Source organism: Gemmatimonadota bacterium (assembly GCA_040882465.1).
GTDB lineage: Bacteria > Gemmatimonadota > Gemmatimonadetes > Longimicrobiales > Gaopeijiaceae > JBBEBG01.
The window spans coordinates 1-57045 of record JBBEBG010000031.1 but is presented as its reverse complement, the minus strand read 5'-3'; the positions used below and the strand labels follow the sequence as shown (position 1 = coordinate 57045).

At 66.0% G+C, this 57045-nt stretch carries 52 protein-coding genes and 1 tRNA gene (1 of these 53 only partly in view); 31 read left to right on the top strand and 22 right to left on the bottom strand.

Annotated features, from left to right (window positions below; genetic code table 11):
• Positions 1-968, bottom strand: the 5' portion of a protein-coding gene (gene atpD, locus WEG36_11590; protein MEX1258250.1) for a F0F1 ATP synthase subunit beta. It extends 397 nt beyond the left edge of the window; the window shows 968 of its 1365 coding nt (coding positions 1-968); the start codon lies at positions 966-968; the stop codon falls past the left edge of the window.
• A gap of 226 nt (positions 969-1194) precedes the next feature.
• On the opposite strand from atpD, the gene WEG36_11585 reads away from it, so the two are divergent.
• Entirely contained in the window at positions 1195-3969 is a 2775-nt protein-coding gene (locus tag WEG36_11585; GenBank protein MEX1258249.1) for a cation-transporting P-type ATPase, read from the top strand.
• Here the strand turns inward: WEG36_11585 and WEG36_11580 are convergent.
• Positions 3955-4494: a CBS domain-containing protein gene (locus WEG36_11580; GenBank protein ID MEX1258248.1), complete on the bottom strand. Its 540-nt coding sequence runs from the start codon at positions 4492-4494 to the stop codon at positions 3955-3957. The two genes, WEG36_11585 and WEG36_11580, sit on opposite strands and share 15 nt — an antisense overlap.
• Before the next feature lie 483 nt (positions 4495-4977).
• Here WEG36_11580 and WEG36_11575 point away from each other — a divergent pair, with 483 nt between their 5' ends.
• The 7 genes from WEG36_11575 to WEG36_11545 are packed head-to-tail and all read left to right on the top strand — an operon-like array spanning position 4978 to position 12422.
• Positions 4978-5454 (top strand): Hsp20/alpha crystallin family protein, encoded by a 477-nt coding sequence (locus tag WEG36_11575; GenBank protein ID MEX1258247.1) that lies wholly within the window; start codon positions 4978-4980, stop codon positions 5452-5454.
• 57 nt (positions 5455-5511) lie between these two features.
• The gene (locus WEG36_11570; GenBank protein MEX1258246.1) at positions 5512-6282 is read left to right on the top strand and encodes a glucose 1-dehydrogenase; all 771 of its coding nucleotides are present in this window, start codon (positions 5512-5514) and stop codon (positions 6280-6282) included.
• The gene (locus WEG36_11565) at positions 6279-7964 is read left to right on the top strand and encodes an ATP-binding protein (protein MEX1258245.1); all 1686 of its coding nucleotides are present in this window, start codon (positions 6279-6281) and stop codon (positions 7962-7964) included. Before WEG36_11570 ends, WEG36_11565 begins: the two co-directional genes overlap by 4 nt.
• Entirely contained in the window at positions 7961-8422 is a 462-nt protein-coding gene (locus tag WEG36_11560; GenBank protein ID MEX1258244.1) for a response regulator, read from the top strand. Before WEG36_11565 ends, WEG36_11560 begins: the two co-directional genes overlap by 4 nt.
• Positions 8419-10059: an ATP-binding protein gene (locus WEG36_11555; protein MEX1258243.1), complete on the top strand. Its 1641-nt coding sequence runs from the start codon at positions 8419-8421 to the stop codon at positions 10057-10059. The genes WEG36_11560 and WEG36_11555 overlap by 4 nt, the downstream gene beginning before the upstream one ends.
• An 8-nt stretch (positions 10060-10067) precedes the next feature.
• Entirely contained in the window at positions 10068-10991 is a 924-nt protein-coding gene (locus tag WEG36_11550; protein ID MEX1258242.1) for a universal stress protein, read from the top strand.
• 6 nt (positions 10992-10997) lie between these two features.
• Positions 10998-12422 (top strand): sigma-54 dependent transcriptional regulator, encoded by a 1425-nt coding sequence (locus WEG36_11545; GenBank protein MEX1258241.1) that lies wholly within the window; start codon positions 10998-11000, stop codon positions 12420-12422.
• 48 nt (positions 12423-12470) lie between these two features.
• Here WEG36_11545 and WEG36_11540 read toward each other — a convergent pair whose 3' ends face one another.
• The 7 genes from WEG36_11540 to WEG36_11510 all read right to left on the bottom strand — a co-directional run bounded on the left by WEG36_11540 (position 12471) and on the right by WEG36_11510 (position 18660).
• Positions 12471-12866, bottom strand: a complete 396-nt coding sequence (locus tag WEG36_11540; protein MEX1258240.1) for a copper resistance CopC family protein — start codon at positions 12864-12866, stop codon at positions 12471-12473.
• Positions 12867-12934: 68 nt separating this feature from the next.
• Positions 12935-13345 carry a hypothetical protein gene (locus WEG36_11535; GenBank protein ID MEX1258239.1) on the bottom strand — a complete coding sequence of 137 codons (411 nt, stop codon included), beginning with the start codon at positions 13343-13345 and terminating at the stop codon, positions 12935-12937.
• A 198-nt stretch (positions 13346-13543) separates the two neighbouring features.
• Positions 13544-14788, bottom strand: coding sequence for a TonB-dependent receptor (locus WEG36_11530; protein MEX1258238.1), 1245 nt, complete (start codon positions 14786-14788; stop codon positions 13544-13546).
• A gap of 457 nt (positions 14789-15245) precedes the next feature.
• Entirely contained in the window at positions 15246-15674 is a 429-nt protein-coding gene (locus WEG36_11525; GenBank protein MEX1258237.1) for a Plug domain-containing protein, read from the bottom strand.
• Positions 15675-15980: 306 nt separating this feature from the next.
• A complete protein-coding gene (locus WEG36_11520; protein ID MEX1258236.1) occupies positions 15981-16319 on the bottom strand; it encodes a hypothetical protein in 339 nt (112 codons plus the stop codon).
• 106 nt (positions 16320-16425) lie between these two features.
• The gene (locus WEG36_11515) at positions 16426-17790 is read right to left on the bottom strand and encodes a 1-acyl-sn-glycerol-3-phosphate acyltransferase (GenBank protein MEX1258235.1); all 1365 of its coding nucleotides are present in this window, start codon (positions 17788-17790) and stop codon (positions 16426-16428) included.
• Positions 17791-18660 carry a prolyl oligopeptidase family serine peptidase gene (locus WEG36_11510; GenBank protein ID MEX1258234.1) on the bottom strand — a complete coding sequence of 290 codons (870 nt, stop codon included), beginning with the start codon at positions 18658-18660 and terminating at the stop codon, positions 17791-17793.
• Between the two features lie 205 nt (positions 18661-18865).
• Between WEG36_11510 and WEG36_11505 the strand changes: the two genes are divergently transcribed.
• Complete coding sequence (locus WEG36_11505; protein ID MEX1258233.1) at positions 18866-20770, top strand: sodium:proton antiporter; 1905 nt, start codon at positions 18866-18868, stop codon at positions 20768-20770.
• A gap of 102 nt (positions 20771-20872) precedes the next feature.
• Here the strand turns inward: WEG36_11505 and WEG36_11500 are convergent, their stop codons facing one another.
• Positions 20873-21406: an OsmC family protein gene (locus WEG36_11500; GenBank protein ID MEX1258232.1), complete on the bottom strand. Its 534-nt coding sequence runs from the start codon at positions 21404-21406 to the stop codon at positions 20873-20875.
• A gap of 167 nt (positions 21407-21573) precedes the next feature.
• On the opposite strand from WEG36_11500, the gene WEG36_11495 reads away from it, so the two are divergent.
• On the top strand, positions 21574-23490 hold the full coding sequence (locus tag WEG36_11495; protein MEX1258231.1) for a PQQ-dependent sugar dehydrogenase: 1917 nt from the start codon (positions 21574-21576) through the stop codon (positions 23488-23490).
• 39 nt (positions 23491-23529) lie between these two features.
• Here the strand turns inward: WEG36_11495 and WEG36_11490 are convergent, their stop codons facing one another.
• Both WEG36_11490 and WEG36_11485 read right to left on the bottom strand, forming a co-directional pair.
• Positions 23530-24090 (bottom strand): disulfide bond formation protein B, encoded by a 561-nt coding sequence (locus WEG36_11490; protein MEX1258230.1) that lies wholly within the window; start codon positions 24088-24090, stop codon positions 23530-23532.
• A 13-nt stretch (positions 24091-24103) separates the two neighbouring features.
• Positions 24104-24619 (bottom strand): dihydrofolate reductase family protein, encoded by a 516-nt coding sequence (locus WEG36_11485; GenBank protein MEX1258229.1) that lies wholly within the window; start codon positions 24617-24619, stop codon positions 24104-24106.
• A 198-nt stretch (positions 24620-24817) separates the two neighbouring features.
• Between WEG36_11485 and WEG36_11480 the strand changes: the two genes are divergently transcribed.
• Positions 24818-25900 (top strand): Zn-dependent alcohol dehydrogenase, encoded by a 1083-nt coding sequence (locus tag WEG36_11480; GenBank protein ID MEX1258228.1) that lies wholly within the window; start codon positions 24818-24820, stop codon positions 25898-25900.
• Positions 25901-25963: 63 nt separating this feature from the next.
• Here the strand turns inward: WEG36_11480 and WEG36_11475 are convergent, their stop codons facing one another.
• Positions 25964-26749 (bottom strand): carboxypeptidase regulatory-like domain-containing protein, encoded by a 786-nt coding sequence (locus WEG36_11475; GenBank protein ID MEX1258227.1) that lies wholly within the window; start codon positions 26747-26749, stop codon positions 25964-25966.
• A gap of 51 nt (positions 26750-26800) precedes the next feature.
• On the opposite strand from WEG36_11475, the gene WEG36_11470 reads away from it, so the two are divergent.
• The gene (locus WEG36_11470) at positions 26801-27523 is read left to right on the top strand and encodes a hypothetical protein (GenBank protein MEX1258226.1); all 723 of its coding nucleotides are present in this window, start codon (positions 26801-26803) and stop codon (positions 27521-27523) included.
• Between the two features lie 53 nt (positions 27524-27576).
• Here the strand turns inward: WEG36_11470 and WEG36_11465 are convergent, their stop codons facing one another.
• The 3 genes from WEG36_11465 to WEG36_11455 form a co-directional block, all read right to left on the bottom strand.
• Positions 27577-28404, bottom strand: a complete 828-nt coding sequence (locus WEG36_11465; GenBank protein ID MEX1258225.1) for a carboxypeptidase-like regulatory domain-containing protein — start codon at positions 28402-28404, stop codon at positions 27577-27579.
• A gap of 128 nt (positions 28405-28532) precedes the next feature.
• Positions 28533-29948, bottom strand: coding sequence for a Glu/Leu/Phe/Val dehydrogenase (locus tag WEG36_11460; GenBank protein MEX1258224.1), 1416 nt, complete (start codon positions 29946-29948; stop codon positions 28533-28535).
• Positions 29949-29976: 28 nt separating this feature from the next.
• Positions 29977-30543, bottom strand: a complete 567-nt coding sequence (locus WEG36_11455) for a hypothetical protein (GenBank protein MEX1258223.1) — start codon at positions 30541-30543, stop codon at positions 29977-29979.
• A 230-nt stretch (positions 30544-30773) separates the two neighbouring features.
• On the opposite strand from WEG36_11455, the gene ispG reads away from it, so the two are divergent.
• The 5 genes from ispG to WEG36_11430 all read left to right on the top strand — a co-directional run bounded on the left by ispG (position 30774) and on the right by WEG36_11430 (position 36056).
• Positions 30774-32024 carry a flavodoxin-dependent (E)-4-hydroxy-3-methylbut-2-enyl-diphosphate synthase gene (gene ispG / locus WEG36_11450; protein ID MEX1258222.1) on the top strand — a complete coding sequence of 417 codons (1251 nt, stop codon included), beginning with the start codon at positions 30774-30776 and terminating at the stop codon, positions 32022-32024.
• Positions 32021-33478: a glutamate--tRNA ligase gene (gene gltX / locus WEG36_11445; GenBank protein ID MEX1258221.1), complete on the top strand. Its 1458-nt coding sequence runs from the start codon at positions 32021-32023 to the stop codon at positions 33476-33478. The genes ispG and gltX overlap by 4 nt, the downstream gene beginning before the upstream one ends.
• A gap of 67 nt (positions 33479-33545) precedes the next feature.
• Positions 33546-34199, top strand: coding sequence for a hypothetical protein (locus WEG36_11440; protein MEX1258220.1), 654 nt, complete (start codon positions 33546-33548; stop codon positions 34197-34199).
• Positions 34183-34686 carry a tRNA adenosine(34) deaminase TadA gene (tadA, locus tag WEG36_11435; GenBank protein MEX1258219.1) on the top strand — a complete coding sequence of 168 codons (504 nt, stop codon included), beginning with the start codon at positions 34183-34185 and terminating at the stop codon, positions 34684-34686. Before WEG36_11440 ends, tadA begins: the two co-directional genes overlap by 17 nt.
• The gene (locus tag WEG36_11430) at positions 34683-36056 is read left to right on the top strand and encodes a family 10 glycosylhydrolase (protein ID MEX1258218.1); all 1374 of its coding nucleotides are present in this window, start codon (positions 34683-34685) and stop codon (positions 36054-36056) included. The genes tadA and WEG36_11430 overlap by 4 nt, the downstream gene beginning before the upstream one ends.
• A 27-nt stretch (positions 36057-36083) precedes the next feature.
• Here the strand turns inward: WEG36_11430 and WEG36_11425 are convergent, their stop codons facing one another.
• Positions 36084-38042: a Na+/H+ antiporter NhaC family protein gene (locus WEG36_11425; GenBank protein ID MEX1258217.1), complete on the bottom strand. Its 1959-nt coding sequence runs from the start codon at positions 38040-38042 to the stop codon at positions 36084-36086.
• A gap of 184 nt (positions 38043-38226) precedes the next feature.
• Between WEG36_11425 and pyrR the strand changes: the two genes are divergently transcribed.
• Genes pyrR through WEG36_11410 form a run of 3 tightly spaced genes read left to right on the top strand, consistent with a single transcriptional unit; the run spans position 38227 to position 41038 of the window.
• Positions 38227-38787 (top strand): bifunctional pyr operon transcriptional regulator/uracil phosphoribosyltransferase PyrR, encoded by a 561-nt coding sequence (pyrR, locus tag WEG36_11420; GenBank protein MEX1258216.1) that lies wholly within the window; start codon positions 38227-38229, stop codon positions 38785-38787.
• Positions 38784-39755 (top strand): aspartate carbamoyltransferase catalytic subunit, encoded by a 972-nt coding sequence (locus WEG36_11415; GenBank protein ID MEX1258215.1) that lies wholly within the window; start codon positions 38784-38786, stop codon positions 39753-39755. The genes pyrR and WEG36_11415 overlap by 4 nt, the downstream gene beginning before the upstream one ends.
• Positions 39752-41038: a dihydroorotase gene (locus WEG36_11410; GenBank protein MEX1258214.1), complete on the top strand. Its 1287-nt coding sequence runs from the start codon at positions 39752-39754 to the stop codon at positions 41036-41038. Before WEG36_11415 ends, WEG36_11410 begins: the two co-directional genes overlap by 4 nt.
• Before the next feature lie 30 nt (positions 41039-41068).
• Here the strand turns inward: WEG36_11410 and WEG36_11405 are convergent, their stop codons facing one another.
• Both WEG36_11405 and rpsT read right to left on the bottom strand, forming a co-directional pair.
• Positions 41069-42661 (bottom strand): M28 family peptidase, encoded by a 1593-nt coding sequence (locus tag WEG36_11405; GenBank protein MEX1258213.1) that lies wholly within the window; start codon positions 42659-42661, stop codon positions 41069-41071.
• 160 nt (positions 42662-42821) lie between these two features.
• Positions 42822-43082, bottom strand: coding sequence for a 30S ribosomal protein S20 (rpsT, locus tag WEG36_11400; protein MEX1258212.1), 261 nt, complete (start codon positions 43080-43082; stop codon positions 42822-42824).
• Positions 43083-43222: 140 nt separating this feature from the next.
• Between rpsT and WEG36_11395 the strand changes: the two genes are divergently transcribed.
• From WEG36_11395 to WEG36_11380, 4 genes are read left to right on the top strand one after another with little or no spacing between them, the layout of a single operon-like run.
• Positions 43223-43897, top strand: coding sequence for a site-2 protease family protein (locus tag WEG36_11395; GenBank protein MEX1258211.1), 675 nt, complete (start codon positions 43223-43225; stop codon positions 43895-43897).
• A complete protein-coding gene (locus WEG36_11390) occupies positions 43894-44670 on the top strand; it encodes a segregation/condensation protein A (protein ID MEX1258210.1) in 777 nt (258 codons plus the stop codon). The genes WEG36_11395 and WEG36_11390 overlap by 4 nt, the downstream gene beginning before the upstream one ends.
• A complete protein-coding gene (gene scpB / locus WEG36_11385; protein ID MEX1258209.1) occupies positions 44667-45278 on the top strand; it encodes an SMC-Scp complex subunit ScpB in 612 nt (203 codons plus the stop codon). Before WEG36_11390 ends, scpB begins: the two co-directional genes overlap by 4 nt.
• Positions 45275-46075, top strand: coding sequence for a pseudouridine synthase (locus WEG36_11380; protein ID MEX1258208.1), 801 nt, complete (start codon positions 45275-45277; stop codon positions 46073-46075). Before scpB ends, WEG36_11380 begins: the two co-directional genes overlap by 4 nt.
• Here WEG36_11380 and WEG36_11375 read toward each other — a convergent pair.
• Complete coding sequence (locus WEG36_11375) at positions 45999-46673, bottom strand: protein-L-isoaspartate(D-aspartate) O-methyltransferase (protein ID MEX1258207.1); 675 nt, start codon at positions 46671-46673, stop codon at positions 45999-46001. The genes WEG36_11380 and WEG36_11375 overlap by 77 nt on opposite strands.
• Before the next feature lie 127 nt (positions 46674-46800).
• Here WEG36_11375 and WEG36_11370 point away from each other — a divergent pair, with 127 nt between their 5' ends.
• From WEG36_11370 to WEG36_11360, 3 genes are all read left to right on the top strand, one after another.
• Entirely contained in the window at positions 46801-47898 is a 1098-nt protein-coding gene (locus WEG36_11370) for a hypothetical protein (protein ID MEX1258206.1), read from the top strand.
• 66 nt (positions 47899-47964) lie between these two features.
• A tRNA-Ile gene (locus tag WEG36_11365) sits at positions 47965-48038 on the top strand.
• Positions 48039-49057: 1019 nt separating this feature from the next.
• Positions 49058-50167, top strand: a complete 1110-nt coding sequence (locus WEG36_11360; protein MEX1258205.1) for an ImmA/IrrE family metallo-endopeptidase — start codon at positions 49058-49060, stop codon at positions 50165-50167.
• A gap of 41 nt (positions 50168-50208) precedes the next feature.
• Here WEG36_11360 and WEG36_11355 read toward each other — a convergent pair whose 3' ends face one another.
• Positions 50209-51495 (bottom strand): site-specific integrase, encoded by a 1287-nt coding sequence (locus tag WEG36_11355; GenBank protein MEX1258204.1) that lies wholly within the window; start codon positions 51493-51495, stop codon positions 50209-50211.
• A 33-nt stretch (positions 51496-51528) separates the two neighbouring features.
• On the opposite strand from WEG36_11355, the gene WEG36_11350 reads away from it, so the two are divergent.
• Positions 51529-52620: an IS630 family transposase gene (locus WEG36_11350; GenBank protein MEX1258203.1), complete on the top strand. Its 1092-nt coding sequence runs from the start codon at positions 51529-51531 to the stop codon at positions 52618-52620.
• Between the two features lie 139 nt (positions 52621-52759).
• Here the strand turns inward: WEG36_11350 and WEG36_11345 are convergent, their stop codons facing one another.
• Positions 52760-53443 (bottom strand): hypothetical protein, encoded by a 684-nt coding sequence (locus tag WEG36_11345; protein MEX1258202.1) that lies wholly within the window; start codon positions 53441-53443, stop codon positions 52760-52762.
• Positions 53444-53564: 121 nt separating this feature from the next.
• Here WEG36_11345 and WEG36_11340 point away from each other — a divergent pair, with 121 nt between their 5' ends.
• The 3 genes from WEG36_11340 (at position 53565) to WEG36_11330 (ending at position 57033) form a co-directional block, all read left to right on the top strand.
• Entirely contained in the window at positions 53565-53972 is a 408-nt protein-coding gene (locus WEG36_11340; GenBank protein ID MEX1258201.1) for a helix-turn-helix domain-containing protein, read from the top strand.
• Between the two features lie 263 nt (positions 53973-54235).
• Positions 54236-55510: an ATP-binding protein gene (locus tag WEG36_11335; GenBank protein ID MEX1258200.1), complete on the top strand. Its 1275-nt coding sequence runs from the start codon at positions 54236-54238 to the stop codon at positions 55508-55510.
• A 464-nt stretch (positions 55511-55974) separates the two neighbouring features.
• On the top strand, positions 55975-57033 hold the full coding sequence (locus WEG36_11330; protein ID MEX1258199.1) for an IS630 family transposase: 1059 nt from the start codon (positions 55975-55977) through the stop codon (positions 57031-57033).
• Positions 57034-57045: the final 12 nt, after the last annotated feature.

The window sequence follows — 57045 nt, the reverse complement described above, 5'->3', positions numbered from 1 at the left end:
CTCGAGAGGACCACGCTCGCGGAGAGGTGGGTGAAGGTGTGGGTGATGGCCGGATCGGTGAAGTCGTCCGCGGGGACGTATACCGCCTGAACCGACGTGATCGCCGTGGTCTTCGTGCTCGAGATCCTCTCTTCGAGCGCGGAGAGCTCGGAACCGAGCGTGGGCTGGTATCCGAGCCTGGAGGGAAGCTGGCCCATGAGGCCGGATACCTCCTGGCCAGCCTGGACGAAGCGGAAAATGTTGTCGATCAGGAGGAGCACGTCCCGGTGCAAGCTGTCGCGAAAGTATTCGGCCACGGTGAGCCCCGTGTGCCCGACACGGAACCGGGCGCCGGGAGGCTCGTCCATCTGCCCGAAGACGAGGACCGTATCCTTGATGACTCCGGACTCCTGGAGTTCTCGATAGAGCGCCTCGGCCTCCCGGTTTCGCTCCCCGATGCCGCAGAAGAGGCTGATCCCTTCGTGGCGGGCCACGATATTGTGGATCATCTCCATGATGAGGACCGTCTTTCCCACGCCGGCCCCCCCAAAAAGGCCGGCTTTTCCGCCCCGCTCGAGGGGCGCGAGGAGGTCTATGGCCTTGATCCCCGTCTCGAGAATGCCGGCGCTGGAGCCCAGTTCGGCCAGGGGCACGGAGGGCTGATGGATGGAGCGCCGCTCGCTGAGCTCCAGTGCTCCTCCGTCGTCGATCGCTTCGCCGAAGACGTTGAGGACCCGGCCAAGGAGCTCCTTTCCGACCCCGATGCGGAGGGGGCCACCCGTATCCAGGACGGGAGAGCCGCGGCCGAGGCCCCCGACCGGCGTCAGCGCGATCCCGCGCACGACCTCGTCACTCCGCTGGCTCAGGACCTCGATGGCCACCGTCTCGTCCTCTCCGGCGCGGAGGAGGTGATAGAGTTCCGGGAGGCGCTGGGGAAACCGGACGTCCACCACGCTCCCTCGAATCGAGACGACCTCTCCTCGGTTCACGGCGGTCCGACCCGGCGGCGGGAATTGTGACGTGCGGAATTCATGGAGTTCTCTCGGGAAGGAACTCGAACATGGATAAGAGCGGACCGGCGAACTTCGTGCCAGTGGCGTCGTGCCGCGTGGCGGATCAGGGACCCTCGCCGCACGGCCCCTGGCGGGAACGGTTGGCCACCCCGAAGCTGGGTCCCGGATCCTACGCGCACCCCCCCCGAACCGGAGGCCGTAAGTGACGGGAGGCGGGCCTGATCGGACCCACGCGACTGTCGCTCCGAGGGGAGCGGAGACCCGGGAGAGCGGCCCCACTCCGTGGCACCGGCTTGCGGTCGAGGAGGCATTGGCGCGGCTGGAGGCCGGGCCGGAGGGGCTCTCGGAGCGGGAGGCCGCGCAGCGCCTCGAGCGCTACGGGCAAAATGCGCTCTCCATTCATCCTCCGACGTCTCTTGGGAGGATCCTCTACGAACAGGTGAAGAGCCTGGTCGTCCTGCTTCTCTTCGCGGCCTCCGTCGTCGCCCTTCTCGTGGGGGATGTTCTGGAGGCAGTGGCAATCGGGGCAGTGCTCGCGATCAATGTGGTCATCGGGTTCTGGGTCGAGTGGCGCGCCCGCCAGGAGATGCATGCGCTGAGCCGCGTAGTAGTCCAGGAGGCCGTCGTGGTGCGGGACGGGCGGGAGGGCCACGTGGATGCCCGGAACCTGGTGCCTGGCGATCTGATCGTGGTGGAAGCGGGATTCGCGATCCCCGCCGACGCCCGCCTCGTCTCGGCTGCGGAGCTCATGGTGATCGAGGCGCCGCTCACCGGAGAGTCGGTTCCGGCGGAGAAATCGGCGGACCCGATTGCTCCGCCGGAGGGAGAGGAGGTACCGCTCGCGGAGCGCCGCTCGATGGTCTACAAGGGCACCCTGGCGGCGACCGGGGCCGGTAGGGCCATGGTCGTCGCAACGGGCCTCGCCACCGAGATCGGCCGCATCAGCGAGCTCGTTCAGGAGACGGCGAGCGAAGATACCCCGCTCGAGCGGCAGTTGGACTCCCTCGGGAAGCGGCTCATCTGGATCGCCGTCGGGGTCGCGGCGCTCGTCGCCGTCCTCGGGGTCGTTCGCGGACATGATCCCTGGCTGATGGTCGAGACGGCCCTCGCGCTCGCGATCGCGGCGGTGCCGGAAGGGCTCCCTCTCGTGGCGACGATCACGCTGGCGCTCGGCATGCGCCGCATGGCTCGACGCCACGCCCTGATCCGACGGCTCCCCGCGGTCGAGACCCTGGGTTCGGCCACGATCGTCTGCACGGATAAGACCGGGACCCTGACCGCGGCCGAGATGACCGTGACGCGAGTGGAGACGGCGGGCGGATCCGTGGAGGTCACGGGGCGGGGTTTCGCCGCGGAGGGGGAATTTCGGATCGGTGGTCGTCGCGTTCGGCCCCCGGAGGTTCCAGGGCTCGAGTTGGCCATCCGGATCGGCGTGCTCGCGAATCGGGCTCGATGGAGGGGAGGGGCGCGGGCTCCCGAGTTCGGCGGCGATCCGACCGAAGTGGCTCTCCTGGTGCTGGGCCGAAAGGCCGGAGTGTCGCGGGAGGAGCTGCTTGAGGCGCATCCGGAGGTGGGAGAGATCCCGTTCTCGGCCGAGCGCCGGTTCATGGCAACCTTCCATCGCGACTCGGCCGGCCGGGTCACGGCTTACGTGAAGGGGGCGCCGGCGCGACTTCTCGAGGCTTCGGCCGCGCGGATGACGGCGGATGGGCCGGTCCCGCTGGACGAGACCGGACGCCGTGCGCTTCTGGAACGGAACGACGAGCTGGGAAGTCAGGGGCTCCGACTCCTCGGCCTGGCCATAGGCGAACTGACGGAGGACGCGCCACTGGACGAATCCGTTTTGCGCGACCTCACCTTCGTTGGGTATGCTGGAATGATGGACCCGCCGGCACCCGGCGCCCAGGAGACCATCGCGCTTCTCCGGCAGGCCGGTGTGCGCACCGTCATGCTCACCGGGGATCAGGCGGTCACGGCCCACGCGGTGGCGCGCGAGCTCGGGGTGCTGCACCCCGAGGATGAGACGCTCGACGGCCGCGATCTCATGCGCCTCTCCGAGGCGGAATTGACCGACCGGGTGGAGCGCGTGACAGCCTTCAGCCGGGTCTCTCCCGAGGACAAGCTCCGGATCGTGCGGGCCTACCAGACTCGGGGCGAGATCGTCGCGATGCTGGGAGACGGCGTCAACGATGCCCCCGCCCTCAAAAGGGCCGATATCGGGGTCGCGATGGGTGGGCGCGGGACCGACGTGGCCAAGGAGACGGCCGGCCTGGTCCTCCAGGACGACCGGTTCGAGACGATCGGTGCGGCCGTGCAGGAGGGCCGCGTCATCTTCGATAACATCCGGAAGTTCATCTTCTATCTCTTTTCCTGTAACCTCTCGGAAGTGCTCGTCCTCTTCGCGGCTGGGCTGGCAGGCCTACCGCTCCCGCTCCTCCCCCTCCAGATCCTCTGGCTGAACCTGGTCACGGACGTCTTCCCGGCGCTGGCGCTGGCCGTCGAGCCCGCCGAGCCCGACGTCATGCGGCGCCCGCCGCGCGACCCGGCCGGAGCGATCCTTTCCGGCGGCTTTGGAGCGGTCGTGGGCGCCTTCGGACTGATGCTGACCGCGGTGACCCTCGGAGCATTCCTTTGGGCACTGTATGTCTGGGAAGTCGAAGGCGATCACGCGGTGACGATCGCCTTCATGACGATCGCCATGACGCAGCTCCTCCACGTGTTCAACGCGAGGAGCCCCGGCCCCGTCGTGACAAGCCGCCGTTTCTTCGGAAACCCGTGGGTCTGGGGCGCGATCGGGCTGACCGTGGTCCTTCAACTCCTGGCGGTCTATCTTCCGCCGCTCTCTCGGGTCCTTCGGACCCACGCCCTCGGACTCGAAGACTGGGGGCTGGTCCTTCTGGCCTCGTTCGTACCGCTGGTCGTCGGGCAGGCCTGGAAGTGGCTCGCCTACCGGGGGGCCCCCTCAGCCGCGCGCTAGCGCGCTCAGGATGTCGGTCACGGTCACGATTCCGACGAGCTTTCCCGCCTGAAGAACGAGAGCCCGCCGGATGTTCTTCTCCCCGAGAAGCCGCGCCAGTTCGCGGAGGGTCGCATCGGCGTCCACCGTGACCGGATCACGAGTCATGATGTCCTCGTCGGAGTAACCTTCGAAGACGTCGCCGGGGAGTTCGCGAATCCGGTCGCGAAGGTCCACGAATCCGCCCCGCGGGGTCACGTAGTACGCGAAAAACTCTCCCTCGATGGAAGAATCCACGACGGCGCGGTCGCGGAATGGTCCGGCGACCTGGAGTCCCCAGCGCACCGCCTCCGGTACCTGGCCGAGGTCCCCGGCGAGCCGCATGATGTCCTGGGACGAGATGACTCCCACGAGAATTCCCTTAGCATCCACCACGGGAAGCCCCGTGATCTTGGACGTGCCAAGCTTCTGAATCGGCTCCGAGACCGGCGCACCGGGCGAAATCGTGACGACGTCCTTTTGCATGATCTCCTTGACGAGCGTCATTCGGTACTCCGGGTTGGCGGGGGTCTTCGTCTTGGAGGGCACGGCAGTCCCGGTTCGAGCACCAGGGCAGGTGCCGTCGGTTGCAAGCTGCGTGCCTGCCCTATCCTCGTGCCACCGGCCCGCCGATCGTGCTCGGTGCGGGTCGTCGACGAGGAACCGAACGAACCGGCTTGCGCCGTGCGGAACCGTGACCCTTGCGTCCCGCCCCGGGACATTCTGTCCGCTCGGTTCACTCGCCGGAAACCCTGGGGAAGTCACCCGCTCTGCGGGTGCCGGGGGCCCATCCCGAGCCTCGGGGCCAATCGCCGGCGCGTGGCCGCCTCGGGCGGACACTTGGCGATCCGCGGGCGCCGTCCTGGCACGGTCCTTCCACGGTAGGGGGCCATCCAGCGGGCACGATCGCCCTGGAGCGAGCGCACCCTCGGCGATCCGCAGGAACGACCAAGCGGGGCCTCCGGCCCCCTCGGACAAAGGAGATGGATCATGGCACAGGTACCGGCGGTGGGCCGCCGCGCGAGCGGCATCTTCACTCCCTGGCGCGACCTCGGAGCCTTCGAAGACTTATTTGAACGGATGGGCGTGAGCCCCTGGTCCGGCGAAGCCGCCGGCGGGGCCTCGATGTGGGCTCCCCGAGCGGACTTCACGGAAGAGGACGGGAAATACGTCGTCACGGCGGAGCTACCGGGAGTCGAGTCGAAAGACGTGGACATCCAGGCCGATGGGAACACGCTCTGCATCCGGGGCGAGAAGAAGGTCGTGAGGGAGGAGTCGAACGAGCGGGTCAGGATCTCGGAGCGCCAGTATGGCTCGTTCGAGCGCACTTTCGTGCTTCCCGCGACGGCCAACGCCGAAAAGATCAAGGCCAGCTTCGACCAGGGGGTGCTCAAGGTCGAGATCGAAAAACGTCCCGAAGCCCGGGGCCGAAAGATTCAGATCGCATCGAAACCGAAGCCGAAGTAAGCCGGACCGATTCAATGGACCGGGCGCCCGAATCGGCCCGGGGAAAGGAGCGGCAAGATGGGAAGAGTCGCCGGGAAGGTCGCGGTGGTCACCGGCGGCGCCGTCGGCATCGGGGCCGCGTGTTGCCGCATGCTCGCACGGGAGGGGGCAAGCGTGGCAGTGACCGACGTCCAGAACGCAGCGGGAGGGGCGCTCGTCCGGGAGATTCTGGACGCGGGCGGAGTCGCACGCTATTGGCACCTCGACGTCGGCGACGAGGCCGAGTGCGCCCGCGTCCTCGGGGAAGTCGCCAAGAAGCTGGGCGAGATCACGGTTCTTGTGAACAACGCCGGCATCGCGGGCCCGAATAAGCCTACGCACGAGATCGAAGAGGCCGAGTGGGACCGCGTGCAGCGGACGAACGTGAAGGGCGTCTTCTTCTGCACGAAGCACACGATCCCCTCGATGAAGCGCGCGGGCGGCGGAAGCATCGTCAACTTGTCCTCCATCTACGGCCTCGTCGGCGGGCCGGACGTGCCCCCCTATCACGCTTCGAAAGGGGCCGTCCGGCTCATGACGAAAACGGACGCGCTGATCTACGCGCCGGACGGGATTCGCGTGAACTCGGTGCATCCGGGGTATATCTGGACGCCGATGGTCGAGAAGCACCTGAAGGATTCCGGCATCGAGCGGGAACAGGGCCGCAAGGATCTCGCGGCGCTCCACCCGATCGGGCGGGTTGGAGAGCCGGATGAGATCGCCTACGGCGTCCTCTACCTCGCCTCGGACGAGTCGTCCTTCGTCACGGGGGCCGAGCTCGTGATCGACGGAGGGTACACGGCGAAATGACCTTTCGCCTCCGTCGGCTCCCCTTGCATGCGGCGAGCCACCCTATAGTCTATTGCGCTCGCCTCCCCACTGGGCCGCCTGTGAAAACCGACAATTCGCCGATCCACCTCGATTCAGGCCGCGATCTCGCGGAGGGTCCGCCGGACAACAGTTCTGAGCCGATCGTGGTGGCGCTGCGCGGACTCTGCGCAATCGCTTCCGACTCATCGCTGGACCTCCCAGGCCGCACCACGCAGCTCCTCCGGCTGGGGTGCGCTTGTTTTGGAGCGGATGCGGGCTTCCTCGTACGTCACGGGGAGGACGGGGCCGTCGCTGAAGCCTCTCATGGATCGCTCGGGGAAATGGATGCCCGTTTGCCATTCCGGCCGGGTGAGGCCGGTCTCGCCGCAAGACATGAGGCGCCCCTTCTCATCGACGGAGAGATCTATGGAACGATCGTCTTCGGGACGCGGGGAGAAGGGCCGATTCAGCCTTCGGAGGCGGAGCGAGAGCTGGTCGGCTTGATGGCGGTCTGGCTGGCGGCCGAGATCCAACGCTCGCGGGCCGAAAAAGCGCTTCGCGCTTCCGAGGCCCGCTTCGCCGGAATCGTCTCGATCTCGGTGGACGCGGTGATTTCGGTGGATGAGGGTCAGAATATCATCCTCTTCAATGAGGGGGCGGAGGAGATCTTCGGTTACCGTGCGGAGGAAGTCCTGGGCCAGCCGCTGGAACTCCTCATTCCTCCTCGTTTCAGGAGGAAGCATCGGGAGCACCTCGACGCCTTCGGCAGCGGTGAGGAACCGGCACGCCGAATGGGAGAGCGAGGGAAGATCCACGGGCAAAGACAAGACGGAGAGGAGTTCCCCGCCGAAGCCTCGATTTCGAAGCTGGAGGTCAACGGGGAGCGGATCTATTCCGTCGTCCTCCGAGACGTGAGCGCGCAAGCGGACTACGAGGACACACTCGAGCGAGAGGCCCTGGAGCTGGGGCGCTCGAACCGGGAGCTCGAGGCGTTCGCTTCCGTGGCATCCCACGATCTCCAGGAACCGCTTCGAAAGATTCGAGCCTTCGGGGACCGCTTGCGGGTCGAGGCCGGCGACCGACTGGAGGATCAGAACCGGGTCTATCTCGAACGGATGCTCGGTGCCGCCGAGCGGATGTCGGACCTCATCGGCGACTTGCTCGCGTACGCACGCGTTACGAGTCGAGGGAGCCCATTCGAACGGGTGGATCTCACAGCGCTCGTCCGGGAGGTGACGGCCGATCTCGAGATCCCTTTGAACGAAAGCGGTGGCAGGATAGACGTCGCGACGCTTCCGGCGGTCGAGGCGGATCCGCTTCAGATGCGGCTCCTCTTTCAGAATCTCCTCGGGAATGCGCTCAAGTACCGCCGGGAGGGCGTACCGCCCGTCGTGGATGTGAGCGGCACGATCCAGCAGGATCCACGCCCGGGCGTCGAAATCCAGGTTCGCGACAACGGGATCGGATTCGATGAGAAGTATCGGGACCGCATCTTCGAAGTCTTCCAGCGTCTCCACGGGCGCGGGCAATATGACGGGACAGGGATAGGATTGGCCATTTGCCGGAAAATCGTCGAACACCACGGGGGCGTGATTTCGGCCTCGGCTGAGCCGGGGCTCGGCGCCACCTTTCTCGTAACAATACCTATGCCGGCGCAGTCCCGGGCAGAAGGCCGAGGATGATGGCGGGGCATGGGCGAAGGCTGGTCGCGGTGCTAATAGCCGATGACGACGAGGAAGACCGCCTGTTGATGCGGGAGGCCTTCGACGCCTGCGGTCTCGAGAATCCACTCTATTTCGTTTTCGACGGGGAGAATTGCCTCGATTTCCTCGGTCGCAGGGGGTCGTACGCGGAGCCGGGAGCCGCCCCGCGCCCCGGCATCATCTTCCTGGATCTGAAGATGCCCGGAATGACCGGATTCGAGGTCGTGGAGGCCATCAAGCGGGACTCGCAGCTTCGCTCCATCCCGGTCGTGGTGGTGACCACCTCGGACGCGGAAGAGGACGTGGCCCGCAGCTACGAGCTCGGCGTCAGCGGTTATGTGACGAAGCCGGTCACCTTTGACGGACTGGTTCAGGCCGTCGGCGTGCTGAAAGACTACTGGTTCGAGACCGTGGCTCTTCCTCCCCACGGGAGATGAAGCAGACTACCTCTTCGGACGCGTCCGACGCGATTAGAGTCCTCCTCGTCGAGGATGATGAGGAAGACTACCTGTTGACCCGGGACCTCCTCGCGCGGGTCCCGGAAGGGAATTACCGGCTGGAATGGGCCCGGTCCTTCCAGGAGGGGATCGCCCAGCTGGAAGAACGCACGTTCGACGTTTGCCTCCTCGACTTCCGGCTCGGCGCCCGCGACGGTCTCGACTTTCTCGGGGAAGCCACGGCCCGCCACATCCATGTGCCCGTAATGGTCCTCACCGGGAGTCGAGACCCCGAGCTCGACCGCGCCCTCATGAACGCGGGGGCCGCGGAGTTCCTGGAGAAGGGAAGGCTCGATCCCCAGCTCCTCGAGCGAACGATCCGGTACGCGATTCGGCAGTGGCGTGCCGAGAGAGCACAGCGTCTTCTCGCGGACGCGGGCCGCGCCCTGGCCTCGTCCCTCGAACCGGACACCGTCCTCGGGATCGCCGCCCGGGTCGCCGTGCCCGGCTTCGCAGACTGGAGCTGGATCTCCCTCAGCGATCCGGGGCCGGATCGGCGTGCGGCCGACGTCTTTCACCGGGGAAACGGAGAGGAGGCGCGGCTCCGCCTCCTCCTCGACCTTCCTTCGATGCCGGGGGAACCGTCGCTGATCGCCCGGGTCCTCGAAGAAGCCGCGCCCCAGCTCCGCCGAATCGCGACGCCGGCAGCGCTGAGCGAGCTCACCGCCGGCGGGCCGCACCTGGATATCTTGCGCGGCGTGGATACGGGATCGGTGGCGCTCGTCCCTCTGGAGGTCCGCGGGAAGGTTCGCGGCTTCCTCCTTCTCGGCCGCTCGGGACATCGCCGGCCATTCGACGAGCGAGATCTGTCCCTCGCGCGGGATCTCGGCACCGACATCGCGATGGCGCTCGAGAACGCCCGGCTCTACCAGGCCGCTCAGGAAGCGGTTCGCATGCGGAACGAAGTCCTCTCCATGGTCTCGCATGACCTGGGGAATCCGCTGGCGGCCATCGTCATGGTGGTTCAACGCCTTCTGGAGAAGCCGGAGGGCGAGGCATCGCGCACGAGAGCGCACCTCGAGATGATCCGGGGTTCCGCGAGGTCCATGGTGCGGCTGGTCGAAGACCTGCTCGCGGTTGGACGGGCGGAGGCCGGGCACTTCACGATGGATCGCCATCAAGCTCGACTGGGTCCCGTGGTCGCCCGGACGGTGAAACAATTCCGCGGCCCGGCAACGGAGGCCGGGATCAGGCTTGAAGTGGATCTTTCGTCGGTGCCGCCTTCTCTGGAAATTGATGCGGGAAGGATCGGACAGGTCATCTCGAATCTCCTTTCGAACGCGCTGAAGTTCACGCCGCCCGGAGGTAGCGTGTCCATTCGTGTGCGCGACGGCGAGGACGAGGCGGTCGTGTCGGTCGAGGATACCGGCCCTGGAATCGAGGCGGAGGACCTCGCCCACCTCTTCGATCCGTTCTGGCAGGCCGACAAGACGCGGAAGGGCGGGGCTGGGCTCGGGCTCGCCATCGCCCACGAGATCGTCGGAGGGCATGGAGGAAGGATCTGGGTGGATAGCGCGCCCGGCCGCGGAAGCACCTTTCACTTCACGGTGCCCCATTCTCGTCGGGCCTTCCCATGAGAGGAATCATGGTGCCGTTGGACGGCTCGGCGCTCGCCGAGGCGGCCACCGGTCCGGCCGCGAGGTTGGCGGCGCGCCACGGCATCGGACTGCATCTCGCTCGCGTCGTGTCGAACCTCCCGCCCGCCGCTTTGGCCGTGGACGCCATGGACTTGGCGGCTCGCTGGATCGAAGACGAGGAGGCTCGGGCGAGCGCCTACCTCGAAGAAGTGAAGTCCCGCATCTCCGCGGAGCCGGGGGCTCTCGATGTTTCGGCGCACGTGCGGGTTGGACCGACCGCGAAGTCGCTCGTCGGGTTGGCGGGAGAGCTCAAGGTGAGCCTCATCGTCCTTACGACGCACGGCCGGGGGGCATGGGAGCGCGCATGGTTCGGGAGCGTGGCGGACCAACTCCTGAGGACTGCTCCGATCCCCCTTCTGCTCTTGCGGGCCGGCACGGATGCGTCGCGTGTCTTCGCGGACGAGAGCTACCCGCGGCACGTCTTCGTTCCGCTCGATGGTTCCCTCGCGAGTGAGGAGATCCTCGTCGTCCTTCCTCGGATCCTGTCCGAGAATGAGAGAAGAGTCACTCTTGCGACCATTCTCCACCGGCCGGTGAGCGTCCCTCCGCTTCCGGTCCCGAACGCCGACTCCGGACGTGACCCTCTCCGCGACGAAGAGATGCGGGCGCGGCGTTACCTGGAGCGTCTGGGGGAGAGATTGCGGGCGGACCGGATGGGTCGGGTGGAGCTGCTGATCAAGGAGAGCACCGACGTCGCGCGCTCCCTCCTGGAGAGCTGCGCCCACTTGGATGTGGATTTGATCGCCCTCTCGACACGGGGCCGCGGGGCGGTCGGGCGCTTCTTCGTTGGGAGCGTGGCCGACAAGGTGATCCGGGGCTCAGAGACGGCGGTGCTCGCGGTGTGCTCGCCGGACCGGGAGGACGAAGGTTAGACATCGATGACGGTCCGCCCGTTGGAATCGGATGGCGCTTCACCTCTTCGGCCCCGTGTGCTGGTCGTGGAGGACGAAGAGGTCCTGCGCGCATTTCTTTGCGAGACGCTGGACGAGGAGGGCTTCCAGGTCAGCGCCGCTTCTTCCGGAGAAGAGGGCCTGAAGCGTCTGGAATCCAGCCTCTTCGACGTCGTACTACTCGACTTGAACCTTCCCGGAATGCACGGGATGAACGTTCTCGCGGCGGCGCCGGCGACGCAGACCGACGCACAGTTCATCGTGATGACCGCATTCGGGTCGGTGGATACGGCGGTCGAAGCGATGAAGCTCGGAGCCTTCGACTACCTCAGCAAGCCGTTCGGAACCGATGAGCTCCTCCTCACGGTGCGGCGCGCGATCGAGGAGACCGATCTGAGGCGGGAGGTCGCCCAGCTTCGCACGCGCCTCTCGGACGACACCCGGTCGAGGATCATCGGGAATACGGCGGCCATGCAGAGGGTTTTCGATCTCATCGCGCGAGTCGCACCCACTCGGGCGAACGTTCTGATCGTCGGAGAGACCGGGACCGGCAAAGAGCTTGTGGCCCGCGCGATTCATGACGCCTCCGAACGCGCGCGCCGGCCTTTCATTCCCGCCAACTGCTCCGCGCTAACCGAGACACTTCTCGAGTCGGAGCTCTTTGGCCATGTGCGGGGCGCTTTCACCGGGGCGGTGCAGGCCAAGCGAGGGCTCTTCGAATCCGCGAAAGGAGGGACGCTTCTTCTCGACGAGGTGAGTGGGCTTGCCCCTTCGACTCAGGTGAAGCTCCTGCGCGTCCTGCAAGAACGGACGATCACCCCCGTTGGAAGCACCGAGCAGGTTCCCGTGGACTTTCGGCTCGTGGCCGCGACGAACGAAGATCTGGGCGAGCTCGTGCGCAAAGGACACTTTCGGGAAGATCTGTATTACCGGCTCAATGTCTTCCCGATCGTGGTGCCGCCGCTTCGGAGACGTCGCGAAGACATCCCGCTCCTGGCTAACGCGTTCCGCCTTCGATTCGCGGAGGAGCACGGTGTCGAGCCACCGCACATCCTCCCGGAAACACTTTCTCGCATGATGGCCCACGACTGGCCCGGAAACGTTCGCGAGCTCGAGCATTCCATCGAGCGGGCGATGATCTTGCATCGTGGGGCGCGCACCCTGCCGTTCGAGCCGGCGGGGGGACAGGAGCAAGCGTTCGGGGGCCTCTCGGAGCACTTGAGCCAAGCGAGGCTCGGGCGCTGGGATCTGGATCGTCTGGAGCGGGAGCACATCCTCGCGGTCCTCGAAGACGTGGGATGGCATCAGGCGCGCGCCGCCGAGATCCTGGGCGTCAACCGCCGGACTCTCTACCGAAAGCTCAGGAAGTACCGCGACGATGGCTTCCTTCCCGAGTCCGCGCCCCTGGATTGACCGCGTTCGCGGTGCGCTGCAACCCCGAGTGTGATCCGCGTTCTCAGCTCAGTCGGCGGTCCGAACCCCAAAATCGAACTCCGCACTTACGACATGGCCGTCGGCCGCCATGGCTCGCCAGGCCACGGAGTAACGTCCGGGGGCGAGGCCCCGCTCGACCTTGGCGCTGAAGGCCGTCGCATCCTCCGGATCCGCGGTCGCTTCACCCGTGGGAACGAGGGCACCCTCGGAGGTCAGCAAGCGAATCTGGGTCGTCCCGGGCTGTGGCGCCTGGGTGAACCAGAGGGTGATCTCCGTCGGTGAGGCGACCGTGGAGTCGGCGGCCGGCTCGGATCCGAGGAGGGCGAGGTGTCGCTCGGCGCCTCCCGCGGTCGAACCGAGAACGGGGACAAGGGCTGCCACCAGGACCACGGCTAGCGGGCTCCCTTTCAAGCGGGTCATCATCGGCTTCTCCTTATTAAGGTTGGCGGGGATTCATGTCATACGACCGTCCCGCGTCAAGGCAGTGCTGGTCAATGCGGCGCATGGACGATCACGTTGACCGTATAGTCGTGCAGAACCTGATCCTGTCCAAAGTACGGGATCGTCACGGGAATGGTTGCCGCGGTCGTGAAGGTGTGCAGGGCGGTGTACATCCCGGCTTCCGGCTCGAAGGCGGTGTAGCTCCCCGCCGACCCGTTGACGCCGACCAGGATGGTCGGAGCGAGCCCGGTCACCTGTTCGGCGCTCGGCGCGTGTGCCTCCCCCTCCTCCGCGAACCAAAAAGTCAGGCTGGATTCTTCGCCCGCATGGATGTGGCCCGGGAAGGCTTCGAACTCGACTTGGTACCCTCCGGCGCTGGAATGAGCGCGAACGACCGCGAGCGGTTCCTCCACCTCGAGCATGACCTTCACCTGGTCGTCGGAGGGACGGATCCCCGCCACTCACCGTGAACACGCCGGGCGTTTCCCTGATGTGGAAGTGGTGGGGCGAGACTGCGAGCTGCACGATGAGGTCCTCGGTGGCGTACCCATCGGGACCGGTCGGCGAGTCGTCGCATCCGGCAAGGGTGAGGAAGGCGACCACTGTGCTGGCGACTACCTGCTTCTTCATGAGCGATCTCCTGTTGGTGGAAGCGCGTTTCAATTCCCGCTGACGTAATGGACCGTGAGACCGATACTGCGGGGCGCTCCGGGGTTCACGTATCCAGAGGACCGCATCTCCGGGTAAACCTTATCGAGGACGTTTCGCACCTCGAGATCCACCAAGAACCGCCCCCGGATCGGGAAGGCCACACCGAGGTCGAGGAGGGAGAAAGAATTGGTCGTGACGCCGGACTCGCCGACCGGCACGCACGGTCCGGTGACTCTCCACTCGACACGTCCTTCGATGCCTTCGCGGAGCGGGAATGCCGCCGAAAGCTGTGCGAGATACCGCGCGATTCCGGGCACCCGTTGTCCGGAAGCGGGCTCGACTCCTTCAGGCGCAGGCTCTCCCGAGCCATCGTCCCCGTGATCGTGATGGGCGTCCGCGTATTGTCCGGATAGCTGGGCCCTGGTCACCGTTCCACGCCCCGATGGCGGGAGTCCGATCGGAAGCTGGTAGGCGAAGGTCACCTCGATCCCCTGGCGGACGCTCGACCCGGACGAGCCGATCTCCAGCGTAATCGGATCCTGGATTCGTTCGTTGGTCACATCGGTTCGGAAGAGGGCGAGGTGGCTCTCCACCCCCGGCCGCTCGTAGTGGAGGCCGATCTCTTGCGCCCAGGCGAGGACGGGCGGACGGTCCGGGTCGCCCAACACGCCAACCGCGCTCCGGAATCCCCGGCTCGAGGAGGCCATGAGGCTCCACCGGTCGTTCAGGCCGAATCGCGCGCCGAGCTTTGGACTGAGGACGGTCGTGCTGCCGTCCACCCACTCGCCGACGGGTCCCTGTTCCCCGATCACATGGAAGGAGATCGGGTAGGGATCTTCGGGATTCGCGCTCTCGGCGACGATGTTCCCGTCGAATCCCATCCGATTGAAGCTTCGGACTTTGAGGTGATCGAGGCGCGCGCCGAAATCGAGCCCCGCCCGATCCAGGAAGGTGCGACGCCAGCGCACGAAGACGCCGGCCGCCGTGTGCTCCGCATCGAGCGCGAGCTCTTCTTCGACCATCCGACGGCGTAGGGTCCGGTCCCGGTCGTACTCCGACCGGTCCGTCCGAAGGGAGGTTCCGAGGGTAAACTCCCCGAACGGTGGAATCCACGAGACTTCGACCCCGGTCCCGGCACCCCAGCGCCGGTCGGCCTCTCCGGTTTGATAGGGATTCCCGAAGGCGTCCTCGTGCCCCGGGGTGGTGAGGAAGAGCTCCCAGTCCGACCAGACCCCCCCATCACCTGTACGAATTTTCCGTCCCCGACCGGGGCGGCGTAACGGCCGTGCGCGACGACGCGCGCCTGCCTTCCGTCATTCGTCCGGCCCGCGGGCTCCTCGAGGGTCCCACTCTCGAAGTCCGTCGTCGAGACGAAGCCGGGCGACCCCCAGTCGGCCCCGTGGACCGCGAGCCCGCCTTCGATTCGACCATCCCCCAAACGTCGCCATCCGCGTGCGAGGAGGCTTGCAATCCGCCGGTCGCTATTCTGGCGCCACCCTTCGACCCGCCGGAGGTCCAGCCCGACGAGTCCACCGCCCTCGGCCCCGCGCCGACCCGCCGTGATCCAACCGGACGCGTCGCCGAACCCGCTGGCCGAGAGACTCCCCTCGATCCCTTCGGCATCGGATCGGGCGAAGAGCCCCACCGCTCCGGCGATGGAGAAATCCCCGTGAAGGGGGCTCGCCGGACCATGGATGACCCGGAGTGAGCTCATCGCCCCGGGAAGAGGAAGTTCCAGTCCGCATAACCTTCCACATGCCCATGGACGGGGAGGTTCACGGGGACGCCATCCACGACCAAAAGGACGTCGCTCGAGTGATCGGCCGTGAACCCGCGGAGTACGACGTTCGACGCGAAACCCCGACCCTGGCCCTGGTCGTGGACTTCCAGCCCGGCCACGCGCCGCATCAGGTCATATGGATTTTCGCCCGGCGTCCTCTTCGTCAGATCCGGATCCACCGTGATCGTCGCGACCGGGGGTGCGGTGGCCCGCTCCCGGGCGGCGGTCGCCTGGATGGGTGCGAGAAGGTAGAGGACGGTGTCCGATCGCGGCGCCTCCTGCGCGGCGAGGGCCGGTCCGCTCAGAATCGTGCCGAGGCCTCCCGCGAGGGCGAGGCGGCACTTCGTCATGCACTTCATGGTTGAACCTCCTGACGCGATCTCGGACTTCAGGTCGGGGCGAATCCGCGCCTTTGCCAGCGCGTGAGGGAGGCTCCGAGGGTGAAGTCGTCCAGTGGGACGAGATGGACTACCGATGCGTCAGAAGGCGGGAGGGGCGTTCGAAGGGGGGAGGAAGTAGGGGAGAATCGCCGAAGGAACACGCGCCTCCATGTCCGCGGGACCGGGCACGGTGGATGTCGCTTCTGGGGTAGCTGGCAGCGATTCCCTTACGGATTCCGGGGGGTTCGCGCCCGCGATCCCCGTGCAATACAGGGAGCGGCAGTCTCAGTCGTGATCGCCGTCCCCCGCGTGATCCGCGGAGCCGCCGTGAGAGCCCACGGCGTGATGCGCGTGGTCACAGGGAGCTTCGTCGGCGCTCGCGGCCTCGGAGATCGCGTGGCCGGCGCGGGCACCGGACGCGGCATGAGCGGCGTGGTCCGCGTGGTGAGATGCCGGATCCGGAGGAGCCGGCAGCCCTTCCTCTTCAGAGCCGGGCCCGGCCGCGCCGTGGTACGCGCATGCGCCGACCTGCGCGGCATCCGCGACCCCCGAAAGGAGCCAGAACGCCGCCGCGAAGAGGGCGGGCCATCGAAGGACGTGGCGGCGTCGGAGGATCGTGCTCATTACGTAAAAGGTGGCGTGGCGCCGGCATCCCACACAAGGGCGAGGAGCTCGCTCGCCGGCCTGCTCGGCCGCGGTTCCCACCGGTTCGATGCCAGGCGCCGGTCTCTCATCGCTCCGCGCCCTTCCTTTCGAGTACGGCGTCGAACTCCCGGGCGAGCTCGGTGCGCTGGGTGGCGAGACGCTCTCGGAGGCGGGGACGATCGAGGAGTCGGAAGTAAACCGCGGCATCTTCTTTCACCCGACCCCACCGCTCCCTCCATCCCAGCGCGATGAGGCCGATGGCCATGGCCGCGAAGGGAAGTAGCGCCGCGCCCCAACGTCCCCAAACGAGGAATCCGCCGAAGGCGACGGCGAGCAGAGTGGCCGGAACCGTGAAGACACTCGTGGCGAACTTGTAGGTGGCCACCGACTCGTACTCCATCTCGATGCGGGGCACGACCAGACGCGGAAGGATCCAGACCGGATACCAGAGGATCGTGCCGAGGACGGCGAGGGGAAGCCCGAGGATGAGCATGAGTCCTTCGGAGATCGTATAGCGGACGACCGCCCCGCGGGGATAACGTCGTGGAACCGCCCCCTCGCGCGCTCCGAGGGCCCGGCTCGCCGCATCTACCCGCCGGACTTTGCTGGCGAGCGCCGCGTGCGTCGCCGGCTCATGGGTTCGAACCCATTCCAGAGCCTCCGCGAACCTGCGCAGCCGGGGGACGCGGGCGGCCAGCGGATCGCGCTCGCGGTAAGCGTGGATCCGTCTCTCGCGGCTGTAGATCCGGTCCGCGGCCAGGATCAGGTCCAGGTCTGCCTGGGCGCTCAGGTTCAGCGTGACCTTCCGGAGCCGCTCGGCGATCTCGTCGGTGAGCCCCCGCACCGCGTCGGCGTCGTCCGCACCGGCGGGGGTCACCCAGCGCTCGATCGTAAAAGGCTTCCCGATCCAGGCGAGGGCGCGCCCCCGAAAGAGGTGCTTCCCTTCCCAGGTGAGCCCGATCGGCACGACCTGAAGCCCCAACCGTCCATCCCGCTCCGCTTCGGCCGAGAGGGCAATCCGCGCCGCGCCGGTCCGGAGTGGCTCGATCGCCGGCTGCGAATGGCTCTTCCCCTCGGGATAGATCTGGAGGGCATCCCCCGCGAGCAAGGCGTTGATGGCGGCGCGAAAGGTTTCCTCGTTCCGATGCATCTGCTGCGGATCGTCCTGCCTGCGATAGACAGGGAGCCCACCGAGTGCGCGAAGCATCGGGCCGAGAAGGAGCTGGTCGAAGAGGGGCGCCTTGCCGAGGGGACGCGTCGGGCGTCCGGCCGCACGGAATACGACGAGGGGATCGAGCAGGGCGTTCTGATGGTTCGCGACGACCATCACCGGTCCGTCGGGGATGGGATCCCCCCGGACTTCGATCCTGACAAAGACCGACGCGGCCCGGCCGGCGAAGCCGGTGATGGCCCGTGTGACGAGGGACCCGCGCCGCCCGGCCGTCTTCACCTACCGTGCGGCGGGCCGCTGATCCTTTCGGACGACATCAAAAAACGAGAATACCTTGGAAAGGTTGTCCGGATTCTCGCGCATGAAGAGGGAGTGATCCCCTCCGGCGAACTCGATGTAAACGTGCTGCATGCCGAGCTCGCCCATCCGCGCGACCCAGGCGCGGCTCTGCTCGACCGGAACCGTCGCGTCCGCGTCCCCGTGAAGGACGAGCACCGGGAGCTCGCGGAAACGCTCGATTTCCGCGAGGGCGTCGGACCGCGGGGCGGGCGCGGCGACCGCGACTCCCGCCCAGATCTCGGGGAAGCGGGCGGCGAGATGGTAGGCTCCCGCGCCCCCCATGGAGTGGCCCCAGAGGTAGATGCGGTCCGAATCGACCGAGAACTCGTCCCGTGCGATCTCGAGGACGTTCATCACGTCCCGTTCGCTCAGCTCGCCGAGATTCTCCGGGACGGTTCCCTCTTGGCCCGCCGCGACGGCGCCGCCCGGGATCCCGGCTCCCCGGCTTCCGTACCACCCGCGCGGATGGTATCCGAGCGGCGCGACCACGATGAATCCGTGGTGTTCGGCGAAATCGATGAACCCCTCGTAGCCCATCATCCAGTCGTAGGGGCGACCCAGCCCGTGTAGGGCCACGACGAGGGGAGATTCGCGCGAAGCGTCGTATGTCGTGGGGACGAAGAGGGCGTACGGTACTTCGACCCCGGTTTCTTCGAAGAGATAACTCCGCCCCTGCACCCGAGAGTCGGCGGCGACGACGGTGCCCGGTTCCTGGGCCGAAAGTGGCGTCCCCGCGGCTCCGCCGACCAGCGCCAACAGCGCGGCGGCCCAAAGAAGTCCCGAGGTACCGGAGTCTGGTTTCGAATCCATTCGACCCTCCCACGAAAGAGGAGACCGCCCGGGGGAGCCGGCCGCGGGTCAAGTTGATCGCCCGCGAGCCTCCCTGCAAGCGGAAGCAGAGTGCGGCCTCGCATCCCCCCTCCGGCTTGTGCATCTTGAGGGGTAGCGCCGGACGCCCCGTCGAGAGGCACGACAGGTCACCGGCCATTCCCGTCCCGCCAAACTCCCAAGGTGCATGGAGCACGCCGCCCAGATCACCCCTGCCCTGAGCATCGGCATCGCGCTGGCAGTTGGTGTAGTCGCGCAAATCATCGCGCGGCATCTCCTCATGCCGGGGATCGTACTCCTCCTCGCGGCCGGGGTCCTCGTGGGTCCCGACCTCCTGAACGTCGTGCGCCCCGCGGAGCTCGGCCAAACGGTCCAGACCATCGTCGGCTTCGCGATCGCGATCATCCTTTTCGATGGCGGGCTGAATCTGGACATCGGCCGCCTCCGCGCGGACGCGGCGGTCATCCGCCGCCTCGTGACGGTGGGCGCGATCATCACGGGTGCGGGAGGGGCACTCGCGGCGCATTGGATCATGGGGTGGGATTGGACGCAGGCGACCCTATTCGGGACCTTGGTCATCGTGACCGGACCGACGGTGGTGACCCCGCTCCTTCGCCGCATCAAGGTCAAGCCGAATGTGAGCCACATCCTCGAGGCCGAGGGAGTCATCATCGACCCGATCGGCGCCATCATCGCCGTGGTGGCCCTCGAGGTTCTGACGGCGAGCGAAACGAGCTTCTGGGGCGGCCTCGTGGAGACCGGAATCGTTCTCGCGGGCGGTGCGGCGCTCGGGACCATCGGCGGCCTCGTCATCGCCTATCTCCTGAAGCCACGGCGAGTGGTGCCCGAGGGACTCGAGAATATCTTTGTCCTCGCGGTCGTGATCGCGCTCTTCCAGATCGGAGAGTCCGTCCTCGCGGAGAGCGGGCTCGCGGCGGTCGTCGCCGCGGGGATGGTCGTGGGGAACATGGGGACGCGTGCGACTCCCGGCCTTCTGGAATTCAAAGAGCAACTCACCGTCCTCATGATCGGCCTCCTCTTCGTCCTCCTCGCCGCGGACGTCCGCCTTTCCGAGGTTCAGGCGCTCGGAATGCCGGCCCTCCTCACGGTCGGCGCCCTCATGTATATCGTCCGTCCGGTGCAGATCGCCCTATGCACGATCGGCACGAAGCTGGAGTGGCGGGAGCGCGCCTTCCTCGCCTACCTGGCGCCGAGGGGAATCGTGGCCGCCGCGGTCGCGTCCCTCTTCGCGCAGACGATCGCCGATCGCGGCCTCTCCGGGGGGGACGATCTCCGCGCTCTCGTTTTCATGGTCATCGCGGTCACCGTCACGGTGCAGGGGCTCACCGGCGGATGGGTGGCCAAGCTCCTCGGCGTCCGCCGCCCGCCCCCCCAGGGATATTCGATTCTCGGCGCGAACCCGCTCAGCCTCGTCCTGGCGAAGCTCCTCGGCGAGGGCCGGACGGAAGTCGTCCTGGTGGACTCGAACCCCGACTCCGTGCAGAAGGCCGAGCGCGCGGGCTTCCGCGTGCTTTACGGGCAGGGGCTCCAGGCCTCGCTACTCCAGAGGACGGTTCCGGACGGGAAGGTCGGGTGCATCGCCCTCACGACGAATCCGGAGGTCAACCTTCTCTGGGCGAACCGGGTGAGAGCAGAGACGCGCGTCCCTCGGCTCTTCGTGGCGCTCACCCCCGGACCGCAAGCGATTCCGATGGAGGCGGCAGGTCACGCGAACATCCAGGTCCTCTTCGGATGGCCCCTCGACGTGGATGCCTGGTGCGATCGGATCGAGCGGGGCGAGACCGGAGTGAGCCGGTGGCGTTACGTTCGCTCCGCGACCGTTCCGAGCGAGGCGCTGATCGCCGATTCCCCGGGTGACGCCAAGGAGACCTTCCTCATCCTGACGCACCGGAGGGGAGGAAAGATCCAACCTTTCGAGGACGACATTTCCCTGCGGGAAAAGGACGAGGCGGACATCGCGATCGTGGAGGCGCGGCGAAACCAGGCGGAGGCGTGGCTCCTCTCCCGCGGGTGGGCGCCGGTGCAACCCGCCACACCGGTCAAGCAGGGGGAGGTCGCCACGGCCTCCTGAAGTCCTCGTGTTTGCCAGTATGTAAGTACCTATGACAAATAAAGTTGCATCGCATCACTTAATTTGTTAAACGAGGGCGAGCGGCCCGCCGGTATGATCGTGTCAGGCGGTGGTCGCCGAGGGTTGGACGTCGGGCGCCGGCGGGCGCACCTCGATTTCGGTGCCGTTCTTTAGCGTGTGGAAGATCACGCAATAACGCTCGGCCAGCTCGATCAGCTTGTCCCGGGTCTTCGGCTCGGGCTCGGGCTCCAGGCGGAAGGAGAGGGAGATCTCCGTGAGCCCGACGGGGACGTCGCGCGACACGCCGAGTGTGCCGCGGGCGTCCCACTTTCCCTCGGCCTCGATCACGGCATCGTCGAGCCGCACCCCCATGTGGGTCGCCACACTGTTCAGCGTCACCCCCGCGCAGGCCACGAGCGCCTGGAGGAGCATGTCGGCCGAACATGCCCGCGAGCCGTCGCCCCCAGCCGCGGAATGAAGACCCGCGACCGTCTCCCCGTTCCAGCTGGTGACGGTGCAGGTGATTCCCTCGGTTAGCCGTCCCTCTGCTCTCGAAACCACGAGGGCGGAAGACGGATCCGTCCGGTACTTCTCCTTGAGCGGAGTCTGCCTGGCCTTCAAGGTCGCTGCATCCATGGCTCTAAGCTTCCTCCTGATCTCGCGCCGGCCGGATCGTGCGGGGTCCCGAAAGATAATTCTGCGCCTGATTCTCGGCACGGGAGTTGCTTCTGTGTCCTTCGAGGGGTCTGATGCGGAGCACGATTCCGCAGGGGGCGAGGGTCCCATACCCGAACCGGGGTGACATGACCGAAACTTCCAGCCTGGAGGCGGGTGGGGGACGCGCGCACCTGTTGTGGCACGCCTGCGGCGTGGTGCTCGTGGTTCTCGTCCCCACGTTGGCTCGATTGGGGCTCCCTTTTTGGGAGATTCCCCAGAGGCTCCTTCCACAGGTTCCGGCGCTCGCCGTCGGGTATCTCGCGACCGCGCTTGCGCTCGCGGTCCTCCCCGGGACGGGCGCGTGGGCACGGGGCTTCCGGGCGCTCCTTTACGGAGGACTGGCCTTCGGGCTGGCCCTTTTTCTGCTCGTCTATCTTCCAGGCTTCGACTACTCGCGCCTGATCATTCTGACTGGGATCGTCCTGGGCCTCCCGGTTGCGATCCTTCCCTACTTCATTCCGGCAGCGCTCCGAAGGACAGCGCTGGTCTTCCTGGTTCCCGTGACCGCCGTGGTGGCCGGCTGGTCGGCCTGGACCACGAGCCGCCTCCCTCACCTCGCAATCGTCGAGTCGCGCCACCGGACGTCGGAGCTCACGGGGACCGCCCTCCACAATCTGAAAATCGACCGTCACACCGGACTCCTCGACTATTCTCTTCCTTCGGGAGGGGGGATTGTCGCCTACCGCGGCGATTTCATCGCCGCGAACGGGGTGGGTCAGATCCACCGCTTGAGGGCCCAGGGGAACGGCTTCGAGTCGGAGCCGCTCGGAGTCCCGCGGCCCCTCGACTGGGACGCCTTCGTCGCCGACAACGCCGCGGCCATAGAGGGAGGGCACTTCCGGGTCATGGATCTCCTCGTGGACTCCACTTCGGCCCCGCACCGACTTCTCGCCTCCCACTACTTCTGGGACCGAGATGCCCGCTGCGTCGCGATGCGGATTTCCACGATTCCGATTCCGGAAAAAGCGACCGGGGAGGGGGCGCCGACGAACGAGTGGGAGCCTGTCTTCACCACGCGGCCCTGCGTCCCCGTCGCCCAGGCGACGACGACGGAGGGGCTGACGAACCGGTCGGGAGGCCGGATGGCGTGGGCTTCCGACGGCTCGCTCCTCTACTCTGTTGGGGACTTTTTCCACGATGGATTAAACGGGCTCCCCTCCTTCGCGCAGAAGTTGGACAACGACTACGGAAAGGTCCTGCGGATCCATCCGCTGGGGGACGTCGAAACGGTGAGCGTGGGGCACCGGAATCCCGAGGGGCTTCTCGTCACCCGGGACGGCACGATCTGGGAGACCGAGCACGGGCCGGCCGGAGGGGACGAGCTGAACCTCGTGCTTCCGGGTGCGAACTACGGATGGCCCCTCGTCACGTACGGAACGGAGCCCGGGGTCCTGAGCTGGGGCCTCTCCGACCTGAGCCGGAATCACGGGCCGTACGAGGAGCCCCGGTACAGCTGGGTACCGGCCGTCGGAATCTCGAACCTCATCGAGCTGGGAGGTGAGCAGTTCCCGGGCTGGGAAGGGGACCTCCTCGCGGCTTCCCTGAATGGCCAGTCGCTATTTCGGATTCGCATCCGCGAAGGGCGGGTGATCTACATGGAACGAATTGTGATCGGGGGCCGGCTGCGGGACCTCCTGGAGGACCCTGAAGGGCGCATCCTCGTATGGACCGACGAGTCCGTCCTCGTCACGATCGCGAACGGCGGAAACGATCGCACCGGAGAGATCCTTTTTGCGCAGTGCGCCTCATGCCACGCATCGGCATGGCGCGCCGAGGCGATCGGTCCCGAGCTTCGAGGGGTCTTTGGAAGATGGGCCGGCACGGTCCCGGGATACGACTACTCGCGCGCCTTCGAGGGGATCGAGCTGCGTTGGTCTCCCGAGACGCTCGATCGTTTCCTGGAAAACCCGTCGGCGATGGTTCCCGGGACGCGTATGCAGGTACCGGGCCTTCCGCCGAGCGACCGCGAGGCCGTCATCGAGTTTCTGCGCCGGTACGAGTGACCGCGCGCGGCGTGGCGTCCCGCCGTCTCCCTTCCACGGTCAGGTCACGCCTCCCATCCGCGCCTCTTTTTCGATCAAGCGTGCGAGGGAAAAGAGCATCGAGATAAAAACGAAGGCGGCCCCGGCCATCGTGGGAATCGAGACGAATCCGAAGACCGCGACGTAACGTGCGGTACAAGGGGCGCCCACCCCGCACCGCACCACGTCGAGGGCGGGCATCCACTGGATGGTCACGTGATAGGCGGAAATGGCCAGTCCGGCGAGCGAGAGCGGGAGGCCGTACCGCCACGCGCCGAAGTCGCGCCGCGCGAGCGCGATTCCCCAGAGAGGAACGAGCGGGTACATGGCTATCCTCTGGTACCAGCAGAGCTCGCACGGCGTAAGATTGGCGATCTCGGAGAGATAGAGGCTTCCCCCCGTGGCGACGAGCGCAACGAAGAGCCCGAGAGCGAGCGGTGTCCCTTCGCGGCCGGCCAACGCGTGCCGAAGCCACCCGCGGCCGTCGGAGGCCGACAAAGCGAAGGCGAGCCCGAGGGCGAGGAGAAAGGCAACGACCGCGAGCCCGCCCAGCGCCGACACGATGCCAGGGTAGAGGCTCAAAGCGTCCGCTCCATCATTTTCCAGGAGTCGCGATCGTGTAGCGGAGGAGCATGATCCCCGACTTTTCGTAGAGGCGGGATCCGGTGAAGGTCAGGTTCCGGCGAACGGCGGGGGAGGGGAGGAGTGGGCGTCCACCCCCGAGAAGAATGGGCACCACCGCAAGTTCGACTGTATCTACGCAACCGAGTTCGAGGAGGCTCCGAAAGAGTTCCCCCCCTCCGAAGAGCCAGATGTCCTTTCCCGACTCTGCGCGGATTTCCGCGATCCTTTCCGCGACGCGATCCGAGACGATCGTGACCTCCGGATGGTCCTTCTGGCGAAGCGTCCGGGAAAAAACGACCGTCTTCATTCCGGGAAATCCCCCCTCGAGTCCCTCGAAGGTCAGGCGTCCCATGAAGAGAGTATCGAACTCCGCGAAGAGGGTGCTGAAGTCAATGTCGGGGTCCATCACGATCCAATCGCATTCACCCTTCGGCCCTGCGATGTACCCGTCGAGGCTACACGCTACCTGATATCGAATCTTGCGCATCCGACGTCCGTGAAAGGGATGTAACCGGCGCGACCAACTTCGAGGAGCGGGAGCGCGGAAGCCAGTGCGCGTCCCCCCCCTCGTTGACGGTGGCCCCTCGGGGCTCCTACCCTCCGCATCCGGTCGGCCGTCCGAGGGTGAGACTCCCGTCCCCCTCGCCAACCGAGCCGGGCCCTGAAATTCGAACAGCGGAGCCGCATGAAAGCGCTCGTCGCTTATGCCTTGAATCAGATGGGAGTCGAGGAAGTCGAGCTCGATCCGCCCAAGGCTTCCGAAATCCAGATCCGCATGGCCGCGGCCGGGGTCTGCCACTCGGACCTCTCGGCCCTGAACGGGACGATTCCGGTCGAGTTCCCGCTCGTTCTCGGCCACGAAGGGGCTGGAGTCGTCGAGGCCGTGGGCGAAGGGGTGACCCATGTGAAGCCCGGCGATCACGTGGTGATGTCCTTCGTTCCGAACTGTGGCACCTGCTTCCACTGCCTGCGGAACGAAGCCTACCTTTGCCGGAGCACCCCCCGGGGGGGGACGATGGTGGACGGCACCAGGAGACTCCATTGGAAGGGAGAGCCCCTCGGCGCGTTCATCTCGCTCGGAAACATGGCCGAACGGGTGGTCTGCCCGGCGATGAACGTCGTTTCGGTTCCGAAGGAGATCCCCCTCCGCGTCGCGGCCCTCATCGGATGCGGCGTTACGACGGGGGTCGGCGCCGCGATCCACACCGCCCGGGTGACGCCCGGCTCGACGGTAGCGGTCTTCGGATGTGGGGGAGTCGGGATCGCGGTGATCCAGGGGGCACGGATCGCCGGCGCCGCGCGCATCATCGCGGTGGACGTCTCCGAGCCAAAGCTCGAGATGGCGATGCGCTTTGGGGCCACGGAAGCGTTTTCCGCCGAAGGCGCTCAGGAGCAGATCCTCAAGGCCACCGGAAAAATCGGCGTGGACTTCGCGTTTGAGGCGATCGGAAAACCCGAGGTCGTCGAGGCCGCGATTAAGGTGACCCGGCGAGGAGGGACGACCGTCGTCGTCGGGGTGGGGAAACTCGGCGACCAGATCCGCGTGGATGCCTTCACCTTTCCCCTCTCCGGGAAGACTCTCCGCGGCTGCATCTTCGGAAGCGCAAATCCCCGGGAAGATTTTCCGCGCCTTCTCGACCTCTATCGTGCCGGGAGACTCGACCTGGAGGGAATGGTCACCCGGACATACACGATCGACGAGGGGCCGGAGGCGTTCGCGGATCTGGAAAAGGGCGTGAACGCGCGGGGGGTGATCGTCTTCGACTGACGTGGGATCCGGGGAGGGGCGTCCGGCCCGGAGGTGACGCTTCCACCGTTCCGCGTGGAGCGGTCAGGGACCTCGGCGCGTCCAGATGGCGATCACGCCGCACTGCGCTTCGGGCCCCCCGAACTCTCCAGGGATCTCCGAGACCCGCCGGTAAACTTCGACGATCTCCACGTTGTAGGCCTGGACCCAATCATCGATCGTCTCGTTTCCGAGCCGGAGAGGCGCTCCATCGAGAAAATATCGTGGAGCCCCGCGGCAGGTCGGGTCGAGAGAGATTTGACCGCGATTGACGCGGACCCCGGGGAGCGTCCGAATGACCTCCGAGAGCCGGCTGATGTTCCACTCCTCGAGTCGATCGCGCTCGAAGAACCTTCCTTGGCCGAGCAAGCGCATGTGGTCCACGCGGTCGTACACGCTCGCCAGGGGACCCATCGTGGGGCGTGCGTCCACCTCGACCACGATGGGCTCGAGGGCCAGGGCCCGAGGGAGGAGTTCGACCCGGACACGTGTTACCCTTCCGGCCCCGGCGACCTCGATGTCCTGCTGCACCTCGCGGTAGGCGAGGTGGCGCACTCGCAGAGTGTGGATGCCGGGTCCCATTCCCGTCAGCGTGAAGCCGCCGTCGGAACTGGATGCCGCGGAAGTCATACGGGCGCCCTGGAGGACGACGTACGCCTCCCCGATCGGCAGACCGGTCTCCCCGTCCACGACGTCTCCGGTGACGCGCGACTGGGCGTGCGCCGTGATCGGCAAGCCACAGGCCAGAAGGGCGATGCCCGTCGCGAGAAGCAGGGATGGGTTGCGCCGTTGCCGGGCTTCTGGGGGAGTTCTGCACATGTATCTTAGCATGCTCGGATGTTCCCCTCCGCACATCCATTCAACTCGGGATCCGCCGCTCAGATGCGCCGAAGCGCCTTCTTTTTCCTTCTTTTCTCATTGACGGCTCCGCTTCCGGTCGTGGGCCAGCAGCCTGACACCCCGCGTGGATATGCCGGCGCCAATCTCCTCTTCGCCTTTCCCGTCGGCGAATTCGAAGAAAATGTGGATTTCGGCTTTGGAATCGGGATGCACGGCAGGCTCGCGCTGGATGAAGGGGGAATCTTGAGCCTTCGGGCCGACCTCGGTTTCCTGAACTATGGGAGCGAGACGATCCGGATCTGTGTCACACAGCCCTGCCGCATCACCGGCGATCTTACGACGTCGAACAACATTTTCCTCTTCGGCGTGGGACCCGAGATCGGCGTCGGTTCCGGAGAGGTGAGGCTCTATGCGAACGCCTCGATCGGGCTCGCCTATTTCAACACGACCTCCTCGGTCGAAGGATCGGACAACAACAACGACCCCTTTGCGTCGTCCACCAATTTCGACGACCTGACGTTCGCCTGGACGGCCGGACCCGGGGCTCAGCTCCGTGTCTGGACGGGGGAATCCGCTTCGGTCCTGATCGACGCGGGCGCGCGGTACCACGGAAATGGCGAAGCTCGGTACCTGAGGAAGGGAGACATCCACGACCTGCCGGACGGATCGGTCGAGCTCGACCCCCAGCAGAGCGAAACCAACCTGTGGACCTTCCTACTCGGCGTCTCGGTGGAGATTGGCCCGCGAGCTCAAGGGAACTTCTGATCCGCCGTGGCCGACCGAGGAGGTCGCCCGCGGGAGGGGGCGGAGGCCGAGGCTCAGCCCTGACGGCTCGTCCAGAAGGCGACGACGCCGCAGTTCGCCCTCGTTCCGCCGAAGACTCCGGGGACCTGGGCCGCGCCCGCGTAGACCTCCATTCCGACGATCTGGGACACGGTCAGAAACGCATCGATCGTGTCCGGCGGTCCGAAGTCCGGATCGTCCGGAGACCGCAGCGAGATGTGCATCCCATCCAAGTAGTAGTCGGGCTGGCAGGGGCGAAGGAGGCCGCGCTGGGCGCGCAGCGAGGGGTAGTTGACGAGTCCGTCCTCGCTTTGGTGGAGCTGGACACCGGGCAGCGTCCCGAGCATCTGCCAGAGGGGCATCCCGTCGTACCTTTGGAGGTCCTGGCGGTCGAGGAAGCGTCCCATCCCCATGCGTTCGTAAAGGTCCCGTCTCTCGTAGTAGGACCAAAGAACCGCTGGTTCACTCGTCTCCCACCAGGGGCGCGCCTTCGCACGAATCGTGATCGGGGCCAGGTAAACCGCGTTGGGGGAGATCCTGAATTCTAAGTGCAGGGTGTCGCCTGGGACGAGCTCCAACTCCGGGGTCGAAGTGTTGAGGTACCCCAGTCGCTGGGAGCGCATGATGTAACGGCCCGAAGTTCCCGCCCAAAGCTCGAAGGATCCAGACACGTCCGTCTCCGAGGACATGACGATTCGACGCTGGTCATTCAGAAGAAAGATGACGCCGGCCGATATTGGCTCGTCCGTGCGCTCGTCGAGGAGGGTGCCGTTGATGAGCGTCTGGGCGCTCGTCTCATGAAGGGGAACGAGCGACAGGACGAGCGCGGCGGCGCCGAAGAAAATGGGGCGCTTCGTACGCATGCATGAATAATTCATCCGCGCAGGGCGTCACGCAAGCATGATTTGACGCGGAAAGGGACCGGCGTTTGATCGGTCCGCTTCTGGGGTCCGCCCGCGCCGGGCAGACCTGAGTGGAATAAACCGCATCCTCAGGGGAAGATCCCCCGCTCTTCGTAGCTCGTGGCGATCTTGCGGATTGCGATGGCGAAGGCCGCGGTGCGGTAATCCGTCGCGCGCTCCTGGGCCAACGAGCAGAGGTCGTGGAACCCCGCGATCATCGTCTCTTCCAGCCCGGAATTGACCAGGTCCTCCTCCGACGCCCCGACGGCGATCTCCGCGAAGGCGTCCGTCCCGAAGGTCCGGCCGGTGAGCCCTTCCACGGCCGTCAAGATCCGCGCGTTCGAGGCGGCCTCGAATCGCCTCTGCATCCGACCGAAGCGGATGTGGGAGAGGTTCTTCACCCATTCGAAATAGGAGACGGTGACTCCGCCTGCGTTGAGATAGAGATCGGGAATCTGGAGGACGCCCATCCGGGAGAGGATGTCGCTCGCTTCCGCCGTCGTGGGTCCGTTCGCCGCCTCCGCGAGGATCTTCGCCTTGATGCGTGGAGCGTTCTCGGCGTGGATCATGTTCTCGAGGGCGGCCGGGAGGAGAACGTCGCACTCCCACTCCAGCCCGAGGGAGGAATCTTCGGGCCCGAGCTTCACGGGCGCGTCCAGATCGAGAAGCGATCCGTGCCCAGCGCGATGGGCCGCCACGGCGACGACGTCGAACCCCTTCGGGTCGTAAATCGCCCCCTCTCGTTCCAGGATGCCCACGACTCGAACCCCGTCTTCCGCCAGAAACTTCGCGGCGTGAGCTCCGACGTTCCCGAGCCCCTGGACCACGAGCGTCTTTCCGTCGAGCCCCGGCGAGAGCCCGCAGCGCCCCACCACTTCCCGTTCCCGAAAGGCCTCCCGGATGCCGAAGTAGACCCCCCGTCCAGTCGCCTCCACCCGGCCGCGAACCCCTCCCTGGCTGAGCGGCTTTCCCGTGAGGGCCGCGGAGCTGGATTCCTCACCTCGCGAGAGGGCGAGGTAGGTGTCGGCCATCCACGCGATCTCGCGGGCTCCGATCCCCAGGTCCGGTCCCGGAACGTCCACTCCGGGCCCGATGTAGTTCCTCTGCACCAGCTCGAAGGTGTAGCGACGGATGATCCGCTCCTGCTCCGCGGCGGAGTAAGCGTCTTTTTCCACCCGGATCGCCCCCTTCGCGCCACCGAAGGGAATGTCCAACAGAGCGCACTTGTACGTCATGAGCGCGGCGAGCGCGGTGACCTCGTCTTCGGAGGCGTGACTGGTGAGGCGCACCCCGCCTTTCACGGGGAGCCGGTGCTGGGAGTGGTGCGCCCGCCACCCGTGGATCACCTCGATCGTTCCGTCGTCCCGGCGGAGGGGAAAACTCACGTGATAGACGGTGTTGCATGCCTTGATCTGGTCGAGGAGACCCTTGGGGTAGTCCAGGAGCGCCGCCCCCCGGTCGAAATAACGATTCACCTGCTCGAAAAAAGGAGGGATTTCTTTCATCGCCACGGCCTGGTGAGACGGGAGGGAGTCAGGGGAAGGGACGGGTAGAGCGGTGAGGCGGGAGATCCCCGCAGGAGAGGGGGACGTCCCCCGCCCCGCTGACCTGGATGAAGAGGGGGCCCTCGAGGACGACGTTTTCGGATCCGAGGGTCGTCGTGCTCTCTCCCGTTCGATCTGCGAGTCCAATGACGGGGTCGAGCGTCGCCAGAGGCTCGCCCCCCGCCGCGCAATTTCCCTGGTGGAGAGCCGCCGGGTATTCTCCGGGGAGGGGAAGTCCAGCCGCTTCGATGACGATCACCACGATGTCGTCGGAGTGGACCGCCATTGCCGTGCCGGACACACCAGAGTCGTTCAACGGGTGGAGGATGGCCGAGAGCTCCACCGGTTCCGAGGCCACCTCGGGGTCCACCACCGCGGCGATGGCGAGAGAGTCGGGGACGCCGGCCCCGGGGGGTGAATCGGCGCTCGGATCCGGGCCGGAACACCCGGCCGTGACGAAGGCCAACACCACGAGAACGACGGGAATCCCGTCCCCGGGAGTTCTTCCCCCGTGCCGCGCCCGGGCGCGCGTGCCTTCCCTGTTGTTCGATGCCATCGCGCCGCCTCCCGAGGCCGAAAGGACACAGAGGGAAAGATGTCCGGGGAGAGCGGGCGAGGCAAAGCCGGGTTCCTGGAGCCGCCGTGCGCCGGCTCCCGGGACCGGACGCGTACCGCACCGCGGGCCGATTCTCACTGGAGAACGTCCCTCCTCCGCTTGGAGCCCCCTCCCCACCGTCGTAGATTTTTCGAGTACTCTCATGCCGCAAAGTCACCGGGAGCCAACCCTTGAGCATCTGGACGCGCCGCAGGACCCTCGAAGTGGATGTTGGCGGGGTCCGGGTCGGCGGCAACAATCCCGTGGTCGTGCAGTCCATGACGAACACGGATACGGCCGATGTCGGCGCGACCGTGGCGCAGGCCGCGGAACTCGCCGCGGCCGGGAGCGAGATCGTCCGCGTCACGGTGAACCACGAGGCCGCGGCCGACGCCGTCCCCGAGATCGTGGCGCGCCTCCGAGACGCGGGGGTGACCGTCCCGATCGTGGGCGACTTTCACTACAATGGGCACCTTCTCCTACGGAAGTTCCCCACCTGTGCGAGCGCCCTCGCCAAATTCCGCATCAACCCGGGGAACGTTGGCGCGAAGCGAAGGGATGAGAATTTCCAGGAGATCGTACGGGTCGCGGTGGACAACGGGAAGCCGGTCCGGATCGGAGTGAACTGGGGCTCCCTCGACCAGGCGCTCTTGACCGAGCTCATGGATCGGAACGCCGCGCTCGCGGAACCCGCGGACGCCCAGGTCGTCCTGCGCGAGGCGATCGTGGAGAGCGCCCTTCGCTCCGCCGCTCTCGCCGAGGCGACCGGTCTCCCCGCGAATCACATCATCCTCTCGGCGAAAGTCTCCGAGGTGCCGGAGCTGATCGCGGTTTATCGTCGTCTCGCCCCGCTCTCCGAATATCCGCTCCACCTCGGGCTGACGGAGGCCGGAATGGGCGCAAAGGGAATCGTGGCGACCGCGACCGCGCTCGCCGTCCTCCTCATCGAAGGGATCGGCGACACGATCCGAGTCTCGTTGACCCCCCGGCCCGGCGGGGACCGGACGGAGGAAGTGCGGGTCGCCCAGCAGATCCTCCAGTCGCTCCACATCCGGTCCTTCGAACCACAGGTCACTTCCTGCCCCGGATGCGGGCGCACGACTTCGACCTATTTCCAGGAGATGGCGGAGAGCATCCAGGGATTCATCCGCACCGAAATGCCGCGGTGGCGGGAAAAGTACCCGGGAGTCGAGGAGCTGCAGGTTGCCGTGATGGGGTGCGTGGTGAATGGTCCCGGGGAGTCGCGCCACGCGAACATCGGGATCTCCCTCCCGGGCACTTTCGAGGAGCCCAAGGCACCCGTCTATGTAGACGGCGATCACTTCACCACGCTGAAGGGCGATGCACTGGTCGAGGAGTTCAAGGAAATCCTCCTCGAATACATTCGGCGACGATACGGGAAGGAGGAGGTCGTGGTGTCGAAGGCCGAGGCGCCGGCGTGACCCTTCGCCTCCGCTTCGCTCCGTCGCCCACCGGATTTCTCCACGTCGGGGGGGCCCGCACCGCCCTCTTCAACTGGCTCCTCGCGCGCAAGGAAGGCGGCGTCTTCGCCCTTCGGATCGAAGACACGGACCAGGAACGTTCGTCGGAAGAGATGGTCGAGGCGATCCTGGCCGGACTCAGCTGGCTCGGCCTCGACTGGGACGAGGGACCCTTCTTCCAGAGCCTGGGGATAGATCGCCACCGGGCCGACGTGGCCGCCCTCCTGGAACGGGGTGCGGCATACCGAGACTTCACGACGCCCGACGAGTTGGTCCGACTTCGGGTGGACCACCCGACCCGGGGGCTCCGCTTCCCTCGGGAGGCGGCGGAAGCGCTGCGCCCCGGCGAAGCGGAGGAAAAAGCCGCGGCGGGAGAGCCGCATGCGGTTCGTTTTCGGATCCCCGATGGGGAGACGGTCTGGGAGGACCGGGTCCATGGGAAAACCCGGTTCCGAAACGCGGATATCGAAGACCTCGTTCTCCTTCGAACCGACGGCACTCCGACCTACAATCTCGCCGTCGCCTCGGACGACGCGGAGATGCGGATCAACCTCGTGATCCGGGGGGACGACCACATCTCGAACACTCCGAAGCAGATCCTCATTTACGAGGCGTTGGGGCACCCGGTCCCCGGATTCGCGCACGTGCCGATGATCCTGGGAACCGACGGAAAACGTCTCTCCAAGCGGCATGGGGCGACCGCGATCGGGGAATATGCGGGGCAGGGGATTCTCCCCGAGGCGATGGTGAATTTCCTTGCCCTGCTTGGATGGTCTCCCGGAACGGACGAAGAAGTGCTCACCCGGGACGAACTCGTGGCACGATTCTCGCTGGACAGAATCCTCAAGAAGAGCTCCGTCTTCGACACGAAGAAGCTCGAATGGTTGAATGGACAGCATCTGGCGCGGAAATCTCCGGCCGAACTGGCGCCTCTCCTGGTCGAGAGCCTCCCGCCGGGGGAACGCGAGCGAACCGAGGCCTGGATCGAGTCGGAGCCGGAGCGGTTCGCACGCCTCGTGCGCCTTCTCCAGCCCAGGTCGCGGAGTCTGACCGAGCTGGCCGAACAGTCGCGCGCCTATGTTCTGGATCCGCCCCAATACGACCCGGAGGCGGAGGCGGACTTCTGGTTGCCCGACCTCGAGGGCGCGACGGCGCGGCTATTCGCGTTGCAGGAGAAACTCGGCGAAATCGAGACCTGGGAAGGCGCGGCGCTGGAGCGCGCACTGAGAACACTGGCGGAGGAACGGGGGGAGGGTGCGGCGAAGCTCATCCACCCGCTGCGGGTAGCGGTCACGGGGCGAGCGGTGAGCCCGGGGATCTTCGAGGTGTTGATGGTTCTCGGCAGGGACCGGGCGATGGCTCGCATCGGCACGGCGCTAGACCGGCTCGAAAGCCTACGAAATCGCCGTTCTTGACACCGTTTCGAGCCCCCAGTTAAGCTGTGGGTCCCCGGCGACGGAAGCCGGCTTCCGGAGAGCGTGCATGCCCGCGATTTTGACCGATCTCGAGCGAAAGATTTTGGACTACATGGTCCGGTATCTGCGCACGCATACGTACCAGCCCTCGATCCGGGAGATCGGCGAGGAGTTCGACATCAAAAGTACGAAGACGGTGTCGGAATACCTCGGCGCGCTCGCGGAGAAGGGTTACGTCGAGCGGGACCCGTCCCGTTCGCGCGGCGTGAAGATCCTCGGGATCGATCTTGCACCCCAGACGATCTCGGTGCCCTGCTTCGTCGCGTTCCCGGACGACCGCACCGGATTCTCCTCGGATGGCGTCGAGGCGTATTATTCGGTGGACCGCCGACTTGCCGGCGCGAAGGGAAGTTATTTCTTCCGGTCGCGCAGCGGCGAATACGAAGGGCTCGGGGTTCAGAAAGGGGATTTTCTCCTCGTCGAGCCGGCCGGCTTCTCCGCGGTCCGGGAAGGGGACCTTGTCGTGGCACGCCGACCGGAGGGGCCCCAGCTCTTCCGCTACAGCCGGAACGGGCAGCACCATTTCCTCCAGCCCGCCCGGGCGGAGTCGCAGGCCTTCTCCGTCGAGGATCCCGCGGACATCGGGGTTTCGGCGCGCGTGGCCGGTCTCTATCGCCGCTTCGAGGACGCCGCCGTCCCGGTCAGTGCCACGACCCACTGACGGTCCAGACTCACCCCACATCGAGTCTTCAGAACCAGGGGACCGTCGCTGGATGGGACGGGCCCTGGAACGCGCGCGCCAGGCTCGAGCCCGGGGAGAGGTGCCTGTGGGCGCCGTACTGGTCCGGGGAAACCGGATCCTCGCCGAAGGATTTAATCGGACGGTCGAGTGTTCCGATCCAACTGCGCACGCGGAAGTCGTCGCGCTGCGGGAGGGGGCCCGGCGACTCGGAGATTGGCGCCTCACGGGGACCACCCTCTACGTGACCCTCGAGCCGTGCGCGCAATGCGCTGGCGCCGCCGTGCTCGGGAGGGTGGCGCGGGTCGTGTACGGAGCGACCGACCCCAAAGCCGGGATGGCGGGAACGCTCGGGAATCTCCTCCAGGATCCGCGCCTCAATCACCGCACCCGCCTGACTGCGGGGGTCCTGGCGGAAGCCTCGGCTGCGCTCCTCCGGGAGTTCTTCCGCGAGCGCCGCGGCGAATGAGGGCCCATGGGGCCCACCTCCTCGCGATCGCGTTCGTGGTGACCGGCTGCACCCGGGTGGGGCTTCCGACGCCTCCACCGCCCCCCGATCTGCCCCCGCCTTCGGCCTCACGCGGGGCACCGGCAGCGCGTCCCAACAGCTCGGGCGGCGTTCCCGCGCCGGACGTCGGGGGGGGACTCTCGGGGGCCCTACCTCCCGTCCTCCTTCCGACCGAGACGGGAGACGTGCGGGCGCTCTGGATCGTCCGGACCGCCCTTTCCCACCCGGATTCGGCGCGCGCGGCCGTCCGGAGGGCCGCGGAGTCGGGGTTCAACACCCTCCTCGTACAGGTCCGCGGGCGCGGGGATGCTTTCTACGAATCCCGCTGGGAACCGAGGCCGGAGTCCATGCCCGGCTCCGTGGCGCCCTTCGACCCCCTCGGCACGGTCCTCGACGAAGCGCACCGGAGGGGGCTTCGCGTCCATGCCTGGGTGAATGTCCATCTCGTCGCCAGCGCCGTTTTCCCCCCCCGGGATCCGCGTCACCTGGTCAATGCCGACCCGGGGAGACTCGCGGTGCCGCGTGCGCTGGCATCCGAGCTCTTCGAGCGCGACCCGCGGGAGCCCGCTTACCTGGGCGCCCTCATCCGCTACGCGATCGAGAATGCGGGGCGTGTGGAGGGGCTCTTCACAAACCCCGCCCACCCTGAGGTTCAGGATCATCTGGATCGGGTGATCGCCGATCTCGTGAGCCGCTACCCGTTGGACGGCGTGCATCTCGACTATCTCCGCTATCCTTCTCCCGAATTCGACTATTCGAGGGTGTCCCTGGAGAAATTTCGGGCGTGGGCGCGCCCTCGGATCGGCGTCGGTGCCGACGGAGCGGAATCTCGCTGGCCCCGGGATCCGCTCGCATACGTGACCGCCTTTCCCTCCCTCTGGGATTGGTACCGTACCGAGCAGGTGACCACGACGATGGAGCGACTTTTTCGCATCGTCCGGAGCGTGCGCCCGGGGACGATCGTGAGCGCCTCTGTCCACCCCGACGGCGCCGTGGCCCGCCGGGAGCGCTTCCAGGACTGGGAGGCGTGGCTTCCGGCCGGGATCGTGGACCTCGTCATTCCCATGGCCTACGGGCGCGACGGGGCGCTCTTCGAGGCGCAGATTCGAAACGCCGCGCGCGCCGATCCCCGGCGGATCTGGGCGGGGCTCGGGATCTATCAGGATTCCTTCGAGGGGGCCGTGGCGAAGGGACGTGCGGCGCGCGGCCTTGGCGTGGGAGGGATCGCGCTCTTTTCGTACGACTGGTCGGTGGGCGCGGAGGGGATCGCGGTCGCGGAGGGCGCGTACCTCGCTCGATTTGCGCGGGAGGTGTGGGGCTCGGGCTACTGAGCGCGCCTCCGTTGGACCGGCGCGGCCTCAGCCCGCGGGGGCGGGTCGATCAATCTCGGTGGGGGCGGGCAACGCATCTTCCGGAACGGGAGTCCCGAGCCACCGGACCAGGGCGTAAAGGAGGAAGGCCCCCGCTGCCAGCGCTACCCAATTGGGAAGCCCGTATCCCGTCGCCACGTCCCCGAGGGGAACCGTGATGGCGGCCACGGTCACGGCGTACGGCAACTGCGTTCGCACGTGGTCCACGTGGTCGCAGCCGGCGGCCATCGAAGAGAGCACCGTCGTGTCCGAGATGGGCGAGCAATGGTCCCCGAAAATCGCGCCCGCCAGGACCGATGAGATCGCGCCGAGCAGGATCGAGTAATGCGTGCCCCCGTCGAAATCCACGCCTCCCCCGAGGCTCACCGTGAGCGGAATGACGACCGGAAGGAGGATCGCCATGGTCCCCCACGAAGTGCCGGTCGCGAAGGAGATCGCGGCCGCGGTGACAAAAACGATCGCGGGGAGGAGGGCGAGCGGAAGCCGCTCGTTCAGGAGCTGGGAGAGATAGGGCGCCGTCCCGACGATCTCCGTGACCGACCCCAGGGACCAGGCGAGGACGAGGATCACGATCGCGGGAAGCATCGCCCGCATCCCTGATATCCAGGCGTGTACGGTCTGCTGAAGGGTCAGGATCCGCTCGCCGAGCGAGAGGATGAAGGCGACGGCGCACCCGGCGAAGGATCCCCAGAGGAGGGTCACGAACGGGTCGGCCGCGCCGAAGATGTCCATGAGGGAGGCCCCGGCGCCCGTGGAGGCGCGTCCGGTCGTGTAGAGCCCCGCGAGCACGACGATGACCACGGTCAGGACCGGGAGGGCCGCGTTCGGCCATCGCTCGGGGGTTCCGGCGTCGGGGTCCAGGATCTGGTCCGAGGTGTCCGCGGCCAGGGTGGCCCCCGGGCGAAATAAGCCGCCTCCTGACGCGGCCCTGTTTTCCGCCGCCGCCATCGCCCCGAAGTCGCGGTTCATCCAGGAGGTCAGGAAGACGAGGAAGAGCGCGAGTAGCGGATAAAAGAGGTACGGGATCGTGTGCAGGAAAACCGTGAAAGGGGAGGCGGCCAACAACGACGCCGCTGCCTCCGGGCTCGTCCCGGGCTGGTCCGCCGCGATCTGGAGCCCGTCCTGGATCAGCGAGATCTGGTACCCGACCCAGGTGGAAATCGGAACGAGGGCCGCGACGGGCGCCGCGGTGGAGTCCACGAGGTAGGCGAGTTTTTCTCTCGAGATCCGGAGGCGGTCCGTGATGGGGCGCATCGCGTTTCCAACGATCAGGGTGTTCGCGTAGTCGTCGAAAAAGATCGCGAGGCCGGCGCCCCACACCGCGAGTTTTCCCCTCTTTCGGGTCGTCGCCCAACGCACGACGAGATTCACGATTCCCCGGGTCCCGCCATTTCGCGTGATCACCCCGACCATCCCCCCGAGGAGGAGGGAGAAGACCACGATCTGTGTCTGGCCCCCCGTGTCGCCCAGGGCCGGCACGACGAACTCGTCCACCACGCGCCAGCTGGCCGCGAGGGGGTTGAAGCCGGAGATGGCGAGCGCCCCGAGCCAGACGCCTGCCAGGAGAGAGATCACGACCTCCTTGAGGAGTAGGGCGAGGAGAATCGCGACGAGGGGTGGGAGGAGCGAAAACCACCCCGGAATGAAGGGGGCGGACACTTCCCGGGATTCCGGCCCCAGGATCACGCGGAGTGGGAGGTCGTTCCGGCCGGTCAGGAGGAGGTCTCCGACCACTTCCGACCCTCCGGCGGCCAGCGTCCCCTCCGCGAGGATTCGGCCTCCCGCCGCTTCGATTCGATAGGGCGCTTCCGCCTCGGAGGCGGCCGAGATCTCAATGGTGAAGGGGATCCCGTCCACGAAGATCGCCGGCGCATTCGTGACCTCCTGGGCCCCGGCCATCCCCGGAAGGAGCGCGGGAAAAAGGAGAAGGAAAAAGCGGCGGGGCATGGGGGAGCCGGGGCTGGGGAATTGCCGGGAAGCCGGGGACATCATGCCCCGGGGGCCCCCGATTGTAAAGGCGAAAGCATGGCGGGGCGGCGCGGATTCTCGGCCTCGGGACGGGCTGGAAAGTTATCGGGGCCTCGACTACCTTTGGCCGGCCGATCCATCCCCTGCTACCCGAGAGATCGGAATGACCGAGGACGAGCGGGTCACCCTCCTCGACCACGAAGGCGTGGAACGCATCCTGGCCAGGATGGCCCGTGAAATCGTCGAACGGAACAGCGGAATCGGGCGCCTGGTCCTTCTCGGAATCCAACGGCGGGGAGTGGAGCTCGCCGAGCGGATCCGCTCCCTGATCGAGGAAGAAGAGGGCGCGAAGGTCCCGGGCGGCGCCCTCGACATCACCCTCTACCGAGACGACCTCGGGGCCGTCGGCCCCCGCCCCGTCGTGGGGGAGTCCAACCTCCCGATGGAGGGGGTGGACGACCGCACGGTCGTCGTCGTGGACGACGTTCTCTTCACGGGGCGGACTGCCCGCGCGGCCATGGACGAGCTGATGGATTGGGGCCGCCCTTCGCGCATCATGCTCTGTGTCCTCGTGGATCGTGGGGGGCGAGAGCTCCCCATTCAGCCCGACATCGTGGGGAGGAAAGTCGGGGTCCTTCCCGGGCAGCGGGTGGACGTGAGGGTTCCCGAGCTGGATGGACGGCTCGCCGTGGAGCTCTCCCGCATCCCGAAGACGGCCGCTTGAATCGCACGGCCTCCTCTCTCGGCAAGGACCTCGTAGGGATCGAGGGGCTTTCGGCGGACCAGATCGTCTCCATCCTCGACACGGCCGAGCCCTTCAAGGAAATCTCCGAGCGGAGGATCAAGAAGGTCCCCGTCCTCCGCGGCAAAACCATCGTCAATCTCTTCCTCGAACCCTCGACCCGGACGCGCATCTCCTTCGAATTCGCGGAAAAGCGGCTGAGCGCCGATACGGTGAACATCACCGCCACCGGGTCGTCCGTCGTCAAGGGCGAGACTCTCGTGGACACCGCGCGGAACCTCGAGGCGATGCGGATCGACATGGTTGTCATCCGGCATGGGTCGTCCGGGGCGGCGCGATTCCTTGCGGAGCGAATTCCATCCAACGTCGTCAACGCGGGTGACGGCTCGCACGAGCACCCGACCCAGGCGCTCCTCGATCTCCTCACGATTCGCGATCACTTCGGGAAGATCGAAGGGCTCAAGGTTTGCATCATCGGCGACATCCTCCACTCCCGCGTGGCCCGGTCGAACATCTTCGGGCTCCTCAAGCTCGGAGCCGAGGTGGCGGTCTGCGGGCCGATGACGCTTCTCCCGACCGGAATCGACGCCCTCGGGGTGCACGTGTTCCGACGGGTCGAGGAGGCGATCGAGTGGGCGAACGTCGTGAACGTCCTGCGGCTCCAGCTCGAGCGGATGAAAGCCGGATTCGTCCCATCGCTCCGCGAATACAACCGGATCTACGGGGTCTCGACGGCGCGCCTGAAGAAGGCCGGTCCGGACTTTCTCGTCCTCCATCCGGGACCGATGAACCGGGGCGTGGAAATCGACTCCGACGTCGCGGACGGGCCGCATTCGGTGATTTTGCGCCAGGTCACGAACGGGGTTGCCGTGAGGATGGCTGTGCTCTACCTCCTCGCGGGTGGAATGCCCGAGCAGGCCGAGGCGGCGAAGCAGGGGGACGTCGGATGAGCGCGCGGACGATCCTTTTCCAGGGCGGACGCATCGTGGATCCTTCTCAGGGGCTCGACGGCGTCCTCGATCTTCTCGTGGTCTCAGGGAAAGTCGCGAAAGTCGGGAAGGGACTCGAGGCTCCGGAAAACGCGCGGGTCGTTTCCTGCGAGGCGCGGCTGGTCCTTCCCGGGCTCGTGGACGTCCATGTCCATCTCCGGGAGCCCGGGGCCGAACACAAGGAGACGATCGCGTCAGGGGCTCGGGCGGCGGTGGCGGGTGGGTTCACCTCCATCTGCGCGATGCCGAACACCGATCCCGTGATCGATTCACCGGCGACCGTCGGCTTCGTCGCCGCGGCGGGACGAGAGGCCGGACTCGCGCGTGTCTATCCGGTCGGCGCGATCTCGGTCGGTCAAAGGGGTGAGCAGCTCACCGAGATCGGAGAGCTCGTGGAAGCGGGCGCCGTGGCGATCACCGACGACGGGAGCCCCGTGATGGATTCCGGGCTGATGCGGATGGCCCTCGAGTACTCGCGGGCCTTCGACATTCCGGTCGCTGATCACCCGGAAGACATGGGACTTTCACGCGGCGGCGTCATGAACGAAGGTCTCGTTTCCGCCCGCCTCGGCCTCCAGGGCAAGCCGAACGCATCGGAGGACGTGCATATCGCGCGGGACCTCCTCGTGGCCGAGCTCACTGGGGGGCACATCCACCTCCAACACGTCTCGACTCGTCTCGGCGTGGATCTCATCCGGCGGGCGAAGGCGCGCGGAGTTCGTGTCACGGCCGAGGCGACTCCCCACCACCTCCTCCTCACCGAAACCTCCGTCGAGGGTTACCGCACCGACGCGAAGATGAATCCACCCCTCCGCACGGAGGCGGATCGCGCCGCGGTCGAGGAAGGGTTTCTGGATGGGACGCTCGACACCCTGGCGACGGACCACGCGCCGCATCACTACGACGAAAAGGAGCAGGCCTTCGACGACGCTCCATTCGGAATCGTTGGGCTGGAGACGGCGCTCGGGCTCCTGCTCACGCATTTCGTCGAGGCGGGAAAACTCGATCTCCTCGCCCTGGTCGAACGGATGAGCCTGAATCCCGCGCGAGCCTTCGGGCTCAAGGCGGGGACGCTCGCGGACGGAGCGCCCGGAGATGTCACGGTCGTGGATCCGGAACTCGAGTGGACCGTGGACCCGACGGCCTTCCATTCGAAGTCGCGTAACACCCCCTTCAAGGGACAGGTCCTGAGGGGCCGGGCCGTGCTCACGGTCGTCGCTGGACGGGTCGTTCACGAGCTGTGAGGCGGCGGGCCGGGTTTCCCGGCTTCGCTGTCAGGGATTGATCAACTCGGCGGGGGCGCCGCTCATCTCCTTCAGAAAATAAGCGAAGAACCGCGCCGCCCGCTCGAGTCCCGGCGCGGAGACCACGTCGAGGACCTCCCCGCTCGTGTGATAGAGAGGAGGGGCCTGCATCACCGTGACGCGCGCAACGCCGAGCGGGCCGTATCCTCCGGTCTCCCCGCTCGACATCGCAGAGCCCTCGGAAACGAGATTCACCCCGTAGCGGGCGACCCCCTCCTGCAGCACCTCTTCGATGAAGGGCGAACGGTTCGTGACGCCCGCGACGATGGGCGCCTCGCCCGAGCCGGCGATGTACTCTCGGTATCCGTCCGGGAAGACGCTGCGGGCCGGCGAGATGTTCCGCTGGGCCACGTGTTCGATATTGATGACGAGAACGGCATTTCGGGCGAGGTCCGGATTCATCGCGATGAAATTTCCAGGGCCGTTCAGTCCGGGCGTGTGGTGCCCGGCGCTGGCGACAAAGACGAGCGTTCGCTCGAGGCGGTTCTCGGGCGCCGCGAAGTGCCGGGCGAGGGCGACCAGGACGGCGAGGCCGTCGCCATTGTCTCCGGCTCCGTCGAACCAGGCATCCGCGTGCGCGTTCAGCACGATCGCCTCCTCGCTCGCGCTTCCGGGAATCACGGCGATCCCGTTCACCGCCTCGAGCCCGGAAAACGCCTGGGCACGAAGCGTCAGGCTGACGCGGACCCGATCCGCGACTCCCGCCTCGGTCGCTTCGCTCAGGAGCTTCTCGAGAAAAAATCCGTCCCGTCCCCCGAGGTTGAAGCAAGGCCCGCCACAATTGCTGAAGTCGCGGGAGCGTTCGTTTCCGGGAAGGTGGACGGCGTTCAGGACCGCGACCGCACCGCGGTCCATGAGATCCTGCGCACGGGAGACGGTCGGCCCACGCTCGAAGACCATGTGGCCCTGCGGGATGACGGTCTGGAGGACCACCTTTCCCGAGACATCCACGCCCTCGAGCTCTGCCGGGGTCGCGTTGCCCACGTAAATGAGGGACGCCGTCAGCGTCCCACCCGGGATCTCGGAAGGCGAAAGGGGCATCGCCGATTCGAGGACGACGTCGGCGCTCCCGGGCCCGAAGGCGGGGTCTCCGAGGAGCCGTACCTCCCACAAAAGAGGGAGCCAGAGCGAGGCGTTTCCCGACTGCTGGAAGGACTGGAGCTCGACTCGTTCGATTTCCGCTTCGCGAAACTTCTGGGTGGCCCATTCGATCGTCCGGGCGCTCGAGGGGAAGCCGGTGATCCGGCCCCAGAGCTGCCCGTCTCCGACTTCGCGCCGGAGGCGGCTGTCGCGCGAGAAATCAACGATTGCCCCAAGGTCCTCGAAGATCTGCGCCGCTTCGAGCTCGGGGCTCCCGCCCTCGCCTGCCGGAACGGTCGCCGGAATCACCCGGGGCCCGATGATCACCGGAGCGGCGTGCGGGAGGAAGCCGGGAGGGAGGGGGAGCCCAAACCAGGGCTCCGCGGGGACGGACGACTGAGCGGACGCGGGGAGCGCGGTCCAGGGTTGGGACAGGACGGCGAGCGTCGCGAAAAGAAGTGCCGGCCGGCGGAACGGTCCCATGGCATCCTCCCGGGAGTGAGTGGATTCGATCGAACCCATCTTACCTAGGCGGTGGGGCCGGGGACAGCCGAACCGAAAGCGAGTGGGGGGACGGCCGAGCGGACGTTCTGCGTGCCCGAGGGAGCGCGAAAACCGGGAAGTGCGGCGGGGTATGCCGCCGTCAGCGCCCCGAAAGCCGACTGACGTGCGCCTGGAGCTGACTCTTGACCCGGGCGACCCGGTTCGGATGGATGAGGTTGGTCCGGCCGGCCCGGTCGAGCAGCGCGACCGCCTCGAGAAGGCTGGTCCCGGCCGCAGCGGCGTCGGGCGCCTGGCGGACCTTCTTCACGGCCGTACGGATCCGTGCCCGGGCGGCCCGATTCTGGACCGTCCACTTCCGGGACAGGTGCATCCGCTTCTTGGCGCTCTTGATCCTCGGCATGCGACCCTCAGGGTGTGGCGTACGGCCTGGAAAAGCTCGAAAAGATACAGCTGAGGGGCCGGGAGATCAACGGTGGGGGGCCTTCCGGAGTCCCCCTGGGCAGCCCGCGGACGACGGCCACGAGGTCGGACCGGGCGGGGGTGGTATCGGGTCACCGGCTAGAATACCTTTCCGGCCTCATGGACCTGATCCTCCTCATCGGTATCCTCCTCCTTTCCGTCATCCTCCACGAGGTCGCCCACGCGTGGGTGGCGCGTCGCGAGGGGGACGACACGGCGGAGCGGCTGGGGCGCATCACCCTGAACCCGATTCCGCATCTGGACCCGATCGGTTCGATCCTCATTCCGGTCGTGCTCGCCTCGCTCCCCGGGGGATTCATCTTCGGCTGGGCGAAGCCCGTCCCGGTGAACCCGGCGAACTTCCGGGATCCCGTTTGGGGAGATATCCGGGTCTCACTGGCCGGGATCGCGGTGAACCTCCTGCTTGCCCTCGTCTTTGCGCTGGCCATGATCCCCCTGGTGCGCTTCGCTCCCGCGGGCGGCGCCTGGGGCTACGTGGAGTCTGCCCTTTACTACGGCGTCCTGATCAACGTGATCCTCGCCGTGTTCAACCTGATTCCGGTTCCCCCGCTCGACGGCTCGCACGTCGTGCGCCACCTGCTTCCCCAGGCCCTCCGGGGCGCCTACGACGCATTCGGGCGATTCGGCGCGATCGCGCTTCTCGCCTTCCTTTTCTTCGTCCCCGGGGGATTCGGGCTCGTCATGGGGCCGGTCACTTTCATCGTGGACTCGCTCTTCGCGGTGCTCGGCCTGTGACGACGGTGTCCCCGCCGGCTCGAACTCCCCGCGACGACGACGAGCGTTTCGTCATCGACATCGAGCGCTTCCAGGGACCGCTCGACCTCCTCCTGCACCTCATCCGGCAGCAGGACATCGACATCTTCGATATCCCCATCGCCCGGATCACGAAGCAGTTCCTCGGCGCCGTGCAGGGAATCGGTGCGGGGAATCTCGATTCCGCGGGCGAGTTCCTCGAGATGGCCGCGACGCTTGTCCGCATCAAGGCCCAGCTGCTCCTCCCGAAGCCCCTGGAGGCGGAGGACGAGGATCCGCGGGCGGAGCTGGTGCGGCGCCTCCTCGAATACGAGCAGATCCAGGAGATCACCGGGCGCCTCGCGGCTGCGGAGGCCCATCGGGCGCGGCGGTTCGGAAAGGGATACCTCCCGGTGCGCCCGATGCCCGAGGCGGATGAGCTCCCGCTCGAAACCACGTGGGACGAGCTTTTCCAGGCTGCGCTAGCCGTGAAGCTCCTCGATCCCCTCGATCGAGAGCACCGGGTCACGCCCCGAACGATTACCATGGATGAGAAGGCCGACCTGATCCTGGAGGCGCTCCGTAGCGCGACGAGCGTCGAGTTCCGGCGTCTCCTGGAGCCCTTCCGCGAGAAAATGCACGGGGTGATGACTTTGCTGGCGGGTTTGGAGCTTTCCCGCCGGCGCCGGGTCCTCCTCCGCCAGACCGAACCGTTTCACGAGCTCTGGGTCCACCGTAGGGCCGATTCCGACGAGGAGGAGGGAGAACCGACGTGAGGAGCGAGCAAATCGTGGAGGCGGTCCTTTTTGCGAGCGACGCCCCGCTTCGCGCCGAAGAGATCGCGAGGGCGGACGAGTCGTTGGACGAGGATGCGGTCGAGGAGGCGATCCGGGTCCTGCGGACGAGGTACGCGGCGGGCGAGCAGGCCTTCGAAGTCGTCGAGATCGCCGAAGGATTCCAGCTCCTCACGCGCCCGGAGTTCGCGCCCTATCTCGAGCGCTTCGACACCGTCCCGCGGCCCGGGCGGCTCTCCGGTCCTGCTCTGGAGACCCTCGCCATCGTCGCCTACCGGCAGCCGATCGGACGACTCGAAATGGAGTACGTCCGGGGCGTCGGTTCCGTCGGGGTCATCCGCACCCTCCAGGACCGGGGGCTGATCGAAGTCGCCGGGCGGGCCGAGGGCCTCGGCCGCCCCCTCCTCTACGGCACCACCGTCACCTTTCTGGAGCACTTCGGGTTTCGCTCGCTCGAAGACCTCCCCCGCCCCGAAGAGCTCCCCATCATTCTCCGGGACCGGACCATTCCCGTCCTCCCGGAGGAGTCGAACGGGTCACCGGCGGCAGGCGACGAGGAGGTCGGCGAGGGATTCGGCGAAGAGGCGTGAGCTCTCCCGGGCTACGGCTCCAGAAGGTTCTCTCGAGAGCGGGGGTCGCTTCGCGGCGGGAGGCCGAAGAGATGATCCTTCGCGGGCGGGTGCGCGTGAACGGGGAACGGGTCTCCGAACTGGGCACGCGAGTGGACCCGGCCCGGGACAGAATCGAGGTGGATGGCCGCGAGATCTCGCAGGATCCCATCCGTTGGATTCTCCTGAACAAGCCGCGTGGGACCGTGACCACCCGTCGAGATCCCCAGGGTCGCCCGACGGTCTATTCCCTCCTCCCCCCAAAGGATCGGCAGCTCCGCTACGTGGGGCGCCTGGACCAGGAGACCGATGGGCTTCTCCTGTTCACCAACGACGGCGATCTCTTGCACGCGTTGACCCATCCGTCCGGCGAGGTGGCGCGCGAATACCGGGCGGTCGTGGGAGGGGTGCCGGACCGGGACGCCCTTGCGGCTCTCCAGTCCGGGGTCGAGCTGGAGGACGGCGTGGCGAAGGCCGAGCGGGTCCGGATCGAAGAGACGCTCAAGGGCGGAAAGGGCGTGGTGATGACTCTGGTCCTCCGAGAAGGACGCAAGCGCGAGGTCCGGCGCTTGCTGGAGACCGTCGGTCACTCCGTCCAGCGCCTCTCCCGGATCGCCTTTGGCCCGATCACGCTGGCCGGCTTGGCACCCGGAGAGTCTCGGGAGCTGACTAAAATGGAAGTGGACGCCCTGCGAAAGGAGGTCACGCGCGCAAGCGCTCGGACCAGGTCGGGCTCCACCCCTCGGCGCCCACGAGGGGGACGAAGCGGCACTCCATGAGGACCTCCGGTTCCGCCTCCCGCCCATCGTCCTGCCGCGAGATCCGGATGAGCTCCTGGAGGGACCGGGATCCCACCGGGACGACGAGGCGGCCTCCGGGCCCGAGCTGGGACTTGAGCGCCGCCGGGACCGACGGACCCCCCGCCGTCACCAGGATCGCGTCGTAGGGGGCGCCTTCCGGCCACCCCTTGGTGCCGTCTCCGATCAGATATCGGACGTTCGCGAAACCGAGGCGATCGAGACGGGCGTGTGCTTCCTCGGCGAGGACGGGATCGCGCTCCACTGTCCACACCTCCGCCGCGATCGAAGCCAAAACCGCGGTCTGGTACCCGGTCCCCGTCCCGACTTCGAGGACGCGGTCTTCGTCCGCGAGGCCGAGAGCCTGAGTCATGGCCCCCACGATATAGGGCTGGGAGAGGGTCTGGCCGCGGCCGATCGGCAGGGCGGCGTCCCCGTAGACCTCTTCGGGAAGCGCTCTCCTCCCCGCCGGAAGGAACTCCTCACGGGGGAGTCGGCGCATGGCGCCGAGCACGCGGGGATCGTGGATCCCTCGCGCCTCGAGATCGTGCTGGATCATGCGGGCCCGTGCCCGCGACATGGCTCCGTTCACGGGTCGGGCTACCCTCGTGAAGCTCCGGAGTTCTGGGAACCCCTGACGCCTTTGGGGGGAAACATGAGCGGCAGGCCTACGGCAGGGCGCAGAAACCCAGATCCCAAGGAACCGAATGCTGACGCGGGACGACTTGGCTCGATTGCACCGGGAGTGGCAAGAAACGAAAGTCCTGAGCGTGTACCTCGACGGAAGCAACCACGACTTCGCGGAACGCGGGGTCTGGCGGAAGCGCTTCGAACGCGCTCTCGCGGATCTGAGGAAGTCGCTGGAGTCGTCCGGGGCGGGGGATTCCGGGGACTTCGAGGCGGCTGCCAAGCGTATTGAGGGCCAGCTCTCCCAATACGAACAGTTCCTCCCCGGCCGCGCATGGGTCGGATTCGCGACGGGCGATCGGCTGATCTACGGTGAAGCCGTTCCCGTCCCGATGCCCGATCTCGCGCGATGGGATGCGGGGATTAGAATCGCGCCGTACGTGCGGGCACTGAAGCAGGAGCGGCTCGTGGTTACCGTCCTCGTCGATTCGCGAAAGGCACGAATCTTCGAATACGCGGACGGAATTCTCACCGAAAGGGAAGACCTGCTGAGTGACGCCGTCCTCGAAGACTTTGCGAGCATCAACATCTCGAAGCGGGCCACGGGGTACACGGGTGTGCGCGGGAAAACGGGCACCGATGCGGCACAATGGTCCCAGGAGAACGAATCGGAGCGTCTCGTGAAGCGCGTGCATCAGGTCGTTGCCGACCGGACGGGTACCACAGGCTTCGTGGTGGTCGGCGGGCTCCCGGAGGCCATCGCCTCGACCGTAAACCAGTTCTCCCCTTCGCTCCGCGAGAGGACGGTGGAGCGGCCTTCCGCGTTCCTTGCCATGTCCGACGCCGAGGTCCGAGAACTCACCTCGGAGGCCGCTTCGGCGGTCCACCAGTCCATGCAGGCTGCGATGTTGGACGAAGTCGTGAATCATGCCATGGCGGGGGGAAAAGGTGCTCTTGGCGCGCGGGATGTGGAGCTGGCCCTGACGGAGGGAAGGGTGGACACCCTGCTCCTCAGCCGCAGCTACATTGTTGCGAATCCGGACTACGCCGATCGATTGGTGGGGATCGCGTTGGAAGGAGGGGCGGAGGTAGAGGAGTTGTCCCTCGAGGGCGCGGCGCGGCTCGACGCCGAAGGGCACGGGGTAGCGGCGCGCCTTCGGTACGTGGTCAAGTCCTGAACCGCAGCCTGGAGGGGGGGAGGAGAAGGGCGTAGCTTCCGGACCGGGCGGTCTCGGCCGCCCCACGGGCCCGTAGCTCAGTTGGTCAGAGCACTCGACTCATAATCGAAGGGTCGCAGGTTCAAGTCCTGCCGGGCCCACTGGGTAACTCGAAGCTCTCCAGCGTCTTACGGCGTCGGAGAGCTTCGAGTTTTCGGAGCGAAAAACGACCAGTGACGATAACAGTGACAAACGACCCCCTGTCCGGGCGTGAATCGGAGCCCTCTTGGACAGTGTCAGATCGCGCCGCGCTCCGGGTCACCCGGAGAGCCCGGGCGGCGCGGTGCGCCGTTTCCTTACTGCGGCTATGAGGGCTCGACTCGCGGAGCACTTAATTTACTGTTGCAAACTGCGCACCGTGCGCGTATCTTGGCTCCAATCAGTGGTTTGTCTCCCTTTGACTGGGCCAAAACGTGTACACTCAGACTCAGATCGAGCAGGAATTAGCTATTCGAATTCCTCGGGCTGTGCGAGGTGCGTTGGTTGGAGCGGTGCGCCAGTCATACCGTTTGGTGAAGACACAGTATCATGTACCTGAGGACGGCCATGATCGGCACACGTTCGGAAATCAGGTATGGAGGTTCATTTTCAAGCGGATACGCGATTACCTCCGGGCCGAAGGATCCAGCCATGGTCTCACACGGCACGAGGCACGGCGCGTCTTCTGGCTCAATTCGAACGGCACCATCCTGGCGTCATACCGGTTGCCGGAAGCGGAAAGCAAGTGGGAGGAGTCGTTCCCGCTCAATAACATTGGAGCAGGACTCCTTACCCAGATGAACTTGCGGCTTCAAGTGGAACTGTTTGATCAAAGCGAGCCAACCGGTCTACCGGCTGCATTGGTGTTGGCCCATACCGGAAACCCCGACGAAGGATGCACGGGCGTCTATTTGATGGAGCCGACTGCAGAGGACCAGGGTCGGATCGTCGAGTGGGGGTATACCGAGAGGCTTTGGGCTCCTGGTCAGGACATTGGTGATTTGCCGCAGCCCGTTCCGGTCGGCCCCGTGCTTCTGCCGCCTCGCGCCCTACCCGCAATCGAACAGAAAGAAACCTAGGCAGCCGGTGTGAATTGCCGTTTTCCCGAGCGCCCACGTGACCCCGCGAGGAGAGCCAAACATTGGAGCATCTGTTTGTTCCCGAGCGCCTGACGGTGATCCGCGAAGCTCGGGAGTGGTCCAGGAAAGATCTCGCCGATCGCGTCGGCGTGACTCCCGCTGCAATTACGCAATTCGAAAACGGAGACGCAGCTCCCTCCGACGAGACCGTCCGGCGTCTCGCTGATGTTCTCGGTGTACGACCGGAGTTCTTCTCATTTACTCTCCCCACGCGCTTGACGATCGAGCGATGTCACTTTCGCCAGCAGCGATCGGCCGGCGTTAGAGAGAAGCGCAAGGTTGTCGCCAACGGCCAGCTCCGCCTCGAAATCATCGAGCGACTCGCGGACTACTTGACCTTTCCGTCGGTCCGTATCCGACATGTCAGTATTCCGGTACACGGGGCCACGGCCGCAGTCGAGAATTTGGCCGAGGACCTGCGTCAGGAGTGGAGCCTTGGCCCCGGACCGATAGCAAATATGATCTGGTTGCTTGAGAACCTCGGCGCGGTGGTTCTTGAACTCGCGAGCCAAGACCAGCAGCTGGACGCCTTTTCGGGATGGTCGTCACAGCGACCCGTCATCTTTCTTGTTAGCAGCAAGTCGGCTTCGAGGCGCCGCTTTGACGCCGCTCATGAACTAGGGCACCTGCTGTTGCACTCTGATGCGATCCCCGGTGACAAAATCCTGGAAGCACAGGCGGATCGATTCGCTGGGGCGTTCCTACTACCACGAGCGCAGTTCGAGGTGGAATGTCCCCGAACTCTTTCCTGGGGACGGTTCATCGAACTAAAGGAACGCTGGAACGTGTCGCTCGCTGCCCTAGTCACGAGGGCCCACCAGCTTGAGATTTTTGGCGAGGCCACCTATCGGCGCGCATACGTGCAGCTCAACCGAAGAGGATGGCGGTGGGACGAACCTGCCGAGGGTGAGAAGGAACAGCCATCACTGGTGGCACAGGCCAGTAAGTCGCTTGCACAGCAGGGGCTCAGGATTGACGAGATCCTGCGGAGCAGCGGGTTGAGCAAGTTTGATGTGGCGTCATTGATCGAGCCGATGGCATCAGAGCTTCCCAACCAGCCACCGGATCCGAATGTGATTCCCTTTGCTAGGCCAGGTGCGCGCGGCGGATAAGACTGACATCCTGCCCTCTGGAAGATTGTTGGGATCCCGGCCTACCCCCGCGCATTCGGCCGCGCCCTCCGTGCCGCCTCCCTCCTCGCCGGGTCATGCCAGAGGCAGAGGCCGTGCTCGCTCAGCTTCCCGCGGACGCGGCACCGCTCGCCCCCTGGCGTGGTCGCCTGGCACTGTGCCGGCTTCCACGCGCGAACGGCGGTGAGCCGCTTTCCGAGGCACTTCTTGTGCTGGTCCGCGCGGAACTCCACCACCTCCGCCCGGTGCCGTACCTGGCCCAGGTGCCCGTACACCCGGTTCACCATCGCCATGCCTCCGTGCCCGAGCTCGCGGGCCACCGTGAAGGGGCTCACGGGGGCGCCCTGATCCAGGCTCTGGAGCCGGGCCGCGCAGTATGAGTGCCGGAACATCTTCGTCGTGAGCTGTCCGGCTTCCCAGCCCGCGCGTTCCGCGACTCCGTTCAGGGCCTTCCGCATGTCGTGGATCATCTTCCCGGTGCGAACGCTGGGGAAGAGGAGCCCGGAGGTGCGGCGAACCTTTGCCACCGGAGCCTTCCCGTTGGAGCTGGCGCCGCCCGAGAGGTACGCCTTGAGGATCTCGTGGAGCTGAGGCCAGAGGGGCACACTCCGGTGGGACGTAGCGGTTTTGAGCCGGCGCCACTCGTTCGGGCGAAAAGTGACCGTGCGCCGGTCGAAGCTCACGTCCTCGACTTCCAGGCCGAGAATCTCACTTTTCCGGCCGGTGAGAAGGAAGGTCGCGACCAGTGGGTCGAGATCACGAATCTCGTCGTCCCGCTCCGTGCGGTGTACGCGCGCGGCCTCGAGGACGAGAGCGCAGTCGTGGACTTCCAGCCACCGGGCCTCTTCCCGAACGGGTCTGGGCTTGTCCATCATGGCCGTCGGAGGGTTGAACCCCGGTGGCACGACGCCTTCCGCCTGGGCGCGGCGGTAAAGGTTGGAAAGCGCGCTCAGGTGCTGGCGAAGGCTGGAAGCGGTGAGTCCCCGGCCCCGGCGCCCCGGAAGCTTGGAAAGGTGATCCACCCATCGCTCCACGTCCGCCACGCCGATGCTGCCCACCTCCCGTTCGGAGCCGAAGAACTCCACGGCCCGCTGGAGCCGCAGCTCGATCTTGCCCAGTTCGACGACCGTGATCCGGTTCGCCTTGGCCTTCGCGATGAGGTGCTCCTGGACGAAGCGGGCAAGCGGGGCGTCCCGCGCCACTCCGAGAATCGCGCGGTTCCGTCGCTGGGCTACCAGCTGCTCTACGCGGTCGCCCACTAGTGTGATGTCCCAGAAGTAACTGTACAATAGATAGAAGGGGTCATACATTGACTTCCGGTACCCCAAACCGGGAGGAGAGCGATGACCCGAGGACGCCCGATGAAGCCTCTCGAGCTCAGCAACGGAGCGCGCGAGGAACTGGAATCGTTGGTACGATCACGGAGTTTGCCGGCCGGTCTCGTGCGTCGCGCGAGGACGGTGCTTCTCAGTGCCGACGGCCTGACCAACGGTGCGATCGCGCGCGAGGTTGGGATGACTCGCCAGACCGTGGGCAAATGGCGCGAACGCTTCCGCACCCAGGGGCTCATGGGCTTGTACGAAGAGCGCCGGCCTGGGAAGCCGCGAACGATCGAAGACGACGAGGTCATGCGGCTTCTCCAAAAGACTCTGGATACGAAGCCTCGCGATGGCAGCACCCAGTGGAGCTGCCGTTCCATGGCGAAAGCGACGAGCCTATCCAAGTCCACCGTTCAACGCGTCTGGTCCCTGTTCAACGTCCAGCCCCATCGGCAAAAGCACTTCAAGCTCTCCACGGATCCGTTCTTCGTCGAAAAGGTCCATGACATCGTTGGCCTCTACCTCAATCTCCCCGACCACGCCATGGTGCTCTGCGTCGACGAGAAGAGTCAGACCCAGGCGCTCGAGCGGACTCAGCCTCTCTTGCCCCTTGGCCTCGGCTACGTCGAGGGCGTCACCCACGACTACGTCCGTCACGGCACCACCACGCTCTTCGCTGCCCTCGATGTGGCGAGCGGCCAGGTCCTCGCGCGCTGCTCCCCTCGCCACCGCCACCAGGAGTTCCTGCGGTTCCTCAAGCATATCGATGCCAACGTTCCGCCCGAGCTCGACGTGCATCTCATCGTCGACAACTACAGCACCCATAAACACGCGAACGTTCGACACTGGCTCGCCGCTCGACCCCGCTACCACCTTCACTTCACTCCTACGTACTCGTCCTGGCTCAATCAGGTCGAGATCTGGTTCAACATCATTACTCAAAAGGCCATCCGCCGCGGCTCCTTCTCCTCCGTCGGCCAGCTCGTCGACCGCATCCGTCACTTCACCGACTCCTACAACCCCGACGCCCAACCGTTCTTGTGGACCGCCACCGCCGACTCCATCCTCCACAAGATCCAGAGACTATGTCATGCTATCTCTGGGACGGGACACTAGCTTGGCTGCCACATCCGCGTCCGTGGTCGCCCGCGCTGAGCCCTCCGGAATGAGAGCCTCGCGCCCGCCACCGAGATCGCGGAAGTCGCCGTAGGCTCGGCGCTCTCCGCCCTGCTCCCGCCAGTAGATCCGGCTTTCCCTACGCCTCGGCATCCGTGTCCTCCGTGCTGCGCACGCCAAGCCGACCGAAGGGGGCCGAGGATTCTGGATACAGGTGCCGAACCGCGGACGTCGCCATGACGGCGTAGTCCGTGAGGCTATCGTCGGGCAGGGAATCGAGGTCTACGCCGAAGATTCGTGGCGCGGCGGCAAGCACCTCTCCGAGGCGGCAGGCGAGGGCCCGGTTCGTGGTGTCGCTTGCATCGCTAACTGTTGAGGTGAGGCACTGCCACGAGTGCAGGATCACGGCCCGTCGGACTGCCGTGTCCAGGAGCCGCTCCGCGCCCTCTCCGAATCCCTCGCGGACTCCGGCGATCGCTTCCTCGAGCCCCTCAGCCGCTTCCACATCAGCGTCCCGCGCCACACCATCCTCCACCAGGTCGCTGATCTGCTGCTCCTTTTCCGTCATCTTGCCTTCGTTGAAGGCCAGCCACTCCCAGCGGATTCCGAGCACATCGGCAATCGCGCGGAGGAGCTCGATGCGGGGGGAGCGGACCTTGTCCTCGGCGTACTGACGAATCCCGCCATAGCTCGTGCCCCGCAGTCCCTCGTACTGATCGTGCATCGCCTTCGTCAGCGCCCGCACGCTCATCGGCCGGGGGCCTCTTGCGAGCGCCTGCGCCAGGCGGTCGGCGTATCCCTTTGTCCCTCTCTGGCGAACCACGATTGCCCTCCTGCGCTAGAAAGTCATACTTGCGCCAGCGGCAGTGTCGCGTTAGTATTATAGCGCATGCGTATGTTATGCACAAGTTAGTCGGCAGGTGGAGAGGGAGGAGGGGAGGGGGATGGGAAGGGAACTGCAGGGGAGCGCTGCTCAAGGGACCCATGATGCGCGGCTAAGGCTGGACGTCCATGCCCGACTTCGGCAGGCGCTTCAACCGATTCCGGATGGAGCGCTCGTACCGGTGGAGTGGGTGCGGGGCCTGGTGGAGGAGTGCGGGGGAGAGGCGGTGGATCTCACCGTCGAAGATGTGGCCGTTCTCATGAACCGTGGGGCGAGCACGATCCGGACGTGGTGCGCGTCGGGCCGACTCCCTGGTTCCTACCGGCTTCAGGGAAGGGAATGGCGCGTGCCCCGCACGGCGCTCCAGGCGCTCCGCAACGGAGCGATCGGCGCGGAGCGACGTTCAAACGGGCGGCCTACGCCGGATCTCGGCGAATGGAGGAAGCACATCCGGGAGGTGAGGCAGTGAACCCGAACACCGCCCCCTGCGGACCGAGATCTGCCAGCAACCTGAGTTGGTGAGGGCTGTCCGATCGGTCGGACGGGAGCGCGCCGCGTCGCCTGGGCCCCCCCGGAGAGCCCGGGCAGCGCCGCACGCGCTCCCCCTCATCGCCGCTGGAAGCGTGGAAGTGCCTGGGGATCCCGGGGGTAGCTTGCCTGTGGCGGATTGATGATCATGTCCGTGAATTCTGATGAAGGCAGTTCCACGGGGAAGGCTGGGAGTAGATCGCGGTGGACCTGAACGAGCTACAAAGGGTCGTTGCGAACGGCGAGTCGGAGGCCGTCGAGTTTAAGACGTCGACCGCACAGCTCCCGCGTGCCGGCGGCACGCTCTGCGCCTTCCTGAATGGCAACGGAGGTCTCGTGGTGATCGGCGTGGCGCCCGATGGAAAGATCGTCGGGCAGGATGTCGCGGACACGACGCAGCAGGACATTGCCCGGATGCTGGACCGCTTCGAACCACCGGCTCCCGTGGAGAGCCACATCCTTCCGATCCCTGGCACGACCAGATCGGTGATCGTTCTCCAGGCGCCGCGGATCGCCGATGCGCGACCATTCATCTACGATGGGCGACCCTACCAGCGTACAGGCACCACCACCTCACGTATGCCGCAGGAGCGGTACGAATCCCTCCTTTTGGAACGTGCCCATGCCCGAAGGCGGTGGGAGAATCAGCCAGCCGTGGGCGTCCGACTCGAGGATCTGGATCACGAGGAGATCCTGAGGACGCGGGAGGCCGCCATCCGCCACCGCCGCATTTCCGCCGGTACGAGCACGGACGTCGGTGACATCTTGGATCGGCTCGCCCTCCGCCGGGACGGCGTGATCACGCAAGCTGCCCAGATGCTCTATGGCACCCGGTTCCTGCCCGACTACCCGCAGGGGCGCTTGAAGCTGGGCCGCTTCCGCGGCGCGAAGATCACCGGGGAGATCTTGGACAACAAGCAGGAGTACATGCACGCGTTCGCGATGGTCCGCGAGGCGATGGCCTTCCTCGACCGCACCTTGCCTCTCTCGGCACGCTTCGTCGAGGGCCGGATCGAGCGCGAAGACCGGCTTCCTGTGCCGCCTGATGCGCTGCGGGAAGTGCTTCTCAACGCGGTCATGCACCGCGACTATGCCCAACCCGGCGGACATGTGGCCGTCGCCGTGTTCGACGATCGGATCGAGATCCGGAGCGACGGTGGACTTCCATCTGGAATCACCGCGGAAATGCTTTCCGGACCCCATCGGTCTGTCCTTCGCAACCCCCTCGTTGCCGAGACCTTTCACCGTACCGGGGCCGTCGAGGCCTGGGGGAGGGGCACGAACCGCGTCATCGAGGAGTGTGACCGATGGGGCGTCGAGCCACCGGTTTTCGAGGAACAGGCCGGTGCGCTCATCGTGACGTTCCGGGCGGCCATCGGCCCCACCCCGCAAGTCACCCCGCAAGTCACCCCGCAAGTCACCCCGCAAGTCACCCCGCAAGTCGCACGGGGTTTTGATTTCGAAGCGCGTCCCAAATAGAAACGCCCCGCAGAAGCAGGGCGTCGGGTCGGGGATACTATCCTTGACGGGGAGCGCCAAGCTATCTGGAACGCGCCACAGGCAAAGCCTTTTTGCGATTTCCCATCTTGGCGATCCGCTGGAAATGCCCATCATCACTCCATGAACCAGCGGTTCCCTCATCCACGCATTGTTGCGGCGAGAAAGGCGCTGGCCGCCAGGCCACCGGCTCCGCTGGAGAGTGTCCTCCAACAAGCCGCCGCCTCCCGCAAATTCATTGCCGATTGGCGTGCGAAGGGACTTCCCGATCTGCCACTGCGTCACGCCAAACGATAGGTCGCGAGGACTAACCTCAGAAAGGATGTGGAAGTCGGCGCGTCTGTCAAAATTTCAGGCAGGTTCTAGTGCATCGTCCATTAAATCTGTGTGCATTTGGAACGCTATGTGCTACCACTTGAGCCATGGCTCGAATAGCGGAATCCCTTATGTTAAATCCCGATCAGATCTCCCATCTTGAAGCATTGTTGCGGCGAAATACTCTGGAACAGCGTGTGGCGAAAAGATGCCGAGTGCTATTGCTGGCCGCAGAAGGCGTGAGCAATGTTGAGATTGGAACAAAACTCGATCTGCACAGGAACGGCGTCTGTAAGATCCGAAATCGCTTCATAGAAGTTGGACTCGACTGCCTTGAAGACGCAGCCCGTCCGGGCAAGCCTCCCATACATACAGCACTAACAAAGCAAAGGATTGTGACCGCAGTATGCGGCAAGCCACCCAAGGGATTGAGCAGGTGGAGTACTCGCTCCCTCGCGAGCAAACTAAAACTTTCCAAATCGTTCGTGCATGGGGTACTCGTGGAACACGACCTTCACCCTCACCGGTTGCGGACATTCAATTTCAGCCCGGATCCCATGTTCGAGGAGAAGCTTTTGGAAGTCGTCGGACTTTACATGAATCCGCCCAAGAACGCCCTGGTGCTGTGCATGGACGAGAAAACCGGGATACAGGCGCTCGACCGGACCCAGCCGGTTCTTCCCCTGCGCAGCGGAAAGCCCCGCCTATGGAGCAACGAATACGTCAGGCATGGAACGCAAACCATGCTCGCCGCGATCGAGATTGAGACGGGTAAGGCCACGACATGGGTGAACAAAACCCGCAAGGCTGCGGATTTCGTCACATTCATGAATCAGGTCATCAGAGAATATCCCGGGCAGCGGCTTTGCGTGGTGATGGATAATCTCAACACACACAAGGGAAAGATGGCGCAAGAGTGGTTGGACAAACATCCCAAAGTCACATTTCACTATACCCCGACACACGCAAGTTGGGTAAATTTGGCGGAGTGCTTCTTCTCCATTTTGACGAGACAGGGCCTTCAGCAGTCGGTTCACCGGTCGAATCGAGAACTCGTTGGGTTTCTCAAAGACTATGTGAATCGATATAACAAAACTTGTGGTCCATTCGTCTGGACTAAGGGTCCCGAGAAACTCAAAAAAATTATTGAACTCACCAAGAAATATCAAAACCAAATGCACACCAATTAACGGAACGATGCA

Excerpts from the sequence above, each read along its gene's own strand:
- WEG36_11580 (MEX1258248.1), bottom strand. The coding sequence starts at position 4,494 with ATGACGCTCGTCAAGGAGATCATGCAAAAGGACGTCGTCACGATTTCG.
- WEG36_11575 (MEX1258247.1), top strand. The coding sequence starts at position 4,978 with ATGGCACAGGTACCGGCGGTGGGCCGCCGCGCGAGCGGCATCTTCACT.
- WEG36_11570 (MEX1258246.1), top strand. The coding sequence starts at position 5,512 with ATGGGAAGAGTCGCCGGGAAGGTCGCGGTGGTCACCGGCGGCGCCGTC.
- WEG36_11565 (MEX1258245.1), top strand. The coding sequence starts at position 6,279 with ATGACCTTTCGCCTCCGTCGGCTCCCCTTGCATGCGGCGAGCCACCCT.
- WEG36_11560 (MEX1258244.1), top strand. The coding sequence starts at position 7,961 with ATGATGGCGGGGCATGGGCGAAGGCTGGTCGCGGTGCTAATAGCCGAT.
- WEG36_11555 (MEX1258243.1), top strand. The coding sequence starts at position 8,419 with ATGAAGCAGACTACCTCTTCGGACGCGTCCGACGCGATTAGAGTCCTC.
- WEG36_11550 (MEX1258242.1), top strand. The coding sequence starts at position 10,068 with ATGGTGCCGTTGGACGGCTCGGCGCTCGCCGAGGCGGCCACCGGTCCG.
- WEG36_11545 (MEX1258241.1), top strand. The coding sequence starts at position 10,998 with ATGACGGTCCGCCCGTTGGAATCGGATGGCGCTTCACCTCTTCGGCCC.
- WEG36_11540 (MEX1258240.1), bottom strand. The coding sequence starts at position 12,866 with ATGATGACCCGCTTGAAAGGGAGCCCGCTAGCCGTGGTCCTGGTGGCA.
- WEG36_11525 (MEX1258237.1), bottom strand. The coding sequence starts at position 15,674 with ATGAAGTGCATGACGAAGTGCCGCCTCGCCCTCGCGGGAGGCCTCGGC.
- WEG36_11520 (MEX1258236.1), bottom strand. The coding sequence starts at position 16,319 with ATGAGCACGATCCTCCGACGCCGCCACGTCCTTCGATGGCCCGCCCTC.
- WEG36_11510 (MEX1258234.1), bottom strand. The coding sequence starts at position 18,660 with ATGGATTCGAAACCAGACTCCGGTACCTCGGGACTTCTTTGGGCCGCC.
- WEG36_11505 (MEX1258233.1), top strand. The coding sequence starts at position 18,866 with ATGGAGCACGCCGCCCAGATCACCCCTGCCCTGAGCATCGGCATCGCG.
- WEG36_11500 (MEX1258232.1), bottom strand. The coding sequence starts at position 21,406 with ATGGATGCAGCGACCTTGAAGGCCAGGCAGACTCCGCTCAAGGAGAAG.
- WEG36_11495 (MEX1258231.1), top strand. The coding sequence starts at position 21,574 with ATGACCGAAACTTCCAGCCTGGAGGCGGGTGGGGGACGCGCGCACCTG.
- WEG36_11485 (MEX1258229.1), bottom strand. The coding sequence starts at position 24,619 with ATGCGCAAGATTCGATATCAGGTAGCGTGTAGCCTCGACGGGTACATC.
- WEG36_11480 (MEX1258228.1), top strand. The coding sequence starts at position 24,818 with ATGAAAGCGCTCGTCGCTTATGCCTTGAATCAGATGGGAGTCGAGGAA.
- WEG36_11475 (MEX1258227.1), bottom strand. The coding sequence starts at position 26,749 with ATGCTAAGATACATGTGCAGAACTCCCCCAGAAGCCCGGCAACGGCGC.
- WEG36_11470 (MEX1258226.1), top strand. The coding sequence starts at position 26,801 with ATGCGCCGAAGCGCCTTCTTTTTCCTTCTTTTCTCATTGACGGCTCCG.
- WEG36_11465 (MEX1258225.1), bottom strand. The coding sequence starts at position 28,404 with ATGCGTACGAAGCGCCCCATTTTCTTCGGCGCCGCCGCGCTCGTCCTG.
- WEG36_11460 (MEX1258224.1), bottom strand. The coding sequence starts at position 29,948 with ATGAAAGAAATCCCTCCTTTTTTCGAGCAGGTGAATCGTTATTTCGAC.
- WEG36_11455 (MEX1258223.1), bottom strand. The coding sequence starts at position 30,543 with ATGGCATCGAACAACAGGGAAGGCACGCGCGCCCGGGCGCGGCACGGG.
- WEG36_11440 (MEX1258220.1), top strand. The coding sequence starts at position 33,546 with ATGCCCGCGATTTTGACCGATCTCGAGCGAAAGATTTTGGACTACATG.
- WEG36_11430 (MEX1258218.1), top strand. The coding sequence starts at position 34,683 with ATGAGGGCCCATGGGGCCCACCTCCTCGCGATCGCGTTCGTGGTGACC.
- WEG36_11425 (MEX1258217.1), bottom strand. The coding sequence starts at position 38,042 with ATGCCCCGCCGCTTTTTCCTTCTCCTTTTTCCCGCGCTCCTTCCGGGG.
- pyrR (MEX1258216.1), top strand. The coding sequence starts at position 38,227 with ATGACCGAGGACGAGCGGGTCACCCTCCTCGACCACGAAGGCGTGGAA.
- WEG36_11410 (MEX1258214.1), top strand. The coding sequence starts at position 39,752 with ATGAGCGCGCGGACGATCCTTTTCCAGGGCGGACGCATCGTGGATCCT.
- WEG36_11405 (MEX1258213.1), bottom strand. The coding sequence starts at position 42,661 with ATGGGACCGTTCCGCCGGCCGGCACTTCTTTTCGCGACGCTCGCCGTC.
- rpsT (MEX1258212.1), bottom strand. The coding sequence starts at position 43,082 with ATGCCGAGGATCAAGAGCGCCAAGAAGCGGATGCACCTGTCCCGGAAG.
- WEG36_11375 (MEX1258207.1), bottom strand. The coding sequence starts at position 46,673 with ATGTCGCGGGCACGGGCCCGCATGATCCAGCACGATCTCGAGGCGCGA.
- WEG36_11370 (MEX1258206.1), top strand. The coding sequence starts at position 46,801 with ATGCTGACGCGGGACGACTTGGCTCGATTGCACCGGGAGTGGCAAGAA.
- WEG36_11355 (MEX1258204.1), bottom strand. The coding sequence starts at position 51,495 with ATGTATGACCCCTTCTATCTATTGTACAGTTACTTCTGGGACATCACA.
- WEG36_11350 (MEX1258203.1), top strand. The coding sequence starts at position 51,529 with ATGACCCGAGGACGCCCGATGAAGCCTCTCGAGCTCAGCAACGGAGCG.
- WEG36_11340 (MEX1258201.1), top strand. The coding sequence starts at position 53,565 with ATGGGAAGGGAACTGCAGGGGAGCGCTGCTCAAGGGACCCATGATGCG.
- WEG36_11330 (MEX1258199.1), top strand. The coding sequence starts at position 55,975 with ATGTTAAATCCCGATCAGATCTCCCATCTTGAAGCATTGTTGCGGCGA.